Raw genomic sequence first — 57,671 nt, forward strand, 5'->3', positions numbered from 1 at the left:
TACTCGGTTGGCCGTATTCTCTACGAGGGTGAACTCGGCATCGTCATCGGCAAGCGCTGCCTCAATGCGTCGATCGAAGAGGCGCAGGCGGCCATCTTCGGCTACACCTGCGTTAACGACCTCACCGCGCATGCATTTCTACAAGCGGAGTCGGGTTTCACACATTGGACGCGCGCCAAGGGACTGGACCGCTTCGCGCCCTTCGGCCCAGTCATCGCGACAGGCATCGACCCGGCCGGGCTTACCATCCGTACGCGCGTCAATGGGCGCGAGCGCCAGTCATATTCGACGTCAGATCTGATCTTCCAGCCACCCGAATTGGTCAGTTTGATATCACGTGGATTGACCCTACTCCCGGGCGACCTAATCGCCAGCGGCACATCGACGGGTGTCGGTCCGTTACCGAAGGACGGCGCGGTCGAGGTCGAGATCGATGGTATCGGTGTACTCACAACCCGATGCGCCAGCTGAATTTGTCCTGAACAAGAGCGCTTTCGCGTGGCACGACAGGGACAATGGTGCCCTGGAGGTCGAGCCCCCGCCAGACGTTGTTTGGAATGCGATCTGAGCCTAGTGCTTACGCGGAAAGGGCATGTAGGCCAGCACGTCGTCGCGGGAGGCGTCCATCAGGGCGCCGAGCTGCTTTTCGCGCGTCGGCCACAGCCTCCCACTGGGTTTCGGCATCGGCCTTCGTTTCCTGCGCGAAGATGGTCGTCAGCATCGCGGCAACCGCCATGCGCTGCTTATAAGAGTCGGCGCACGCGCAAGCGCATCGCGCTCCAGTGACTGCGGCATCTCTGGTGCGTGGCGTGAACACCCGGCGGGCGGCGGCGCGCAGGCCGCGAGTTCGCGGCCGAGATGGGGTTTCAGTCCCACGCCTGGCCATTGCCACCGAGGGCGTCGTTGCAGCCTACGAACAGATCGTCGGTGACAAGTGGAAACCCTTCGAGCGGGCCGTCGAAAAAACCGCGAAACGAATCCACCTCCACTGGGGCTGGGGGCCCTGCCGCGTTCGGCAGCCCTAAATATGCTGCAGGGCACAATACGGATGCAGTAACGCCACCGGGTCAAGATTTGCGCATTGGGGATTGACGAAGGCAAACTCGAATGCTTCTATTCTCGATCTTTAATAACATGTCTCGTTAATCGAGAAACAATGGAATAAATACCCTCAGCCATGGTTCAGCCCCCGATACATGTCGGCATGACCGGCATATCCAAAACATACGACGGCCATAGCTTCGTCGTCCGCAATCTCAACCTTGAGATCGCAAAGGGTGAATTCCTCACGCTTCTAGGTCCTTCGGGGTCGGGCAAGACGACGACGCTGATGATGCTCGCTGGCTTCGAATATCCCTCAAGTGGCGAAATCACCCTTGACGGGCGGCCGATTCAGGACAAACCGCCGGAAAAGCGGAACATCGGCATGGTGTTCCAGAACTACGCTCTCTTCCCACATATGACCGTCGCTGAAAATGTTGGCTACTCATTGCGGGTGCGAGGCCTTTCCAAAGAGCAGATCGGCGCTCGCGTCAGCGAAGCGCTGGCGATGGTCCAGCTTTCGAGTCTTGCGCAACGCAAACCGGCCGCCTTGTCTGGTGGCCAGCAACAAAGGGTCGCACTCGCACGGGCACTTGTCTTCGAGCCCAGCCTTGTCCTGATGGATGAACCACTTGGTGCCCTGGACAAGAAGCTGCGGGAGGACCTGCAACTCGAAATCCGTCGGATTGCCGATCGGCTTGACCTGACAGTCGTATACGTGACGCACGATCAGCACGAAGCTCTGACGATGTCCGATAGGGTCGCCATTTTTAGCGACGGGTGCATTCAGCAGATCGGCTCGGCACAAGACATCTATGGTTGTCCTGCGAACCGCTTCGTGGCCGAGTTTGTTGGGGACAATAACTGTCTCGATGCGAAGGTCATCTCGATCGAAGGCGAGTTGGTGCGCGCGCGGCTCCCCGGCGGCCAGGAAGTCCGGGCCCGCGGCAGCGCGCATTCGAAAGTCGATCAGCGCGCGACGATCGCGATCAGGCCGGAGAGCATCCGCATCAGCGGCCAGGCGCGCGCGGCGACGCTGCGCGGGCAGGTCTGCGACATCATTTACTGTGGTGACCAGTTCCGGATCCACGTCGAACTGCCGGGCGGGGAACGGCTGATAGCGAAGAGTTCATCATCGTTGGGCGTTCGGATGGAGATGGGCAGTCCTGTCCTTCTCGACTGGGAGCCGCACGATGCTTGGGCGCTCGACGGCAGGTAACGCAACTGAAAATCCAGAGAGGACATCACATGCTACGAGCGAGTTTCTTCAAACGATCATGGCTGGTCGGGCTGATCCTGGCCGCAGGGGCCTTCCCTGCTACGGCAGACGGCCTGACGGTCGTGTCCTGGGGTGGGGCCCTGCAGGAGGCACAGGCAAAAACTTTTTTCGATCCATATGCAAAAATGAAGAACATCACCGTGACTCAGGATACCTGGAGCGGTGAACTGGCCAAGCTGCGTGCCATGGTCGACAGTGGCAATGTCGCGTGGGACGTTATCGACGTCGATCCGCAAACCGGGGCGACCGCATGCGACCAGGGGTTGCTTGAGAAGATCGGCTCTGACGCGGCCTTCAAGTCCGCAGGCCTCGTCGATGGCGCCCTTACCGACTGCGCGGTGGGAACAAGCGTGTACGCAACTATCCTTGCGTTTCAGAAACAGGCGTTCCCGAAGGCGCCCACCAGACTGACGGACATTTTCGACACAACGAACTTCCCGGGCAAACGTGGCTTTCGCAAGAGCCCCGTCGACACGCTTGAACTCGCCTTGATTGCCGACGGCGTCGCGACGGCCGATGTCTACGCCACTCTGGCAACCGCAGAGGGCGTTGATCGGGCCTTCAAGAAGCTCGACACAATCAAGAAGGACATAGTTTGGTGGGAGGCTGGCGCGCAACCGCCGCAGCTTCTGAAGTCCGGCGAGGTGAAGATGGCGCTGGCCTGGAACGGCCGCATAGCGGACGCCAATGCCAAGGAAAATGCCGATCTTGGGATTGCCTGGACCAATCAGATCCGCGGCTTCGACATGTGGGTCATCCCATCCGGTTCCAAGAACCTAGAGCGGGCCAAGGATTTCGTGGCCTTCACCGTCAAGCCGGACGTCAATGCCGCCTTGAGCAACCACATTGCCTATGGTCCAACCGTAAAGGCGGCCAGCGATCTCGTCGCCAAGGACGTGCTGCCGAACCTGCCGTCAGCTCCTGAGAACAGTGAGGCGGCCTTGGCCCAAGACGGAGCATTTTGGGCCAAGAACAGCGACACGCTGAACGCCCGATTCGCCAGCTGGATTTCCCAGTAGACCGAGCAGTGGGAGGTCTTAGACAATGCTTCCGTACGGCGACGTGGGCTTGTTCATGACGCAGGATGATGCGCCTGCGGCAAAACGCGCGTCGCCGACGACGGGTGTCGACGTTCGCTCTTCGATCAGGCGCGACAGCAACCGGAGGACAGTCCTGGCTGCCCTTCCGGCGGCGCCGCTCCTGATCTTTCTGCTTCTGTTCATGGTGATCCCGTTAGGCTCGATCTTACATACGTCGCTGTCGGATGGAGAAATCGCCAAGGCCCTGCCGCGAACCACGCACGCGCTTTCGGCCTGGGACGGAGAAGACCTGCCGCCCCCGGCCGTCTACATGATGCTTGGACGGGAGCTGGAGGCGGCGAGCAGCGCCGGATCCCTGCGCCCGCTCGGGCGTCGGGTGGGGTACGAATTGTCGCGCGGAATGCACATCATTCTCGACGGCCATCGGGGACTGTCAGGCGACTTCGATCGCGCCGACCCCCAGGGCTGGAAAGCCGAGCTGATCAAGGCGGAGCCGGCTTGGGGCCAACGCGGGATCTGGAGCGTCATCAAGCGGCACAACGGTCGTTACAGCGCCTTCTATTTCCGATGGGCGACGGGCTTTCCTGTGAAGATCGACGCAGATGGTCGTTCGTCGCTGGAAACCGCCTATGATTTTCGCTCGATCTATCTCAGGACAATACTCATCAGCCTCATTGTGACGGGCCTTACGATCGTGATCGGATACCCGGTTGCGTATGTCATCGCCAATTCCAGTGGGGGGATGGCGGCAGTCCTCCTGTTCTTCATTCTCCTCCCGTTCTGGACCTCGCTGCTGGTGCGGACCATGTCGTGGATCGTCTTTCTCCAGACGAACGGTGTGCTTAACAATGCGCTGGCTGGAATGGGGCTGCGTTCCGAGCCGCTGTCCCTACTTTACACGCGCATGGCGACGATCATCGCGATGATCCAGATCCAACTGCCGTTCACGGTCCTGCCCATGATCAGCGTGATGCGGGCAATTCCGGTGAACCAGGTCAAGGCAGCCCGCAGCCTTGGTGCGGGCCCGCTCCTGGCCCACGCCACGATTTTTCTGCCGCAGGCAATTCCAGGCATTGCCGCCGGCGGGCTTCTCACCTTTGTCCTGTGCCTTGGATTCTACCTGACCCCGGCATTGGTCGGCGGTCCGTCGGATCAGATGGTGAGCTTCTTCATCGCAAGATTTACCAATGAGGAACTGAATTGGGGGCTCGCTTCGGCACTCAGCGTCGTCCTGATCGTCGCAGCGGGTATCGTTGCTCTGCCCCTGGCGCGACATGTCGCACGTCACTCATCGGATCGGATCTGAGCATGAGCCGCCGCGTCTATTCCGAGTTTCCTGCCTACATTCGAATACCGCTTTATGCGTTTGTGGGGATCGCTCTTCTGCTGTTGATGCTTCCGCTAGCGGTCGCTCTTCCGATCTCGATCAATGCCGATCCCTGGTTCACCTACCCATTCCGTGCAATCTCTCTTCGTTGGTTCACTCAGCTTTTTTCCTCGCCTTTATGGACCGGGGCGATGGTCAACAGTCTCGTGATTGCCGTTTCCACGACGGTCGTAGCCACAATTTTGGGCACGCTCGCGGCAATCGGGCTTGTCAATCCACGGTTTCCGTTCCGCGCCGCCGTGATGGCGCTCGCAATCTCGCCTATGATCGTTCCGGTCGTCGTGCTGGGCCTCGGTCTGTTCATTTTCTTTTCGCCGCTCGGGCTCAACTATTCCTACGCTGGCGTCGTTATTGCCCACACCATTCTGGCATCGCCCTTCGTTGTGATCACCGTCACGGCGACACTGACGCGCTTCGACTTTAACCTGATGCGGGCCGCGGCGGGTCTCGGCGCCGGCCGCGTGACGGCATTTCGAACGGTGATGCTTCCAATTATCGCTCCAGGCGTAGCAGCCGGGGCGATCTTCGCCTTCGCCTCGTCATTCGACGAAGTGGTGATGGTACTGTTTATTGCTGGGCCTCAGCAGCGCACGGTTCCAAAGCAAATGTTCACGGGACTGCGTGAACAGCTCGATCCCACGATCCTGGCCGCCGCCGCGGTGATGATCCTACTGACGAGTTGCCTGATGGCTGTAGCCTACAACGCCAATAGAAAAAGGTAACCTAATGCTGCACGCTATGTCGCGAAACACCGGGAAGGTTGGTGCGGCGCAAGCCGGATTGTTCGCCGACGATTATCTCGAGGAGCCTTATTGGTGGTCGGCGGCACCGCTTTCCGCTGCCGACGGGAACACAGTACCCGTCAGCCTTGACGGTAAGGCTGACGTTGTCATCGTTGGCGGCGGCATTACGGGTCTGGTCGCCGCGCTGCATCTGGCCCGCTCGGGTTGTGACGTTGCAGTTCTCGATGCGCAGAGGATCGGCGAAGGCGCTGCACGGCGCAACGCCGGTTTCGTCGGCCGCACGCTCAAACGGTCCGTTGAATGGCTGGCGGAAAGGTCGGGGCGCGAGCACGCGATGAAGGTCTATCGTGAGCTTGATGCCGCTCTCCATGGTGTCCAGGCCTTCGTCGAGCGTGAGCGTATCGAATGTCACTACCAGACCTGCGGCCGCTTCATTGCCGCCAATTCGAAAGCCCATTTTCGAGCTTTGATTGCCGAACTCGAACAGACCCGACAAGCCGTCGGGTTTGACTATTCTGTGGTCGAGAAACATGATGTTCATACGGAAATCGCCTCCGATTGCTACCATGGCGGCGCGGTCATTCCCGATCTCGGTTCGATTCACCCCGGGCTTTATCACGCGGGCCTTGTCCGCAAGGCGCTCGATGCTGGCGTTAGGTTGTACCCTCTTACGAACGTCGTGGGCGTCGATCATGGTGCGAGTGGGAAGACCATTCGAACTTCGAAAGGCGACATTGCTGCCCTTCATGTCGTCGTCGCCACCAACGGCTATACGAGCCGTAACCTCAAATGGCTTGCAAGGCGGGTTATTCCTTTCCGTGGTTTTGTTATCGCAACCGAGCTGTTGCCACCCGAAACAATCGACAAGGTGATACCGCGCCGCCGCACCTATCTCGACACCAGGATGAACATCGATTTTATCCGCCCGGCGCCTGATTCAAGCCGCATTCTTTTTGGTGGCATGACCGGCACGGCGAGTTCGACGGCGACGCCGCTCGCCGGCGCGCTCCGAGATCGCCTTGTGAAAATTCTGCCAGACCTCAAGGGCGTCCGCCTCAGTCGTGCCTGGACTGGGCACTGCGCCGGAACCTTCGATTTCATGCCCCATATCGGCACGAAGGACGGCGTGCACTTCGCCCTCGGCTATAACTTTGCAGGCATTCCTCTGGGAACACATTTCGGGGAGAAGATTGCAGCCCGAATTCTTCAACGCGGAGACACGTCATCTGTCTTCGATGTCGAAAAATTTCCCACGGCGCCATTCTTCAACGGCTCTCCGTGGTTCGTGCCCTTGGCTATGCGCTATTTCGACTGGCATGATGATCGAATCGCAAAAGGCTAGAGCGCATACATCATGGCAAAGAGTACGACGACCAAAGCGGCCACCGAAAAGCCTCTGGAACGTTATGTGCGAATTCTTGAGATCGTCGCCGGCTTTCCAGATGGCATTTCAGGGACTGCCGTCGGCGAGATGCTCGATCTGCCGAAGGCCTCGGCCTACAGGCTGATGAAGAGCTTGGCTGATGTTGAGTTGATCGAGCCAAGCGGCCCAAAGACGGCCAATTTCAAGCTCGGACGACGGCTCGAAAGGCTGCTTTTTTCTGGCGCGAGCGACGAATGGTTCAAGGCCGTCGCACGCCCGACGTTACAAGAGCTCTCTGAAAAGACCGGCCAAGCCTGCTTCATCGCACGACTGGCCGGCGACAGCGTCCGCAGCGTCGACATGGTCGCGCCCGACAATCTGGTGAGGGCCTACATCGTCCCGGGACATGAAATTCCAGCCCATGCCGGCGCCTCTGCCAAGGCGATCCTCGCCTTTCAGGACCCGAACTTCATCGCTTCAGTGCTCGACAAGCCACTCAAGCGGTTCACGGCGGCGACCAAAGTCGACTTCGACGTTCTCGTGGAAGAGCTGCAACTCGTGCGCAAAACCGGCGTGGCCTATTGCATCGGAGAAGATGTGGACGGATTTGCTGCGATCGCCGCCCCGATCAGGATCGACGGGCAGCGTACGCAGCATAGCCTGTGCGTGACGGGAACGATCCAGGGGATCATCGACACCAACCGAGAACTTAATGTCGCACTGGTCAAGCGCATGGCGGAGAAACTTTCCAAGATCCTCGAGAAACAATTCCAGCAGACGTTGAAAATTGCAGTTTGAATTCAGGTATCCGTGGTTATCAAGCAGCGTTCGGTAGCAGCCGAAACGCTTCTATTGGCATGCGTCATTGAAAGTATTGCATGTCCTGCGTGAAAATCTGCAAACTAGGCATAAAAAATTTCTAACGAATACCATCAAGGCACTCGCTTGCAGAGCAGCGAGTGTCGAGGAGCACTATTCATCTTGACAGAAAGCGGCCGGCAATCTATTTTCTCGTTAATAGAATTATCATATCGATTATCGAGAAAGGTGATCCCATGAGCGTGATCGACTGGCGTCAAGCCGCTTCAAATCTCAATTTCCGCAACCAGGCGTTTATTGACGGCAAATTTGTCGACGCAGTATCCGGGGGCGTCTTCGATGCGATCAATCCTGCCAATGGGACTACGCTCGCCCAAATAGCGTCGTGCGACGCGGCGGATGTCGACCTGGCCGTACGCTCCGCGCGCAAGGCTTTCGATGCTGGCTCATGGTCGCGGCGCTCGCCGACCGAGCGCAAGAAAGTGCTGCAACGGTTCGCCGATCTGATGCATCAGCACGGGGATGAACTGGCCCTGCTCGAGACCTTGAACATGGGCAAGCCGATCTCTGACGCACGGTCCATCGACGTCCCGGCATCGGCCAATACGATCGCCTGGTACGCCGAGGCGATCGACAAGATCTACGACGAGATTGCTCCGACCGGCAGCGGTGCACTGGGCATGATTACCCGCGAGCCCGTTGGGGTCGTGGCTGCGGTTGTTCCGTGGAATTTTCCTTTGCTGATGGCATGCTGGAAACTCGGGCCAGCGCTTGCGGCAGGCAACTCAGTCATTCTCAAACCGGCCGAGCAGTCGCCGCTTTCCGCGATCCGGCTCGCGGAGCTCGCGGCGGAGGCCGGCATTCCGGATGGGGTGTTCAACGTGGTCACCGGCCTTGGCGAGACTGCGGGTAGGGCGCTTGGCCTTCACTTGGATGTGGACGCGGTGACGTTCACTGGCTCGACTGAAGTCGGCAAGCTCTTCATGAGCTATTCTGCTCAGTCGAATATGAAGCGCGTCGCGCTCGAATGCGGAGGCAAAACCCCACATATCGTCATGGCCGATTGTGGCAACCTGGACGAAGCTGCGACGGCGGCGGCCTATGGCATCTTCTTCAACCAGGGTGAAGTCTGTAACGCCGGGTCACGTCTGCTGGTCGACGCCAAGATCAAGGATGTGTTTATCGAGAAGGTTATTGCTGTCGGGAAAACGCTTACGGTTGGCAATCCCCTCGATGCCGCCACGAAGCTTGGCGCCATGGTAAGCCAAGTTCAAATGCAACGGGTGCTCGACTACATCGATGTCGGCGCCAAGGAAGGCGCCGAGCTCAAATCCGGCGGCAGCCGCGTCCTCAGCGAGACAGGCGGCTATTATATCGAGCCGACCGTCTTCGACAACGTCAGCAACAAGATGCGGATTGCGCAGGAGGAGATCTTCGGCCCCGTCCTCGCCACCATCTCCTTCTCCGGGGTGGAGGAAGCGGTCGCGCTCGCCAACGACACCATCTACGGTCTCGCCGCCGCAGTGTGGACTGACAATATCGATGTCGCGCTGTCCACCGCGCGTCGGTTGAGAGCAGGCTCGGTCTGGGTCAACAACTTCGATGAGAGCAACATTACGATGCCCTTTGGCGGTTACAAACAGTCGGGCTTCGGTCGGGACAAATCCTTGCACGCGATCGACAAATACACCGAGCTGAAGGCGACCTGGATCAAGATCCGCGCTTAGCCGTCCTCTCGGCTGCAACCAATGACAAAGCACGCCGGCCTCGCTCTTTGACGCTAGGCCAGAAAGAGCCATGCATGCGGGATCCACGCTTCGATATCCTGTTCCAGCCGTTGCAGATCGGACCTGTTGTCGCCCGCAACCGGTTCTATCAGACGCCTCATTGCAACGGCATGGGCAATTTGCGTCCGCAAGCCCATGCCGCGATGCGCGGCATCAAGGCGGAGGGCGGGTGGGCAGTGGTTAATACAGAACACTGCTCGGTCCATCCGTCCGGCGATCTCATGCCGGAAGTTCTGCAGATGCTGTGGGATGACGGCGATATTCCGCCGCTCGCCCTCATGGTCGAAGCGGTGCACGAGCACGGTTCGCTCGCCGGCGTGCAACTCGCCTATCCCGCATATTACAATGCCAATCGCATGACCCGCGACGTACCGCTTGGTCCGATGGATCGGCCGGTCAGCGGGCATCATCCGGTGCAGGTCCGTGCCATGGACAAGTCCGACATCAAGGCACTCCTGTGTTGGTGGAAGGCGGCGGCGCAGCGCGCGCGCAAGGCAGGCTTCGATATCCTCAACGTCGACAGCAATTTCTCCACCATCGCTTTCCAATTCATTTCGCCCCGCAATCAGCGCACGGACGAGTACGGCGGTTCTCTGAAGAATCGGGTTCGCCTCCTGAAAGAATTGATCGAGGTGACGCGCGAGGGCGGCGGTGATGCCTGTGCCGTCAGCGTAAGGCTGATCATCGATGAACTGTTCGGGACGGAAGGGCTTCGCGCCGCAGCGGAAGGCATAGAGGTCATCGGCATGCTCGCCGAACTGCCCGACCTGTGGGATCTCGTCGTGGGAACGTGGGCTGACGATTCGCCGACCTCGCGCTTCGCGGCGGAGAACGACCATGAGCCGTTCATGGCCGGGATCAAGGCGGTTACCACCAAGCCGGTCGTAGGTGTCGGGCGCTTCACCTCGCCCGACACGATGGCGAGCCTTGTCCGTCGTGGCGTGCTCGACATGATCGGGGCTGCGCGTCCCTCGATCGCCGATCCCTTTCTGCCGAAGAAGATCGAAGAGGGGCGCTACGAGGATATCCGGGAATGCATCGGCTGCAACATCTGTGTGTCGAGCCACTTCGCCATGACGAACCTTCGCTGCACCCAGAATCCGACCATGGGCGAAGAATGGCGCCGCGGCTGGCATCCCGAGCGAATTGCCGGGAAATCGAGCAATGCGACTGTGCTCGTAATCGGCGGTGGGCCGGCGGGTCTTGAATGCGCCCGGGCTCTCGGCGAACGCGGCTATGGGGTGACCTTGGCCGAGCGGGAGAGTCGTCTCGGCGGTCGCGTCACGCTTGAGGGCGAACTGCCTGGCCTGCGTGAATGGCTGAGGGTCCGTGACTGGCGCGTTACACAGATCGACAAGCTGGCGAACGTCGGCGTCTATCTCGAAAGCGATCTCGGAGTTGCCGATATTCTTGAGTTCGACGCCGACGCGGTCGTTCTGGCGACGGGATCGCAATGGCGCAGGGATGGCATCGGACGCGCGGCGTTCAAGCCGCTTGCACTGTCATCCGGCCTGCCTGTGTTCACGCCGGATGACGTCATGGGCGGCAACATCCCCTCGGGTCGAATCATCGTCTATGACGATGATCACTATTACATGGGCGCCGTCATCGCCGAGAAGCTGGCCGTTGCCGGCAACGACGTCACGCTGGTGACACCGGCAGCCGACGTCTCCTCCTTTACCGTCAATACGCTTGAGAACATCCGGACGGCCAAACGGCTCCATGAGCGCGGCGTGGTGATGGTTACGCACAAGGCGCTCGTCGGCACCCAGGACGATCAGGCGCTCTTCGTCGATGCGCGAACGGGCGCGGCCGAGCACAGAGAAGCCGACGCCCTTGTCCTCGTTACGGCGCGGCTCCCTCGCACCGAACTCTTCACCGCGTTGACCGCGCGCATCGAGGAGCGACAGGCAGGCCGGCTGCGACGCGTTTCATGCATTGGCGATTGCGAAGCGCCGGCTGCGATCTTTGCGGCCGTCTACTCAGGCCACCGCTTTGCGCAAGAATTCGAGAACGACGACCCGATCTTGCGCCGTGAGCGGATCAACCTTGCTGCCTAACAACAAGACCGAGCAAAGAGCGACCTGATGCCAGTTCCGTCCTCCCCAAACTCCGAAAAGCTCTATGCCCGCGCTCTCCAGGTCATGCCTGGGGGAAATACGCGTACGACGGTGTATCGAGCACCCCATCAGATCTATGCCAAGCGCGGTGCTGGCTGCCGCATCACTGACGTGGACGGCACAGTGCGGATCGACGCCCTGGGGAACTTCACTTCCCTGATACACGGCTATGGCAATCGCCATATCCTGGAGGCGGCGACGCGGCAGCTCGAAGCCGGAACGTGTTTCGGAGCGCCCACCGAGAGCGAGATCCGGCTGTCAGAGATACTGTGCGAGCGCCTTCCCTCTGTCGAGCAGCTTCGCTACACCAATTCCGGTACTGAAGCGGTGATGAACGCGATCAAGGCCGCCCGCGCCTATACCGGCCGACCGAAGATTGCAAAATGCGAGGGTGCCTACCACGGGACCTACGACCCGGCCGAGACAAGTCAGGACGCCAGTCCCGCTACCTGGGGCGATATCGACAGACCGGGATCCGTGCCGACCGCCAAAGGGACACCCCAGGGGGTGCTTGACGACGTCGTCGTCATTCCATTCAACAATACCCAGGTCGCTGAGGCGATCCTACGTGCTAGCGGCAACAATCTCGCGGCCGTGCTCATCGATGTCATGCCCAACCGAGCGGGCCTCGTGCCGGCCACGCCCGAATTTTTGGCGATGCTGCGGCGGGTCACGCGAGAACTCGGGGCACTACTGATTCTCGACGAGGTCATCACATTTCGCCTTGGCTACAATGGCGCGCAAGGTCGTTTCGACATCGACCCGGACATTACGACACTCGGCAAAGTTATCGGGGGCGGCTTTGCGATCGGCGCAATTGGCGGCCGTGCGGAAGTTATGTCGGTGTTCGATCCGAGCAAGGGAGCGCCCGCCGTGCCACACGGCGGCACGTTCAGCGCCAACCCTGTGTCGATGTCAGCTGGAATCGCAGCGATCGAGGAACTGACGCCTGCCGCTTTCGAGAAACTTGAGGCACTCGGCGATCGCTTTGACCAAGGTATTCGTACTTGTTTTACCCGGAATGGAATCCAGGGGCAGGTAACGGGATTGGGCTCACTTCGACGTGTCCATCTGACAGACGCCCCGCTGAGCGACTATCGCTCAACATTTGCTGCGGCAGATGGCGCTACGCGCGTATCTGCTCTTGCAAAGGCGTTATTCGACGAAGGTGTGATTATCGCAGGCAACGGGCTCTTGGCGTTCTCCACAGCCATGGAAGAGGCCGACGTTGATGAAATAATACGAGGCTTCGACCGAGTCTTGCTGCCGTTCACGCGATGAAATCGGCGGAGAACCCCCGGCATCTTAAGGAGCGCCACATGACGAGAGCCAAGATCCCCGTGAATAACAGCTGGGGGGAGGCCATCGGTTACTCCCGGGCGATCCGTGCCGGGAACATCATTATCGTATCGGGCACCACTGCCACGGGACCTGACGGCTCACTTCATCCGGGTGACGCAGAAGGGCAGACCATCGAGATACTGGACCGCATTGGTGCTGTGCTGCGCGAGCTCGATGCTTCGATCGATGATGTTGTCGAGACGCGTATTTTCCTGCGCAATATGAGCGATTGGGAAGCGGTTGGGAAAGCCCACGGCGCTGTCTTCGGTAAGATCCGCCCGTCAACGACGATGGTGCAGGCGGGAGCACTCATCGACGATAGCCTTCTCGTGGAAATCGCCGCCACAGCCATCCTCGCGGATTGAGGGAGGTCGTATGTCTAAGGGCACCATCATCACTTGCGCCGTGACCGGAAGCCTCACGAGGCCGGAGGACAATGGCAATTTGCCAGTAACACCTGAACAGATTGCGGTTTCAGCTCTCGAGGCTGCTGACGCTGGCGCGGCCATTCTGCACCTGCACGTCCGCCATCCCGATGGTCGGCCGTCCATGGAACTCGACCATTACCGAGAACTCGTTCGACTGATACGCGTCAAGAACACGGAGGTAATCCTTAACATTACGACTGGCCCTGGTGGCCGATTTCAGCCCGGTGAGGAAGACCCCAAGATTGCAGGCCCGCGTACGAATTTTGTCACCGCTGAACGTCGCGTCGAGCATATCCGGGATTTGCGGCCCGATGTCTGCACGCTCGACCTCAATACGATGACATTCGGCAGCGAGATCGTGATCAATACCCCGCCCTACGTCAAGAAGATGGCCGAGATCATCTATGACTGCGGGGTACGGCCCGAATTCGAGCTTTTCGACAGTGGCGATATCAGCCTGCTCAATGACTTTCTCGCAAGCGGCGTGTTTCGCGGGCCGCCACTCGCGAGCCTTGTCCTTGGTGTAAAATACGGCTTCACGACTAGACCCGAGACCATGATGTTCGCCCGCAACATGCTGCCGCACGACGCAATTTGGACCGGATTTGGCATTGGCCGGGCCGCTTATCCCATGCTGCTACAATCTTATCTGCTGGGTGGCCATGTCCGCATCGGCATGGAAGACACCGTCCGAATGTCTCGAACCGAACTCGTGAAGAGCAATGCTGAACTCGTAGAAAAAGCGAAATGGCTCCTAGAAAGTGTTGGTGCGACGGTCGCAAGCCCAGAGTGGGCAAGGTCTAAGCTTCGACTGGGTAGTTAGCTCCGCTTCCAGATTGCGCCGTGCGTAATGTAGGAGAGGCCGGGTAGTGCCAGGGAACGACATACCCGCCGTTCAGCAAACAAGATTTAGAAGCGGTGTGAAGGACTGCCTTCCAAACAATGCCGCTGGACAACATGCGTTGTTGAGGAGATCGAACCATGGCCGCCGACAAGAATGCGTTCGTCTGGGAGGATCCCTTCCTTATCGAGAACCAGCTTTCGGAAGATGAGCGCCTGGTGCGTGATGGCGCCGCGGCGTTTGCCGCCGACACGCTCGCGCCGAAGATCGAGGAAGCCTATCTCGAGGAAAAGACCGACGCTGGGATCTTTCGCGAAATGGGCGAAGCCGGCCTGCTCGGCCTCACCATCCCCGAGGAATATGGCGGGCTTGGTGCCAACTATGTCACCTATGGGCTGGTGGCGCGGGAAGTCGAGCGCGTGGACTCTGGCTACCGCTCGATGATGAGCGTGCAGTCCTCGCTGGTGATGTATCCGATCCATGCCTATGGCTCGGAGGAGCAGCGCAAGAAGTATCTGCCGAAGCTCGCCAGTGGCGAGTGGATCGGCTGTTTCGGCCTAACCGAACCGGATGCCGGCTCCGATCCGGGTGGCATGAAGACGCGGGCCGAGAAGACGGCCAACGGCTACAGGCTCTCCGGTTCCAAGATGTGGATTTCCAATGCGCCGATCGCCGACGTGTTCGTCGTCTGGGCGAAATCGGCGGCGCACGGCAATGAGATCCGTGGTTTCGTGCTGGAAAAGGGCGTGAAAGGTCTGTCGGCGCCGAAGATCGGCGGCAAGCTGTCGCTGCGGGCTTCGATCACCGGCGAAGTGGTGATGGAAGGCGTCGAGGTTGACGAAGACGCGCTGCTGCCCAACGCCTCTGGCCTGAAAGGGCCGTTCGGTTGCCTTAATCGGGCGCGCTACGGCATTTCCTGGGGCGCGATGGGTGCGGCGGAGGATTGCTGGCACCGGGCCCGCCAATATGGGTCGGACAGAAAGCAGTTCGGCAGGCCGCTGGCCGGCATGCAGCTGTTCCAGAAGAAGCTCGCCGATATGCAGACCGAGATCGCGCTCGGCCTGCAAGCCAGCCTGCGGGTCGGGCGGTTGATGGACGAAGGCAAGATGGCGCCCGAGATGATCTCGATCATCAAGCGCAACAATTGCGGAAAGGCGCTCGACATCGCCCGCCAGGCCCGCGACATGCATGGCGGCAACGGCATCCAGATCGGCTATCACATCATGCGCCACGCGCAGAACCTGGAAACCGTCAACACCTATGAAGGTACGCATGACGTGCATGCGCTGATCCTCGGCCGGGCACAGACGGGTTTTCAGGCCTTCTTTTAGGCGGCCACAAGGCTTTGCTGGGATGAAAATGACTATGGGATTGTCACAATCGCTCCACTTGCGCGCCGTTCTTCGGCAGCGCGGTGTGCCTCGGCGATATCTTCCAGTGCAAAGCGCTGCCCGATCTCGAGCGAAACATGCCCCTTCGCAACCGCATTGAACAGATCGGCCGCATTCGACCGGAACCGGTTGAGATCGGCATTGTGCGGAAAAACGGACGGGCGGGTCAGGAACAGACAGCCCTTCTTGTTCAACAATTCGGGATCGATCGCCGGCGCCTTTCCCGAGGACGCGCCGTAGATCACCACGAGTCCGAAGGGCGCTGCGCAGTCGAGTGACTTAAGCAGCGTGTCCTTGCCAACGGCATCATAGACGACGCGCGCCCTTTCGCCCTCAGTCGCCTTGAGAAAAGCATCCGGCCAATCCTGCTGGCTCGTGTCCACGACCGCAATACAGCCGGCGTCGAGAGCCGCCTGGCGCTTCTGAGGCGAGCCTGTGCCTCCGACCACGCGCGCACCAAGTGCGGTAGCCCAGCGTGTCAGGATCTGCCCGACGCCACCGGCTGCGGAATGCACGAAAACGAGGTCGCCCCGCTGAACTGCATGGGTGTGGCGCAGAAGATACTGCGCAGTCATGCCTTTGAATAGGACTGTGGCAGCCGTTTCGTCGTCGATGTAATCGGGCACCTGCACGAGCTTGTCTGCCGGAACATTGCGCCGGTCGGCATAGGCGCCGACACCGGCATTCATATAGGCAACCCGCTTGCCTGGCTTGATATCATCAACCCCCTCACCAACCGCTTCCACGATACCCGCCGCTTCGAAGCCGAGGCCCGTGGGCAGAGGAAGCGGATAAATGCCTTTGCGCTGATAAATGTCGATAAAATTGAAGCCGATCGCCGTCTGGCGGACCTGCGCCTCACCTTCAGCCGGGTCGGAAATGCGTTCCTGCACGATCTTGAGAACTGACGGATCGCCGAACTCCGTTATTTCTATCACGCGTCTGTTCGTCATGTCCGTTGCCTCTCACTCATTCGCACGATAGGTATGACAAGAACCATACCTTAGACGAGGGGGCAATGGCAGAGTTTCTTCCCGAGCCACGGCCTGACGAAATGGATCTGCTGACAGTCCTGTTCGCTTTGGCCGATCCGCATCGCTTTCATATTGCACTTGCGCTTGCGAGATCGCCAGATGCAGTCCTTCCCTGTACCGCGTTCGACCTTCCTGTCACCAAGGCGACGCGCACATATCATTTCAGGATTCTGCGCGAGGCAGGTATCATTCGCCAATACGACCATGGTAACGGGCGCTCAAATCAATTGCGGCTCGCGGACTTGAGACAACGCTTTCCCGGCCTCCTAACGACACTGCTTGCAGAACAGCTGACGTTAAAGCCGGCGAGTCCACGTAAGTAGCGATTGGAAGTGCCGAAAGCCGCCTGAGGGATCGGTCGCGGCGAGCATTGAAGGCTATTCGCATCCGCAAGAGCCAATATCATAACAACCGGATCCGAACGGAATTATCCACGCAGCAAGCGGCGGGTGCGTCCGAAGTTGGGCTTCACGTCGTTTCCATCAGCGGCAGCCACCTTGGCCGGCATCGAAATGTTGCACATGATGCGCAAGCAGCAAGGGCGCTTACTTTGAACCGGGACCCGTCACTCAAGGAGCAATATGAGGGCAATCGCCGCATGAATTGCGTCCATACGGAAGCTGCCTCTTGCCTTCTCAAAATTTGCAACACAACCACAGGGCCTGAAGTCGCTTTCGGCCGCACAAGTGCGACGGGTATTGGCCGACAATGCAATGAAGTTCTTCGCGATCGCCGGCTGCACATGGCGCCCAGCATTCCGCAACTCTCTACAGGGAGGACTCGGCGGGGGCGGTGCCGCTCGCGACACGTCGCGGCGCATTGACGATGTGCTGCCGCATGAGGTCGGCAGCCACGCTGGCGCTGCCTTCCGACATCGCCTTGAAGATTGCTTTGTGTTCCTTCCACACCTGGAGCGTCATGCCAGGAAACCTCAGAACCTCTCCCATCGAACGGCGCAAATGGCCCCAGTTCAACTGCATCATGTCGGTGATGATCTCGTTGCCGCTGAGTTCATAGATCAATGTGTGGAAATCGATATCGGCCTGAAGCACGCCTCTGGCGTCGTTGGCATGCATCAGTCTTGTACCGCGGGCAACGATCTCGCGGCCGCGTGTGATGGAACCAGGCGAAAGCCGCGGTGTCGCCAATTCCACGGCCAGCGGTTCAATGGCGCCGCGCACCTGGTAAATCGATTCGAACAGTTTCGCGTCCACAGGCGCCACTTCGACTCCGCGGCGCCCCGTATCTATCACGAAGCGCTGGGCTCTCAACATGGCGATCGCGCTGTTGACAGGCTGACGCGAGACTTTGAGACGCTCGGCGATCTCATCCTGCCCGAGACGTTGCCCAGGCCGGAACTCGCCGGTGCAGATGGCATCTAGGAGCGCGCCGTATGTCTTGTCGACCAACGATTTGCTCGGACTGATGGCCTCCATGAACGTCTCCATTCTTCACGCCGTCAGAGATAGCAGCAGATTTCGAAAGCGACCACTTCTGGACTCTCTCATGAAATTCGTATACGAAATACGAAATTCATGAAAGGGGAGGCGATTTCATGGCACAGCCGATTCGGGTCTTGCTGGCCAAGGTCGGGCTCGACGGGCATGACCGCGGCGTGAAAGTGGTGGCGCGTACGCTGCGCGACGCCGGCATGGATGTCGTCTATTCCGGCCTGCATCGCTCGCCTGAGGAGGTGGTTACCGCGGCTGTGCAGGAGGACGTCGATGTGCTCGGTGTCAGCCTTCTCTCCGGCGTGCAAATGACCGTCTTCCCGAAAATATTCGCGCTCCTCAAGGAAAAGGGCGTGGAGGACATGGTCGTCGTGGCAGGCGGGGTGATGCCTGACGATGACGTTGTCGAGCTGAAGAAGATGGGCGTCGCCGAGGTCATGCTTCAGGACACGCCGCCCAATGCGATCGTCGAGACGCTGACCCGCCTGGTGACCGAACGCGGAGCCCGCTGATGGCAACCGAGATGGAGAGCTGGAGCTTTCCTCCGGACTATGACGACAGCTATTTTCCGCCGGCAGGCCAGCGCCACTGGTTTCCTAAGCGCGAGACGATGCCGCATGCCGATCGCGAGAAGGCGATCCTGGAGCGGCTGAAGGAGGTCTGCGCCTACGCCTATTCGCATGCGCCCTTCTATAAGACAAAATGGGACGAGGCCGGCTTCCACCCCTCGCAGCTGAAGTCGCTGGAAGACTTCGAGAGCAGCGTGCCGGTGGTGACGAAGGCTGAACTGCGCGCCTCGCAGGCGGCCAGCCCGCCCTTCGGTGACTATCTATGCATACCCGACTCGGAGATTCACCACGTCCACGGCACAAGCGGCACGACCGGTCGCCCGACCGCCTTCGCGATCGGCTGCAACGACTGGCGTTCGATCTCCAACGCGCATGCCCGCATCATGTGGGGTATGGGCATGCGCCCCGGAGACATCATTTGCGTCGCCGCGATCTTCAGCCTCTATGTAGGCAGCTGGGGCGCGCTGGCCGGAGCGGAGCGGCTCGGCGCTAAGGCGTTCCCGTTCGGGGCGGGTGCGGCCGGCATGAGCGCGCGCTGCGCGCAGTGGCTCGACCTGTTGCGGCCGCAGGCCTTCTACGGCACGCCAACCTACGCGCTGCATCTCGGCCAGACGGCAATCGACAATGGGCTCGACCCGCGTCAGTTCGGGCTCAGGCAGATGTTCTTCTCTGGCGAGCCCGGCGCCTCCATCCCGGCGGTGCGCGGCAGGATTGAGGAGCTGTTCGGCGCAAAGGTGTTCGACAGCGGATCGATGGGTGAGATGACGCCCTGGATGAACGTCGCAGGCTCTGCCGAGACCGAAGGCATGCTGTGTTGGCAGGACGTCGTCTATACCGAGGTGTGCGACCCGAACGGATTCTGCCGTGTGCCCTACGGCCAGCGGGGCACGCCGGTCTACACACATCTGGAGCGGACCTCCCAACCAATGATCCGGCTGCTGTCCGGCGACCTGACGATGTGGGAGTTCGCCCCCAATCCGTGCGGGCGCACCTATCCGCGACTGCCCATGGGCATCATCGGCCGCATCGACGACATGTTCACCATCCGTGGCGAGAACGTCTATCCGAGTGAGATTGACGCCGTGCTCAACGAGACGCCGGGCTATGGCGGCGAGCACCGCATCGTCATCACGCGCGACGGCGTGATGGATGAACTGGTGGTGAAGGTCGAGGCCGAGGACACGCTGTGGCGCGAGGGGCCTGCGCGCATCGCCGCCTTCCGTGGCACGGTGGCGGCAGGCCTGCAGAAGCTGCTCGGCCTGCGCGCCGTGGTCGAGATCGTGGCTCAGAACTCGATCGAGCGGACCGACTTCAAGGCGCGCCGGGTGATCGACGACCGCGAGGTGCTGCGCGACATGCGCGCCCGCCTCGAAGGCGCGTCGTCGTAGGGCGGTCGATGGCGTACACTCCTTCCGCGGAACTCGTCGGCCGCGTCGAGAAGGGCGAAACCTTCGCGGTTGCCCGGCTCATTTCGCGCGCCGAGGCCGGCGTGCCGGAGGCGCGCGCGGCGATCGGCGAGATCTACCGCAAGGCGGGCCGCGCGCATGTCGTCGGCATCACCGGCGTACCAGGCTCCGGCAAGTCGACGCTCGTTGGCGTGCTGGTCAAGAAATTGCGAGCGACCGGCGCCACCATCGCCGTGGTGGCGATCGATCCGTCCAGTCCCTATTCCGGCGGCTCAATCCTGGGAGACCGCATCCGCATGGCCGACGTGGCGCTTGATCCTGGCGTGTTCATCCGCTCGATGGCGACACGCGGCGCAGTGGGCGGCATGGCGCACGCGGCGCTCGACGTGGTCGACATCCTCGACGTCGCCGGCTTCGACTGGATCGTGCTCGAGACAGTCGGCGTTGGCCAGGACGAGGTCGAGATCGCCCATGCTTCGCACACCACCGTGGTGGTGTCGGCGCCGGGGCTCGGCGACGAGGTGCAGGCGATCAAGGCCGGCATCCTGGAGATCGCCGACATCCACGTCGTCTCCAAATGCGACCGCAGCGACGCCAACCGCACGCTGACGGACCTGAAGATGATGCTGAAGGAAGCCATGCCGGGCGACAGCGGCTGGCGCCCGCCGGTCGTCGGCGTCTCGGCGCTGAACGACCAGGGGCTCGATACGCTGCTGGAAGCCGCCGCAAGGCACCGCAAGGCGCTCGACGGCCCAGCCGGCGAGCGCCGGCGCCGCCACATTGCCGCCTTCCGGCTGGCGAAGACCGCCGAAACTCTGGTTCTGGAGCGGCTGAAGCCGCTTATGGCCACCTGCTCGGCCGACGCGGCGCAGAAATTATCCGCACGCCACAGCGATCCCTATTCCGAGGCGGATCGGCTGGTCGGCGAGTTCACGGGAGAGAACGACCATGACTGATACGATCTATCGCATCTCCACCGAAGCGCTGGAAAAGCAGGTCCGCGAGTGGGAGGAGGGCGAGGTCGCCGCTTTCGTCAAACGCGCGCCGGAGCGCAAGGAGCAGTTCTTCACGCTGGGCGACATTCCGGTGAAGCGCACCTACACCGCCGCCGACATCGCCGGCACGCCGGCCGAGGATATCGGCCTGCCCGGCCGCTACCCCTTCACGCGCGGTCCGTACCCGACCATGTATCGCGGCCGCAACTGGACGATGCGCCAGATCGCCGGCTTCGGCACCGGCGAGGATACCAACCGCCGCTTCAAGTTCCTGATCGAGCAGGGCCAGACCGGCATATCGACCGACTTCGACATGCCGACCCTGATGGGCTACGACAGCGACCATCCGATGTCGGACGGGGAGGTCGGCCGCGAGGGCGTGGCCATCGACACGCTGGCAGACATGGAAGCGCTACTTGCCGACATCGACCTGGAAAAGATCTCCGTGTCGCTGACCATCAACCCGACCGCCTGGATCCTGTTTGCGATGTATGTCGCGCTCGCCGAGAAGCGCGGCTACGATCTGAACAAGCTGTCGGGCACCGTGCAGGCCGACATCCTCAAGGAGTTCATGGCGCAGAAGGAATACATCTTTCCGATCGCGCCATCGGTGCGCATTGTGCGCGACCTGATCGCCTATTCGACCAGGCACATGAAGCGCTACAACCCGATCAACATCTCGGGCTACCACATCTCGGAAGCCGGCTCCTCGCCGCTGCACGAGGCGGCTTTCACGCTCGCCAACCTCATCGTCTATGTCGAAGAAGTGACGAAGCTCGGTATCGACGTCGACGATTTCGCGCCGCGGCTCGCCTTCTTCTTCGTCAGCCAAGCCGACTTCTTCGAGGAAGTGGCAAAGTTCCGCGCGCTACGCCGCTGCTACGCCAAGATCATGAAGGAGCGCTTCGGAGCCAGGCAGCCGGAATCGATGCGCCTGCGCTTCCACTGTCAGACGGCCGCCGCCTCGCTCACCAAGCCGCAATACATGGTGAATGTGGTGCGGACCGCCATGCAGGCGCTGTCGGCCGTTCTGGGCGGTACGCAGTCGCTGCACACCAACGGCTTCGACGAGGCTTTTGCGATCCCGACTGAGGAGGCGATGCAGCTGGCACTGCGTACGCAGCAGGTGATTGCGGACGAGACCAACGTCACCCAGGTGGTCGATCCGCTCGGCGGATCCTACTATGTCGAGGCGCTGACCAACGAATACGAGAAGCGCATCTTCGAGACCCTTGACGAAATCGATGAGCGTGGTGGCACGATCAAGCTGATCGAGGAAGGCTGGTTCCAGAGGCACATCGCCGATTTCGCCTACGAGACGGCGCTGCGCAAGCAGTCGGGCGAGAAGCCCGTGATCGGCGTCAACCGTTACCGGCTGGAGGGCGCGGAGGAGAAGTTACACGTGCATCCCTACGACCCGACAACGGCCGAACGCCAGATCTCGCGCACGCGGCGCGTTCGTGCCGCGCGTGACGAGGCCAAGGTGCAGAGCCTGCTCGACAAGCTGGTCGCCACGGCCAGGGAGCAGGACGAGAACATCATCCCCGTTACCATCGAGCTGGTGCGCGAGGACGCCACGATGGGCGACATCGTCGAGAAGCTCAAAACAGTGTGGGGCGTCTATCGAGAAACCCCGGTATTTTGAAATGCAGACCATCCCGCACAGCTGGAGTTGCAGGGCATGACCGGGCAAAAGCTATTCGTCCTTCCCTATGACGGGATCGCACCGCAATTGGCATCGGCCCCGGTGTATACAGGTGCGCATGCCTCTGTCCTCGGCCGCGCCACGATCGGGCGAGACGCATGGCTCGGCGTACATTCGGTGATCCGGGCCGACGGACACGACGTCACCATTGGCAACCAGTTCCGCCTGGGCGCCCGTGCGACCGTCCATATCGCACATGATGTCTTTCCAACCCATATCGGCAACGGTGTGACGGCAGGCGCTAATTCGATCATCCATGCCTGTGACGTCGGCGACCGCTGCCATATCGGACGTGACGTCATCATCCTCGACGGCTCAAAGGTACCGGACGATGTCGCGCTTGCCGATGGCGCAATCGTCTTCCCCCGCTCCATTCTCGAAAGCGGATGGGTGTATCAGGGCCAGCCCGCAAAGCCCGTCAGAAGGCTCGAGCCGGGCGAACTGGACGCACTGCATGCCCGTAGCCACCGTGAACCGGACGAAATGGCAGGATCACTCCAGCTGAATGGATCCATTGACACTGCCGGCCCTCTTTTTCGGGCGGCAACGGCAAGCACGAGCGGGCGTATCGTCGCCGGCGCAGATGTCGGCATCTGGTTCAGCTGTGACCTTGATGCCGGGCGGCATGAAATATCGGTCGGCGAGCGCACTAACATCCAGGACAACACCGTCATCCGCTGCGTCGAACAGCCGGTGACGATCGGATGGGAATCCACCATCGGTCACAACGTGCGGATGAACGACTGCGTCGTCGGAAGCCGAAGCCTCGTCGGCATGGGCGCGATCCTGGCGGAAGGAACCGTGGTTGAAGACGACGTCTTGCTTGCTGCCGGTGCACATACCATCAAGGGTCAGAGGATCGCGAGCGGCTGGCTGTATGGAGGAGACCCTGCGAAGAAGCTGTCACTCCTCGATGACCGCAAACGCGGCGTCATCGCCGCCATATGGCCTATGTACTGCATGTACGCACGCAAGTTCGACGACCAGCAGCGGGAACAACACTCACAAGGCAACTGAATGGTTCCCGGTGCCGGCACCCCAAGAAACGAAAACCAGATCGTGAGGAGGACAGCATGGCAAACCGCATCGGAACTCGGCCCGGGGACACGGGCCAGACACGTCTCGCCTCGGGCTTGCTCGTAGACAAGGATAGTCCAACGATCGAAACGCTCGGCGTCCTGGACGAGTTGAATGCGTCCATTGCAGTGGTGCAGGCCGTCTCAGCCTTCCCGGAGCAACACGCAATTCTCGCGCGAGTTCGGGCCGTCATCCAGGAGATCGGCAACCTCATCGCCGCAGGTCGGTCAGCTGTCTTGTCGCCGAAAGAGGTCGAAGAGCTCGAAGTGCAAATTCGGAATGTCAGAGTGACTTCGGAATCTCAGCCGGATGCCGTTCCACCGGTCGGTAGTTTGTCGGCAGCGTTCTCCGAGGTAGCCAGGGCGCAATGCAGGCGAGCTGAACGTCGTCTGCTTACGCTGAGCGAGCTGCCTTTCAGCGCGCCCGGCCTCGGCGATTATCCGATCGACAGGCCACAGTTTCAGCACGCACTCCGGTATCTCAATCGACTTTCAGACTTTCTCGCCCTGACTGCGACAGTTGCCGACGCCTCCGGTGGAGAGTTGTCGAAACACTGACCACAGTTGCGTCAAGACGACGGTGAAAGACTTGCTTGCAGCAAAGGAAGATTTGGGCCGCCTCAACGCGACGCAGCACACCGGGCTTCGTCGCCAGATCACACCGCTGATCGCCCGCTCACCAAGCTCGTCGGAATTACTTCCTCGGTGCTGCCATGACTCTCATCCTTCCGTGGAATGTGAGCCTCCATCAGACCCCGGCACGCGATACGCTGGCATCACTTCCAGTCGTTCACCAGTTCGATGAATCCGAAACCAGTGTCCTGCTCCCCCCGGTAGGTTCCGGAGATGGCGCTTGCCGCCTCATAGTGCGCGAGCCGAGGGTCGGTGAGAGCCTGAGCTCATCTCGAAGCCAGATGATCCCATATCAACAATGCATTTGACGGAACCCACCTGTCATGAGCGACCGCGGCCTGCGCCGCCTGTTGCGCTGCAGCTGTTCTTGCCAAGGTCAGTTCCCGGTATCATGATCGTCATGGCTCGCCCTTCTCCGGTTCCAAACACCGGCATCCTAGATGCCTCAAAGGAGGGCGGGCCACTCCATAAAGACGGCGCACGCCTCGGAACAGCAGCGGCCGATGTCCAGCGACACGTCGATGCCGTAGAGCTCCTCCGGATCTCGCGCACGCTGATGCCGCGCGAATATAAGGAGATAACCCTTTCGTCGAAATCGGGAATGCGCCCGATGCGCCATACATGCACGGTGCCGGCTTATCCGGCAAGGCTCTTGCAACGGACTTTCGCCCACCCACCTCGTTAGTGTCGGAAGGGTTGATATTGGGGCGGACGGAGCTGGAATCGTGGGTTCGCTGCCGGCCGTGGTCAACGCCATCGCCGACGCGCTCGATCTGCCGGGCATCGATGACGTTCCACTGCCGGCAACCAGCAGGAACATCTGGCGCGCGCTCAAGGCATTGCCCTGGTCGTTGTCGGACACTGCCGCAACCGTGATCCCGGTGCGACGCCAGACTTTTCATAGGCGTAGGCGCCACCGTAGATCGGGTTCTCGATCATCCGGTGGATGGTGGCATAGTTCGGCCGACGCCAGACAATATCGCCATTGTTGCGCTTGGCGGGCAAATCCAGCCCATGCTCGAGGAACCGCATCAAGGCTAGCCGGGCGCTGCCGAGCCCAGCGACCTTGTCAAAGACCATAATGATCGCTTCCTGCACACGGCGATCGGGATCCTTCTCGATCCGGTCCCCTACCTTCACGAAGCCCACAGGGGCTGCAACAACGAGTTCGCCACGGCGCGCCTTGAGAGCGAACGCTGGCGCAAAAGATCGAGCTCGTACTCTTGAGGCTTCCCTTCAGCCCCAACAGCAGCCGGTCGTTGCCTTGGCGCGGTGCGTAGACCGTCTCCTGGTCGACCAGCACGGTGTCGACGACGCGGCACATCTCGATAAGTTGCTGCCAGTCACGGCTGTTGCGGGCAAACCGCGACACCTCCCGCGCCGCCACCGCCCCAACCTTGCCAAGGCAGACCTCCGCGACCATCCGGTCGAACCCGGCGCGTGCGACGCCGCCGGCGGCAGAGCGGCCGAGATCGTCGTGATCGTGTCGATGCGAGACCAGCCAAGCGCCGTCAGACGGTCGCGCATGGCATATTAAGTCTGCCGCTCTCGCGATTGTGCAGGACCTGATAGGCGGACGACTGGCGCACAACAGTATTGCCTTCCGCTCCAGATGATACGGCCTGATCTTCTCATGCATCATGACGCGCCTCCCTCTCTCCGGGAGAGTGCTCGTCGTCGACGTGGTCGAGGATCAGGCTTACCATCAGCTTTGTCACTGATCGACGCGTCTCGGCGGGCAGCGCCTGCCATCGCGGCGTCTGCGCGAAACCGTAGTAGTTGTCGTGTTGCCCGCCGCCCCGTCGTCAACACTCTGACAGCAGGCGCGCATGCGACGCGTTATCGGAATGGATATCCACAGGACCTTCGGGGAGGTTGTTTTCTGGGAAGAGGGCAAGCTTCGTCATGGCGGGCGTGTCGACATGACCCGGACGGCACTGGAAGGCTTCTGCAAAGATGACTATCGCATTTCTCGACCGCCTGACCCAACACTGCCACATCCTCGAGACCGGAAACGACAGCTTCCGAGTCACGAATATCTCGGCCCACACGGCCAAGACCAGGAGGGCGGAAAACAGGAACTTGACCGCCGCATCCGACCTGAGAGGGAGGCGTGTCAGTTCTGGGTGAGAATGCCGAGTCAGTCTCAGCGAAAATCAACAGATGAAGCACAAAGATTGAGGAAGGAGCTGAAAAATCGAAAGCAGGCAAGGGATCCCAGCGAAACAATTTTGTACAATTGTCCCCGAGGTAAGCGGGACAGTATTGGGATGGATGAATGGGAGCTCGCCTTGAGCGTGACGACAAAAGTGGCTTCGGCCGAGAACGCTCCACAGTGGGGGAGCGATCTGATCGCAGACACGCTCCGCACGATCGGGTTCAGGTATATCAGCATGACCCCGGGGGCGAGCTTTCGCGGGTTGCACGACAGTATCGTCAATCATTTGCGGAACACGGATCCGCAAATGCTTACATGCATCCACGAGGAAAGTGCCGTTGCCCTCGCCCACGGCTACGCGAAGGTGACCGGCGAGCCGATGGCCGTAGCGCTTCACGCCAATGTCGGCCTGATGCATGCGACGATGGCGATTTTCAACGCATGGTGCGACAGGGTTCCGATGGTTCTGCTGGGTGCGACGGGTCCAATGGACGCGACGAGGCGGCGACCGTGGGTCGACTGGATCCATACCGGCCGTGACATGGGAAGCCTGATCCGGGGATACACGAAGTGGGACGACCAGCCATGCTCGCCGAGCGCGGGCGTGGAGTCACTGCTTCGGGCCAATCAGATTGCAAGGACCGCCCCTTGCGGCCCGACCTATGTCTGCCTGGATGCAGGCGACCAGGAATCGGAACTGACGGGGGTGCCCGACCCGGTAGAGTTGCGCCGGTTTCAGCCACCTCGTCCGGGCATCCCGTCGGCCGAAATTGCCGAAGAAGCCGCCAGACGGCTGCTTGATGCGAAACGCCCGGTCATTCTGGCGGGGCGCTCGTTGCGTAGTCAGGCGGCTTGGGACGCAAGGGTGCGCCTCGCGGAATCATTGAATGCCCGCGTCGTCACGGACCTGCGTACCGGTGCCTGCTTCCCGACCGTGCATCCGCTGAACCCCTACCGGCCGGGGATCTATATCGGACAGGATGCAATCGACGATATCGGTAGGGCGGACGTGGCACTGAGCCTCGACTGGATCGATCTGGCTGGAACGTTGCGGCAATCCGGGGCGACGTCGGCGCATGTGATCCACTTCTCGCCGGACCAGTATGGCCACAACGGCTGGAGCTTCGACCACCTCGGGGTCCCCGAAGTGGACCTGTTCTCTCTGACGACCAGCGATAATGCGGTATCCGTCCTCAACGAGGCGGTCCAGAGCCTCGGCATGGCTTCCAGGTCCGAGTGGCGAGCGGAGGAAGCGCCGCCGTCAAGTCCGCCGACCGGCGAGGACATCCCGCTTTCGATCAGGCAATTCGCGACCACGACCAGCAGCACTCTGGAGGAGTTTCGTCCCACCTACATTCGCCTCCCTATCGGCTGGCCAGGAGAGTGCTGCAGTTTCGAGGGTCCGCTGGATTTCCTCGGTTACGACGGCGGCGGAGGCATCGGGTCCGGCCCGGGCATGGCGGTTGGCGCGGCCCTCGGGCTCAGGGGCACCGACCGGCTTCCGGTTGCCATAATCGGGGACGGCGATTTCCTCATGGGCGCGACCGCGATCTGGACTGCGGTGCGCTATCGGATACCTCTGCTCGTGATCGTCGCTAACAACGCATCCTTCTTCAATGACGAGGACCACCAGGAGAAGGTGGCGATAGAGCGCGGGCGGCCGGTGGAGAACCGTTCCATCGGGATCAGCCTTGACGGACCGGTTTGCGACTTGGCGGCCATTGCCCGTGCGCAGGGGGCTGAAGCGTCCGGTCCCATCGAGAGCGCTTCGCAGTTGGAGGGTGAGGTTCGAAAGGGTGCAGTGCACGTTCGAAGCGGAGGCGTGTTCGTCATCGACGCTCGGGTGGCGCCGAACTACGGAAAACAGGTTCTTCGGGGGTTGCTGAAGCCTTGACCCCGGGTTCGTACAAGCAAGGCAAATCATGGGAGGAAGTCATGAAACGACCCGCAGCACTTATTCCGATCTGGGCGGCTGCATTCATTGTCGGCACGGTCTGGGCCACAGCGGCCGGTTCCGTGGAAATTGCGGCATCGCAGTATGGCGTCGCCACGGGCACCTATCCCTATGCCCTGGCAAAGGCCAAGGGGCTATTCGAGAAGCATGGCGTGAACGTCGAGGGTATCCGCAGCGGCCGCGGATCCACGCCGACCATCCGTGAAATGGTGGCTGGTGACCTTCCGTTCGCCGACGCAGGCATTACGGGCGTCCTTCAGGCGCGTGCGTCTGGTGCCGATGTGGTCCCGGTCGGTTGTGCGGTGGACACGTTCGCCGAAGTCATCTGGATCACGAAGCAGGATTCGCCCATCAACGACATGGCCGACATCAAGGGCAAGCGGGTCGGCTATACCTCGCCGAAGTCCGCCACCAACATGATGGCGGTGATGCTCGTCGACAAAGCCGGATTGCCTCAGGATGAGGTGGAACTGGTTTCCGTGGGCGGGTTCAACGAACTTCTCACCGCACTGAACGCCGGCGGAGTCGACGTCATTCCGATGGTCGAACCGACCTTCACCATGGAAGGCGACAAGTACAAGGTACTCGCCAGGGGCAACGAGACGTTTCCCCCGATCAGCAACACCATGCTTCTGAGTTCCAGGAAGACCATCGAAGAGCAGCCGGACGTGGTACGGGATATCATCGCGGCGCGTCGCGAAGCTGTCGAATTCATCCGCAGCAATCCGGAAGAAGCGGGTGAACTGATCGCCAAGGAACTCGAGCTTGATCCCGAAGTCATCAAGAAGGTGGTCAAGAACCTGCTCGAATTCGGTTCGGTGGATGGAATCGAATATTGGGGTCTCGGCGACTGCCACGACTTCAAGACCGTGAACAACATGTTGCAGGGAGCTCGCACCGTGGGAATGATCGACGGCGATTTCGACGTGAAATCAATCGTGGATCTGAGCCTTCTTCCGGAAGATCTTCAATAAGAAGTCGCCGCGGACAAGAGCGAAACGGAAAGATCCTCGATGCGCAACGGTGATATGATGCGCGTCGAGGATCGCAGTCTCGTCCAGGGACGAGGACGCTACACCGACGACATCGTACTCGAGAACATGGCCTATGCCGCCTTCGCGCGCTCGCCCTATCCTCATGCGCGGCTGCTTTCGGTAGACGGCAGCATTGCCGCCGGGCAGGAATCGGTACTCGCGGTCTACACGCTCGAAGACTACCGCGCGGACGGCTGCCGGCCATTGCCCTACCTCCTGCCGCCACCGGAGAACAGGATTGGTGCTGCGGCCTTCCTTCCCGACCGCTGGCCCCTTGCGGGCGGTCGATTGCGACATGTCGGCGACCCGTTCGCCCTGGTGGTCGCAACCACGCCGGAGGCGGCGCTGGAGGCGGCCGAATCGGTCGTTGCCGAAGCCGCGATGCTCGCTCCGGTCATGGAAATGCGGGACGCGACGCGCTCGTTTCAGCCGATCTGGGAGGACTGCGCGGACAACGTCTGTTTCCTTCATGAGGCGGGAGACGCCGACTGTACCGCGGCGGCTTTCGGTTCTGCCCCGCACGTGGTCTCCGGCAGGTTCGTGGTTCCCCGTGTGAGCGCGAATCCGCTCGAACCTCGCGGCTGTGTCGCCGCCTACGATCCCGACAGCGATAGGTTGACCGTTTTCGCCGGCGTTCAGGACGTTTTTGGATGCAGGAGCGGATTGGCAACTGCGCTCTGCCGCACACAGGAGAGCATCGACGTGGTTTCGCCGTGTGTCGGCGGCAGCTTCGGGCTCAAGTATCTCGACCCGGAAACGACGGCGGTATGCTGGGCCGCTACGAAGCTCCGGCGGCCCCTGAAGTGGGTGTCGTCGCGCTCCGAAGCCTTTCTCAGCGACAACCACTCGCGCGACAACGTGACCATCGGCGAACTCGCTGTCTCGTCAAAAGGCGAGTTTCTCGCGTTGCGCGTCAGGACCGATGCCAATGTCGGCGCCTACGCCGCGTCGCTCGCTTCTGCATCTCCTGTCAACAACCTTGGCTCGCTTGCCGGCGTCTATCGTACCCCCGCCATTGACGTGCGGGTCAGGGGCATCTTCACCAACACCAACCCGACCGGTCCTTACAGAGGCGCGGGGAGGCCGGAAGCCAGCTATGTGATCGAACGGCTTGTCGACATGGCGGCGAGAAGGCTGGGCCTCGACAGAACCGAGATCCGGCGCCGCAACATGATCCGCGCCGAAGAAATGCCCTACCGTACCGCCCTCACATACACCTACGATTGCGGCGAATTCGAAACTGTGATGGACAAGGCGTTGCGGGCCGCCGACTGGAACGATTTCGAACGAAGACGCGGACGTTCACGCCAGGACGGCAAGCTGAGGGGGATCGGGATATCCACTGTCATCGAGCGGGCCACCCTGGCCTGGACGTTCGAAAACGTACGCACCATCGCCAGATCCGATGGCCGGCTCACGATCGTGGCCGGCGGTTCCGATCAGGGTCAGGGACATGGAACCATGTATACCCAGCTGGCGACATCCTGGCTGGGACTGTCTCCCGACAGCATCGAAGTCGTAGAAGGCGATACTCGGTGGTTGCCGTCCGGAGGAATGACCGGAAGCTCGCGCACGTCGGCAATGGGTTCGGCCGCACTGCATCGATCGGTTCAGGATCTGCTCGAGAGGGCCAAACCGATCGCTGCGGATCATCTGGAAGCGCATTCCGCCGACGTCGAGTTCAGAGCTGGCTTCTTCGTGGTGGCCGGGACCGATAGGCAGGTTGCGCTGACCGAAGTTTTCCGGATCGCGGCGGCCGCCGCGCCCGGATCGGCATCCGGAGGCCTTGAGGGAAACGGTCACTACAGTGCCGAAGTGGAGAATTTTCCGAACGGATGCCACGTCTGCGAGGTCGAAATCGATCCTGAGACCGGTGAACTCACGTTCTGTGACTATGTGGTCGTGGACGATGTCGGCAACGTCATCAACGAAACCATCGTAGACGGTCAACTCCACGGCGGAATCGCGCAAGGGATCGGCGAGGCGCTGATGGAAGCGGTTCGCTACGGAGACGATGGTCAGCTCATGTCCGGAAGCTTCATGGACTACGCCATGCCCAGAGCGGGCGACATGTGCGGCTTCAGGACAGGACTTCATCCGGTGCCCACGGCGACGAACCCCGTAGGCGCGAAGGGCGCGGGAGAGGCCGGCCTGGTGGGTGCGCTGCCCGCCATTGTCGGTGCCATCGTCGATGCATTGGCGGACTATGATGTCGACCACCTCGACATGCCGATCACCAGTGCGAAAATCTGGTCGGCGATCAGCGGCCACTGCCGAGCCGATTCCCCAATGGTCCACGAACCGCCGGCTGAATGAACCTGTCTTTGCGTCCCTACGCTCTCTGGCGGACTCGCACCATGCCGTTGCCTGGCCAGCCTACGAAAGGCGCCGTTCCCGCTATCAGTCCGCGACAAAAACGCGGTACACCATCGGTACGAACAGCAGGACAATGGCAATGCGAACCACATGCAGAGCCGCGACCAGCGCGACGTCCACTCCCATCGCATAGGCAATGAGGCTCATTTCCGGGAACCCTCCCGGTGCGAAAGCCAACAGCAGGGCGGAAACGTCGAATGGCGAGATCCGGCTCACCACGTAGGCTCCGAAGAGGGCAATGAGGACCATCATCAGACTGGACCCCAGTCCGAACAGGAGAGCCTGCCCGACGAGGCGAGGCGGGACACCGACAAATCCGACCCCCACCGAGACGCCAAGCACGACCTGGGCGAAGATGACGAATTCGCTAGGGACACTGAAATCGCTCATCCCGCTCAGGTGAAACAGTGCGCTGACGATCATGGGGCCCACGAATGCGTACGCCGGAAATTTCAGAGCCTTACCCAGGTAAGTCCCGGCCACTGCACAGGCGAGGATCAGCCAGAGCGTTGCGATGTCCATCTGGGCGATGGATGGGCCCGAAATCGTGCGGCCCGAAAACGGAATATCCAAGGCATATCGGATCACCCAGGGCAGCAACATCACGACCAGGAGTATTCGCGAGGAGTGAGCCAGCGCAATATCGGTTTCCTTGCCACCGCCCGAACCTCCCAGGATGACCATCTCGGTCAGACCGCCCGGGGAACTCGAATAGAAAGCCGTCGCCTTGTCGAACTTCGCGACCGAATGGTAGTAGAGATAGTTGACCGTTACGATCGTTGCGACGACCACGAGCAGTCCGGCCAGCGGTGTTGCCCAGATGTCGAGCCTTTCGAGGAGCTCCGGTTTGAATGTCGTTCCGAGCATGACGCCGATCAGGGCGACGACCGGAGGTCTGGTCCAACTGGGGCTGGTCAGGCGCGGATATGCAAGATTGACCAGCAGGCAAGCGTACATCGGCCCGAGAACGAACGGCAGCGGCAGGTGCACCAGATAGAAGGCTATCGCTCCGATCACCCCAACGGCAAGCGCCGGGATCAGGCCGTCAATCAGGTATTGCCGCGGTCCTGCAATCCTTGGCCGCTTCAACATTGCGGATGTTCACGCACGAATGCTACCTGTTCCCCCGTCCGGCGCCATATTCCAGATCATCAAGAAGCAGGAAGTATCATCGCACAACGCAAATTTCCTATGCTTCGCATCAGTTTTCCTAATGTAGCCGGTAATCACCCAGAAACCCGAGCATACGCGCATCGCGTATCTTACCAGCCGTTTGGCATTCCTCCTCCCGGTCAGTTGTACGGCTCTGCCGGTCGCCATGAGACCTAGGTGTTTAGTCCCGGCATTTGATGGATCGGATCGAGCCTGAAGCGTTCGCGCTCCTTTGTCCAGCATTTGCAGATGTGTTCGTAGGGAGTTAGCCCCTTCAGCGTCTTGAGCCGGCGCCCGAAGTTGTAGGCGTCGATGAAGTCCTGGAGGTGCTGACGGAGCTGAGCGTGGTCGTCGTAGTGGAACCGCTTGACGGTGGCCTCCTTGATCGTGCGGTTCATCCGCTCGACCTGACCATTGGTCCACGGATGCTTCACCTTGGTCAGCCGGTGCTCGATGCCGTTGTCGCAGCAGACGCGGTCGAAGATGTGCTCGAAGGCGTGCCGGTCCTGCTTGCGGTTGGTGAACTGGATGCCGTTGTCGGTGAGCACGGTGTGGATGGCGTAGGGGACGGCGGCCACGAGGTTGCGCAGGAACTGGGCGGCGGCCATCTTGCCGGCCTTCTCATGCAGCTCCGCATAGGCGAACTTCGAGGTCCGGTCGATGGCCACGAAGAGGTGGAGCTTGCCTTCGGCCGTGCGCACCTCGGCGATGTCGATGTGGAAATAGCCGATCGGGTAGCGCTTGAATTTCTTCTTGCCTGGCTTGTCGCCCTCGACCTCGGGCAGGCGGGAAATGCCGTGACGCTGCAGGCAGCGATGCAGCGAGGAGCGCGTCAGGTGCGGGATCGTCGGCTGGAGGGCGTAGAGGCAATCATCCAGCGGCAGCAGCGTGTGCCTGCGAAAGGCAACGATGATCGCCTCTTCCTCAAGCGACAATAGCGTCGACTTCAGTTCCCGCGGGCCGGTCGGCAGATCGGCAACCGACGTCCGCTTCTTCCATTTGGCGACCGTCTTCTGGTTGATCCCGTAGCGCCTGGCCAGCGCCCTCAGGCTCTCTTGACTATTCTGTATTGCTCGACGGATCGCCTCTGTCGTTGTGGCGCTGCCGTGAAGAACCTGTCCCATAGTGCATCCTTCCATTCCTGGGAAAACAATGCACCATCAAAACCTGGGATCAAACACCTAGGCTCCTCGCCAGACCGGATCCCGTTTCTCCTTGAAGGCGACGGCGCCTTCGCGTGCATCCTCGCTGGTCTCCACCCTGCGCCATTCCAGAACCGTCTTGGCCCAGCCGTCGGCTTCTCCCGCTGCCGCTGCGATTTCGCAAAGCGACAGTGAGGCCGCGACTGCCAGCGGTGCATTGATGGCGATCCTTCGCGCCAAGTCCTCGGCTGCCGCGTTCAGTTCCGGCGTCGACACGACGGTGTTGAGAAGTCCCAGTTCGTAAGCGCGTGCGGCAGTGATGGGATCGCCGGTCAGGAGCATCTCGCGCGCGACGACCAGCGACATCCGGGACGGCAGTCGCACCGCGCCGCCTCCCGCGGCGATGATCCCGCGCTTGACTTCGGGAAAGGCGAAGCGCGCGTCGATTGTCGCAACGGCGAGATCGCACGCCAGCATGATCTCGAAACCGCCGGCAAACGCCCCGCCCTGGACCGCCGCGATGATCGGCTTCCTACGGCGCCGCCGAACGAAAAAGGCGAAACCGTCCTCGTCGTCCAGGCCTGGCCGTTCCCCGGCAGCGAACGCCGCCAGGTCCATGCCCGCGCAGAACACCGGCCCTGCGCCGCCGAGGATCGCCACGCGCGCCGAGGCATCATCCTCGAAAGCCGTGACGGCTTCCCGCAAGGCAAGCGCCATCCGAGTGTCGATGGCGTTGCGCTGCTCGGGCCTGTTCAGGCAGATTCGGCCGATGCGGGCATCCCGCGCAGACGGCGAATAGGTGACGAGGGACGACTGCGAGGCTGTCATGGAGCGAGACCTTCAGCGTCGCGGTTTCAGAGTATCCGGTTGCCGGCCGGCATTCACAGACAGGTCTCGAACAGCCCTGCCGCGCCCATGCCGCCGCCCACGCACATGGTTACGACCACATATTTCACGCCGCGCTTGCGGCCTTCCATCAGCGCGTGGCCGACCAGCCGCGCTCCCGTCATCCCGTAGGGATGTCCGATGGAAATGCCGCCGCCGTTGAGGTTGTATCGCTCGGGATCGATGCCAAGCCGATCGCGGCAATAGATCGCCTGACAGGCGAAGGCTTCGTTCAGTTCCCACAGGCCGATGTCGTCAACCGTCAGACCATGTTGGCGGAGCAGCTTGGGAACCGCGAAGACGGGCCCGATACCCATCTCGTCGGGTGCGCAACCGGCAACGGCCATGCCTCGATAGAGGCCGAGAGGCGTGAGCCTGCGCGAAGCCGCCAATGATCCTTCCATCAGCATCAGCGCCGCGGCGCCGTCGGACAGCTGCGAGGCGTTGCCGGCGGTCACCGTGCCGCCCTCGATCACCGGCTTCAGCCCGCTCAGGCTTTCGAGCGTCGTACCCGGGCGATTGCACTCGTCCTTGGCCAAGGTGACGGCCTGCTCGCGCGTCTCCCCGGTGGTCCGGTCCGTTTCCAGCATCGTGGTCGCGAAGGGAACGATCTCGTCGTCGAAGAGGCCGGCGGACTGGGCACGGGCAGTACGTGCCTGCGATTCCAGCGCATAAAGGTCCTGTGCCTCGCGGGTGATGCCGTAGCGTTCGGCGACGACTTCGGCCGTCTTCAGCATCGGCATGTAGGCCGCCGGTACTTTTGCGGTCACCGCCGCGTCGGCCTCGGCCGACACCCAGTCGAAATATCTGCCCTGGACGGCGGAAATGTTCTCCTGCCCGCCGGCCGCGACGATGTTCATTCCGTCGCAGACGATCTGCTTGGCAGCCGTGGCGACCGCCGTCAGTCCCGAGGCGCATTGACGATCCATGGTCTGGGCGGCGACTTCGGGCGGGAGCCCGGCCGCAAACACCGCATTGCGCGCGAGGTTCATCCCCGCCGTGCCGGCCGCGAGCACCGTCCCCAGCACGAAATCATCGATCTCACCCCCTTCGACGCCGGCCCGCTCCACTGCATGGGCGAGCGCGAATCCGGCCAGACTCGGCGATTTCGTGGCGTTCAGCGCCCCACGAAACGCCTTGCCGATGCCGGTCCGCGCGGTGCTGACTATGACTGCTTCTCTCACGGCCGTCCTCCCTGCGATGTCCACTTGCTGATCCTGCCGCCCTCTTCGGCCAGGCGGCGCAGCAACGGTGCGACGCTCCAGTACCCGTACGAGTCGCCGCCCCTTGCCGCGTAGTGCTCCATGCCCGTGACAATGCGCGCGAGCCCGATTTCGTCGGCCATGAAGAGCGGACCTCCGCGCCAGCGCGGGAAACCGTAGCCGGAGGTCCAGGCCACGTCGATGTCGGAGCCGCGATAGGCAATCTTCTCCTCTAGGATCAGCGCTGCCTCGTTGACCATCGGAAAGAACAGCCGCTCGAAGATCTCTTCTTCGGGAAAATGCTTCCTGCGAGCGATCCCAAGCTCGGCCGCCAGCCCGGTACAAAGCGCGGAGTGATCGGGATCGGGCAGAGCCTTGCGCCCCTCGTAGAGGTAGTAGCCAAGACCAGATTTCTGCCCGTGCCTGCCGGTTTCGTACATTCTGCGGCAGAGCGCCCGATAGGCCGGATCGCGCGGCCCGGCGCCCGAGGCGACCCACTCGATGACCGTGCGCGCGCCGACGTCCACGCCGGCCATGTCGAGCATCCGGCTCGGTCCCATGGACATGCCGAGAAACGCCGGATCCTCGATAACCCGGTCGATGTCTTGCGGCGAGGCTCCTTCCAGCTGCATGGCTTCGCTTTCTCGCATGTAGACCTCGGCCATGCGATTGCCGATGAAGCCGTAGCACACGCCGCTGACCACCACCGTCTTTCCGATCCGGCGGGCCGTCCTCAGGATCGTTTGCAGGACATCCGGCGCTGTTGATTTCCCGCGCACCACTTCCAGCAACCGCATGATGTGTGCGGGCGAGAAGAAGTGCGTGCCGATGACGTCGCCGGGCCGGCCGGTCGCGGCCGCGATCGCATTGACGTCGAGCGTGGAGGTGTTGGTGGCGATGATCGCTCCGGGGTTGCAGAGACTGCCCAGTTCCCGTGCGACGGCAAGCTTGAGCTCCATGTCCTCGAACACGGCCTCGACAACGAGATCGGACGAGGCGAGTGCGGCAGCGCCGACCGCGCCCTCTATGCGCGCAAGGGTGGTCTTCGCCGCCTCGTCGGACAGGCGGCCGCGGCGTACGAACGCACCGAGGGCATCGCTCAACCCCTCGAATGCGCGGTCGATCGCGGACTGCTCGGTGTCCGAGAGGATCACCTCGAAACCGGCAAGCGCAAAGCTGAGCGCGATCCCGGTCCCCATCGTGCCCGCGCCGAGGATGCCGACTTGCTCGACCGACCGGGTCGGGGATTCTTTCGGCAGATCGGGTATCGAGGCCGCGGCACGTTCGGCAAAGAAGAGGTGGCGCTGCGCGCGGGCAGGTACCGAGGGCACCAGTCTCGCGAACCAGTCAGCCTCTATCGCCTTGCCTTCGGCAAAGGGCCGCTCGATTGCGGCGGCCAGCGCCTCCGCTACCGCCCGATAGGCCGGCTCTTGCGGTTTTCCCGCCGCGGTCTTGCGCAGGCCGTCGAGCACTTCCTGATCCGCCCGTCCTTGCAAGGGCGCCGGCTCTGGCCGGCCCCGCGATGCGACGTATCCGACGAAGTCCGCGATGGCGGCGCCGTCCATGGGATCGGCGATACGATCGATCAGCCCGATCTCGAGCGCCTTCTCCGTGCCGATGGCTTCGCCCGTAGAGATCATCCGGGCCGCTTCCGCAAGCCCGACGAGGCGCGGCAGGCGCTGCGTCCCGTGCGAGCCGGGGATGAGCCCAAGCCGGATTTCCGGCATTCCGAACGCGGTTCCCTCGGCCGCGATGCGTCCGTGGCAGGCGAGTGCCAATTCGAGCCCGCCGCCGAGGACGGTTCCAAAAAGCACTCCGACCACCGGCCGGCTGCTCGCCGCGATCCGGTCGAGGAGGGCGTTCAAGGGCTCCGCGGAAAATGCCGGATCGTCGAAAAGCGCGATGTCGCCGCCGGCCACGAAGGTCCGGCCGGCGCAGCGAATGATCAGGCCGTCGGCGGAACCGTCCTTTTCGAACAGGTCGAAGCCCGCGATCAGCCCCTCTATCACGGAGCGTGAGAGAGCGTTGACGGGCGGATTGTCGATCGACAGAACCGCCAGCGCCCCCTCCCGCGCGAATGTCACCGTCTCGGCCATCTCTTCTCCCGACTCGACCGCCATTCACGAATTCCCTTCCCTCAAGGAGCTTTCTCGTCCGTTGCGAACTCCGCGAAGCCGGTTCCTTCCTGCACGACGGTCCCCTCCGATCCGACCGAACCGTGACCTGAGGACAAGGAGAAGGACCTATTTCATCGTCCGCTGCAGCCGGGCCATGCCGTCCAGCCATCGGTCGTAGTCCGCCGCCTTGCGCTGCATGTACTTCGCGACGTCAGAATGCGGCAGGATGAGGAACCGGCCTTCCACGATCGCGGCCAGCGTCACGGCAGCCACCTTCTCCGCGGACATCACGCCGTCCGCCGATTGAGGGCCTTCGGGCAGGCCCCGCAGCATCGGTGTGTCCACGCCCTGCGGGCAGAGCGCAAAGACGCGGATGCCGTCGTCGCGGTGCGTGATGGCAAGGTTCTCCGCGAAGCCGATCGCGGCGTGTTTCGTCGTCGCGTAGACCGCGCTGCCGATCTGGTTGAGCAGCGCGGCGGCCGAGATCGTCTGCAGGAATGCGCCACCGCCGCGTGCCTTCATGAGCGGAACGAGTACCCGCGCGGCGTGAACATGCGCCATCACGTTGATCGCCCACGCCCTCTGCCACACCGCGTCGGGAGCCATGGCGGCATTCTCGAAGCTCTGGTCGAAACCCGCGGCGATCCCGGCATTGGAGCAGAACAGTTCGACCGGACCGACTTCCGCCTCGACCCGGTAAACGAGCGCTTCGATCTGCTGCTGCTCCGAGACGTCGCAGGGCACGGCGATCCCGCCGATGTCGGCCGCCACCCTGCCGGCGCCGGGGACGTCGATATCGGAAACCACCACCTTGCGCGCCCCGGCGGAGGCGAAGGCCCTGCACAGTGCTTCCCCGATGCCGCTGGCGCCGCCGGTGACGACGACGATCTTGCCCTCGATCGTCATGCGCCGGTCACTCCCGCGATGGTCACCCCGCCGTCGACGACGATCGTCTGGCCGGTCACGAACGATCCCGCGCGCGCCGACAGGAAGATCGCGGTCCCCGCGATCTCGTCGGCTTCGCCAATGCGGCCGAGCGGGGTCTTCGCTTCGTATCCGCCCAATACGTCCGGGTTGGTCCAAAGGGCGCGCGAGAACGCGGTCCTGACCAGGCCCGGCGCGATGCAATTGACGCGGACGTTGTCCTTGCCGAATTCGACCGCCAGGTTTCGTGCGAGCTGCATGTCCGCCGCCTTCGAGATGTTGTAGGCGCCGATCGCGGCGGAGCCCGTCAGCCCTCCGATCGACGAGATGATCGTGATGGCGCCGTCACGGCGGGCGCGCATCCCTGGCGCGACCAGCGAGATCAGCCAGTGCGTGGAGAGCACGTTGTTCTCGAATACCTTCCGGAACTGCTCGTCCGTGATGCCCGCCAATGGCCCGTAGTGGGGGTTGCTGGCTGCGTTGCAGATCAGTAAGTCGATCCCTCCCCAGGCCGAGTTGGCCGTCTCGACGAGGTTCTCCAGGTCGGCGCGTACGGAAATATCCGCAGGGATCGGGATTGCCAGGCCATCCCCGTGCGCCTGGTTGATGGCGTCCGCGGCCGCCTGGCAGGCGTCGGATTTGCGTGAGGAGATCGTCACTCGCGCGCCGGCTTCCGCCATGCGGGTCGCGATCGCGAGGCCGATCCCGCGCGATGATCCCGAAATGAGGGCGCGCGCGCCCGTCAGGTCGAACAAACCTGTCACCGGCATGTTCCGCTTGGAGCAACCATGCGTCCTCGTTCCTCCCTCCCGGGTGGATTTCCGGGGCAGGCCGGGAGGACATGCGCAGCATTAGTCATGATCGATCTCCTCGTCGTCCATGCCATCGGTCTGCCTGGAAACGGCCGGTGCGAAAATCGACTCGGGTGCGGCGTCCAACGCCTGGATGACGTGTCGCAGGTGGTGTCGGCCGGCCGCCTCCGCCCGGTCGCCGTCGCCGGACAGGATTGCGTCCGCCATCGCGCGATAGTCGGCGAAGCGCTCCTTCGCCGGCCGGCGAAGGTAGGTGCGGATCAGGTGGACCTGGAAGCTGGGGATGAGACGGGCGAGGGCACGGTTGCCGGCGGCACGGGTCATGGCGCGATAGAAGCGGTTTCGCGCCTGAACGTGGTCGAACGAATCCTCCTTGTCGGCGAAGGAGGCGAGGTGCGCGTAGGCCGCCCCGAAGTTTTCCCGGCTCGCGGATCCTGCCATGTTCTGCGCCGCCAGCCTGGCGGCGAGGCCGATCGTCACTTCCAGGAGTTGGAGTATTTCCGTCGCTTCAGCCAGCGAGAGGTGACGAATCTGTGCGCCGCGGAAGGCAGTGATGCTGACCACCCCCTCCGCGGCAAGCCGCTTCAGCGCCTCGCGCACGGTACCGCGGCTGACGGCGTAGAGGCGCATCATGTCGGGTTCGATCAGTCTCTGGCCGGCAGCAAATCGGCCATCGTAGAGCCCGCGGACGATGTCGCGCACGATCTGGTCGGACGAACTCAGCCGCGGTCGATCGGCTCCGCGGGCGGGCGCAGTCTGCGCGGTCATCGACGTCCCCCCTCGCGGTTGCACGCCGCGCCGCGGTCCCCGATGGCGGAGAGCTTCGCCGGGACGCTTTCTGGCGCTCCGTCGAGGGCGTCACGACCTGCGGGCGCGCGAACGGAGGCGATTTCCGCTCCGCTCCAGGCCGCGCCGGCAATCCGGATCTGCGCCTTGTGCGTCACGTGCCGCCTCCGCTACCCTGCGCCAGTTCGACCGCGACCTCAGAGATGGGCCTGGCTTTCGCGCCAATCTCGGCAGCATCCGCGTTGGAGGCCGTGCCGTCCAGCGCGCGTTTGGCGATGCCCTGCATGATCGCGGCGATTCTGAACATCGACAGCACGAGGAAGAATTTCCAGTGACGGGTGTCGGAGAGACCGGTGCGTTCGACATAGCGGGCGAGATAGGTCTGCTCGTCCGGGATTCCGGTCCCTGCGAAATCGGTGCCGGCCAGTCCGCGGAACAACTCCGGCCGCAGACGCCAGCTCATCATGTGATAGGCGAAATCCGCCATCGGGTCTCCGAGCGTGGAAAGCTCCCAATCGAGCACGGCGACGACGCGCGGCTCGGTCGGGTGGATCAGTATGTTGTCGAGGCGATAGTCGCCATGAACCAGCCGTGTGGGACCCTCCGGTGGAAGGTTGTGCGGCAGCCAGTCGATGAGCCAGTCCATTGCAGGGTTCGGATCGATTTCGGAGGCGCGGTACTGCCTCGTCCAGCGCGCTACCTGCCGCTCGGCATAGGCCCCGGCCCGGCCGTAGTCACGAAGGCCGATGGCCGCGACATCGAGGGAGTGAATCCGCGCGATCGTCTCGTTCATGGAATTGAAGATCGCCGATCGCTCCGCGCGGTCGAGGTCGATGAGCCGGGGATCCCAGAAGACACGCCCCGGGACGTAGTCCATCACATAGAACACGGTGCCGATGACGCTTTCGTCCCCACACAGCGCTCTGACGCACGGCACCGGGACGCCGGTACCCCGCAGCGCTTCCATAACGCGGAACTCCCGGTCGACGGCGTGCGCACTGGGCAGCGTCGGGCCCGCCGGCTTGCTCCGCAGGACGAGATCCAGGTCGGTCGCACGCAGACGGAAGGTCGGATTCGACTGGCCCCCCGCGGTTCGCTCCAGCCGAATCTCGCCCCGAAAACCCGGTATGGTTGCCGACAGCCATCGCGTCAGCCGTGCCCGGTCGGGTACCCAGTCTCCTGCGCCGCCTGTTCCGGTGGCAGTGCCCATTTCTTTCCTCTCGACGTTCTACGGGCATAGCCGGTCAGTTGCTCCCGTGTAGGACTTCACTGAACAGATAGTCAATCAAAATCGTCGGACGATGTCGCCAAAGCCCTTCAGATCGTCTATGGATGTCTTTGTGCGGCGATCGAAGGCCAAGGCACGGGCGCCTCGATGGCCGCGCGTCATAATGTGAGTCGGCGAGACTTCGCTGCCCGAGATCAGGTGGACGTAGCCATGCTCGAGAAATCGCAACGGGTCCTCGAACTGGAAGAAAGGCTCGTTGCCTTCATGGAGGAGCACATCTATCCGAACGAGGCCCGCTTCTACCGGGAGGCGGAAGACCACGGTCCATGGGCCGTCTATCCGGTCGTCGAGCAACTCAAGCCCAAGGCAAGGGAGGCCGGCCTGTGGAATCTCTTCCTGCCGCACTGCGAACACGGGGGCGGTCTCTCCAATCTCGAATATGCGCCGCTCTGCGAGATCATGGGGCGATCGCATCTGGCGCCTGAGATATTCAACTGTTCGGCACCGGATACCGGCAACATGGAAGTTCTGGCGCGTTACGGCACGCCGGAACAGCAGGCCCGGTGGCTGATGCCCTTGCTCGCCGGCGAGATCCGTTCGGCCTTCGCCATGACGGAACCCGCCGTCGCGTCCAGCGATGCCACCAACATCGAGAGCGAAATCCGCGCGGATGGCGACGACTACGTCGTCAACGGGCACAAGTGGTACACGACCAATGCCACGGACCCGCGCTGCAAGGTAATCATCTTTATGGGCAAGACGGACCCGGACAACCCGGACCGTCATCGGCAGCAGTCGATGATCCTGGTGCCGCGCGACGCGCCGGGCGTCGAGGTGGTTCGTTCGTTGCCGGTGATGGGCTTCTACGGCGTGCCCGATCGTGCGGCCGAAGTGGTGTTTCGGGATGTCCGCGTGCCGAAGTCCAACCTGTTGCTTGGGGAAGGCCGTGGCTTCGAGATCGCCCAGGGCCGGCTTGGTCCCGGCCGGATTCATCACTGCATGCGCCTGATAGGACTTGCCGAGCGGACGCTGGAAAAAATGTGCCTCCGAATGGCGGAGCGCGCCCCATTCGGCAAGCCTCTGAGCGATCAGTCGGTCAGCCGCGAACGGGTCGCCGAATCGCGCATCATGATCGAACAGTGCCGACTGCTCACGCTCAAGACGGCGCACATGATGGACACGGTCGGGAACAAGGGGGCCAGAAGCGAGATCGCGATGATCAAGATAGCCGTCCCGAACATGGCCTGTAAGGTCATCGATTGGGCGATCCAGGCATTCGGCGGCGGCGGTACCAGCAATGATTTCGGTCTAGCCGCAGCTTATGCGACCGCACGCTTGCTGCGACTTGCCGACGGCCCTGACGAAGTTCACCGCGATCAGCTCGCGCGGATGGAGTTCAGGAAGCAGATGGGCAACAGGCAGCATGGCGGCGCCTCCAACTGGGCACCGGCTCTGAGCGACCGAGCGCTTGGCGTCGTGACGAAGTGATCGGCGTGTCTGCGACAGGCATGGGGCTGTCGTGGCGCTTGCCATCATTGCCTGGGGAACGTCGAGTTCGGTTCGGCTTCCGAATCGAACTCGACGCCATGCTGGATCGCGCGCTCTGATGGAAAGCGTCGCGATTGTCGGAGCAGGATGCCGTGGCGCCGGGATCTCGCTGGGCCGTCGATTGACGGCCGGAAACGGTGCATGGAGGGGTGCGGGCCCCCTGGAGCCATTGCCGGCTGGGTTGCGTGATCGTCTGAGGCAGGGCGATCCGTCTCACAGCATGCATGTTGTCGGCCTGCGCTGCCGCATCCAACTGCGCGATCGGCATTGCGTATTGTAGAAAATTGGTACTGTGTTCGAAGACTCGGCAGGCACCTGAGCATCGGTTTTCCGACCCGTCTCACGTTCGGCGATGCGGGCGGCATGAAGACCGAGGGAGGAAGTCGATGAGTTACCGTCTCCCGCCGCTGAACGCGCTGAAGGCGTTCGAGGCCGCGGCGCGCCTCGGGAGCTTCAGCCGGGCCGCGGACGAACTCTGCGTGACGCAGGGAGCCATCAGTCGCCACATCAAGATCCTGGAGGAGAGTCTCGAGACCAAGCTGTTTCGTCGTGTTCACCGGCAAGTCCACCTGACCGAGGAAGGACTGGCCTATAGCCGAAGTGTGCGCGAGGCCTTTGCGATCATCGAGACGGAGACTGCCAACCTGAATCCTCACTATGCCGACCGGATCATCCGTATCAAAGCACTGCCGACCTTCGCGATGCGGTGGCTCATCCCCCGGCTGTCGGACTTCACCAGGCAGTACCCCGAGTACGAGGTGTCGATCCAGACCAGCCACAAGTTCGCGGACTTCGAATACGACGACCTGGACGGTTCGATCGAGTTTGGTACGGGGAACTGGAAAGACGTGGCCTCCGATCTCCTTTTCCCGACCATGCTGACGCCCGTATGCAGTCCCCGGCTCGCCGACGGGGCCGGGCCGCCGCAGAGTCTGGAGCAGTTGCCGCGGTATGTGCTGTTGCATTCGAAGCAGCGGCCGGACCTGTGGAACCAGTGGCTTACGAGTGTCGGCGCGACGAACGTGCCCACGAAGGACGTCGCCCGTCTCGAGGATTCCGGACTCGTCTACCAAGCTGCGATCGATGGCCTGGGTCTGGCGATCGCCGAATTCGGATATGTGAAGGAAGACATCAGACTGGGCCGCTTGGTGAAGCCCTTCGACTACATCCTCGTCGGCAACCAAGGCTACTACTTCGTGTGCCTGCCACGGAAGCTGCGACTCAAGAAGGTCGCGGCCTTCCGCAAATGGATAATGTCGAGGGCGGAGGAAACGCGCTCGCTTGCCTGAGAAAGTTCGGTTGCGATCGTCGAGGGCGCGTGAGCCCTCGACCCCCTTGCAGGCATGGACGAAGTCTGCCCAGGGCCAGGCAGGAGGCATATGCAGGTCCGGGTGCGAACTAGCGCCAGGACATTGTCACGGAACCCAGCGTGTCAAATGTTGCGCGGAACACATCGCCGGGTGCGACGTCCGAGGGGCGGCACGGCGCGCCCGTGAGTACCACTTCCCCTGCCTCGATTCTTGCGCCCTGTTCTGCCAGTTTGTCGGCAAGCCAGCAGACGGCGCTGGCCGGATTGCCCATGATCTCCGACATGTGCGGCGTGGCGATGATCTCTCCATTGCGCTCGAACTTCACTGAAATCGATCCAAGGTCCGCATCCCGGATCGGAAGCCGTCCGCGACCGAGCACGAACCGGGCCGCCGATCCATTGTCGCAGATGGCGTCGATCCCGCGCACACGCCAGTCCTGGATCCGGCAGTCGACGATCTCGAAAGCCGGAACCGCGTAGTCGACCGCCGCGATGACGTCTTCGATCGAGGCGTTCGGTCCCGCCAGGGGATGGGCAAGGACGAAGGCCAGTTCCGGCTCGATCTTCGGATCGATGAGTTCGGATCGATCGCCGATCCCGCCATCCTCGATGCGCATCTGACCGAACAGGTGGCCGTAGTCCGGCTCGCTGAGACCCACCATCTTCTGGACGGCCTGACTCGTGAGCCCGATCTTGTAGCCGCACATGCGGTGCCCGATGCCGGCACGTAGGCGGGCTACGTTTGCTTGTACCTCATAGGCCTGATCGACACTCAGTTGCGGGTGCGACAGGCTGATCGGCGGGATCGGCGTCAGGCTCGTCTCGGCATTCCACAGGCTTCTCCCCAGGGACGTGATCTCGTCATCGCGCGTCATGCCCAATCCTCCACTGATTTTTTCGGTTTTATGCACCGCCAGATACGAGCAGTCAACAGCAATTTCATACAATAAAATGCACGAATATAGTTTAAAATGATAGATATATCTAGTCAATCGCTAGTTCTGTTCCATCGAAAACCATTTTATAGGTACTTATCTGTATCAATAGGATGTCATCAGGTGTTAATACCCGCATTCTCGGGCGAGTCACGCCCATGGCATGATTATTTACTCATCTAGACGGACTAGCTCAAGTTGACGGCACTGGGGATCACGGCCGTCACTGATGTTGCGGTGACAACTCCTCGTCAGTCCCTGCGCCGCAGTCCGATCGGGGCGGCATGGGCACTATCGAGACGTAATATGGAGAGGGACATTGGATCTGGGACTTGAAGGTAAGACCGCCATTGTGTGCGCCTCGAGCCGGGGGCTTGGAAAGGCCTGCGCTTCGGCGCTTGCGCGCGAAGGCGTACGGATCGTCGTGAACGGGACGGACAAAGCCCGCACCGAGCAGACCGCTGCAGAAATCGGGACGTTCGCAGCCGAAAGGCCGCTGGCTGTGGCAGCAGACATCACCACCCCCGAAGGAAGGCACGCGCTTCTGTCGGCCTGCCCGGAACCCGACATTCTGGTCAACAACGCGGGAGGCCCGCCTATGGGGAACTTCCGGCAGTGGACGAGAAGCGACTGGATCAAGGCGCTCGACCTCAATCTGCTTGGCGCGGTGGAAATGATCAGGGCGATATTGGACGGAATGGTCGAGCGGCGTTTCGGCCGCATCGTCAATATCACGTCCGTTGCGGTCAAAGCGCCGATCCCCGATCTCGATCTGTCGAACGCCTCCCGCTGCGCCCTCACCGGGTTCGTCGGCGGACTGGCGCGTCAGGTACAACGTGACCATGAACAATATCCTGCCGGGAAGCTTCGATACCGATCGGCTGACTTCCGCAGCGTCTCGCCAGGCAAGCGCAAACGCGGTCACTCTCGAGGACCAATTGCGCGCCATGGGAGAGCGGGAGGTCTCGGGACGGTTCGGATCGCCGGAAGAACTGGGCAGCCTCTGCGCGTTCCTGTGCGCGGGCGGCTCGGGATATCTGACCCGACAGAACATCCTGCTCGACGGCGGAACATATCCAGGCATCGTCTGATCGGCTCGGCCCAGTGGCACGATCATGAAACGGATCAAGGGCTCCGTGCCTGATCCGGAACATCTGTTCGTATTAGTTTTCCTAATACAAGGATCAGGCATTTTGCATTGAGGAGCCCTCCCGAAAATGGTTCGCTAAAAGAAAAAACTGGGAGAAAATCAAAATGGCTGTATCGAGAGCTAGCGTTGAAGCCCGCTGCGCTGCAATATCAGAATACAGAAAAGCAATTTCTCCTTGGTGTTATGACCACGTACCACGTGAAAAGTTCTCAGGTATATGCGTCATTGATGATTGCATCGATTACGTCGAGAGAAATCTCAGGAAGAAAATTACTCTCGACGATCTTGCGAGTTTCTGCGGTCGCAACAAATTCCAGGTCATACGGACGTTCCGCAAATCACTGGGAACCACACCTCACGCCTTTATCCTCGGAGTCCGCGTATCGCGAGCCGCGGAACTCCTGAGACAGGGAGAACCGGCAGCGGAAGTGGCATGCGAGGTCGGCTTCGTGGATCAAAGTCACCTTATCCGGTATTTCAAACGCCATGTGGGAACGACTCCCAGGCGCTTTGTCTACCAAGCCTAGCGGGTGGTATTCGTCGTTTGGTGTGAACCACGCCGGGGTCTGCTGGAGGACGTTTCCTCCGATTCATGGCGCCAGCTTCTGCACGCGTACTTGGCATAGAAGCGTTCCTCGGCTTCGGCCGGCGGGATATTCCCGATACGCGTCGGTCGAACATTCTGCAAGTTCGTCCAATTTGGGTGGCTCATGCTACCGTATCATCGGTAGATTCGCCGGCACTGTTCACACAGGCCGAGGCGGGCGTCCTGCCGCCCGCAATCGTCGTCGAGAACCGTGCAGGAATGCGGTTCCTGGAATGAGCGATGTTACCTGACCAAGTCTCCCTCGACGACAAATATGCCCTCGAGAAGGGAATGGCATATATGTCGGGCGTACAGGCCCTTGTGCGGCTGCCAATGCTGCAGAAGGCAAGGGACGAGGCCAATGGCCTGAATACCGGGGGTTTCATTTCCGGCTACCGCGGTTCGCCTCTCGGCGGATATGATTATGCGATCTGGGGTGCGCAGAAGTGGCTCAAGGCCAAGGGCATCCATTTCGAGCCCGGCCTAAACGAGGATCTCGCTGCCACGTCCATCTGGGGAAGCCAGCAGCTCAACCTCTTCGACGGTGCTCTGGTCGACGGTGTATTCGGCATCTGGTACGGCAAGGGGCCCGGCGCCGACCGCTGCGGTGACGTCTTCAAGCATGCAAATGGAGCCGGCACGTCGCGCAATGGCGGCGTGCTCGCGATCGTGGGAGACGATCATGGATCGCATTCGTCCACGATGCCTCACCAGAGCGAACAGATCTTCGTCGCGGCGATGATGCCCGTGATCGCGCCGGCGACGCTGCAGGATTATCTGGACTTCGGAGTGGGGGGCTTTGCGCTGTCTCGTTATTCCGGCTGCTGGGTCGGCATGAAGGCCGTGGCGCAGACGATCGAAACGGCGGGGACGGTTGAAATTGATCCGATGCGGCCGGACATCGTGGTTCCCGCCGATTTCGTTGTGCCGGCCGAAGGCCTGAACATTCGTCTCGTGGACCCGCCACTGGAGCAGGAGAGGCGATTGCATGGCCCGCGCATGGCCGCCGTCCAGGCATTCGCGCGCGCCAACCGCTTTGACCGGCTCGTGTGGAACCCGTCCGGCGCGAAGGTCGGAATTGCTGCGGCCGGGAAGGCGTATCTGGACCTAAAGGAGGCGCTCGACGAGCTCGGCATCGACGAAGCTGCGGCGGAAAGGCTCGGCATCCGCCTGTACAAGATCGGTCTGGTCTGGCCGCTTGAGATCGCTGGCATGAAGGCGTTCGCCGAAGGCCTCGACGAGATCATGGTGGTCGAGGAGAAGCGCGGGCTCATCGAGGACCAGATTGCCAAGATCCTCTACAACGATCCGAAGCGTCCAAGGATCGTTGGCAAGCAGGATCTTGCGGGCGAGGTGCTCTTTCCCAGCGAGGGCGAGATAAACCCCACGCTGGTCGGCCGCCGCGTGGGCGCCTTTCTTTCCTCCGTGCTGGACCGCGACACCGTCATCGAACAGAATCTCGCACGCCTGGAGCAAATCGATCTTGCCGCACGCAACCTGTCGCCCGTCCTGGTCCGTCCACCGTTCTTCTGTTCGGGCTGCCCGCACAACACCTCGACGGTGCTGCCCGAAGGCAGTCGCGGGATGGCCGGCATCGGCTGTCATGGAATGATCGCGTTCATGCCTGAACGGCGAACGCATCTGTGGAGCCACATGGGTGGGGAGGGATTGGCCTGGGTGGGGCAATCCCCGTTCACTTCTCAAAAGCATGTATTCCAGAACCTGGGCGATGGAACGTACTCCCACAGCGGTCTGCTGGCGATCCGAGCGGCCGCCGCGAGCAAGGTGAACATCACCTACAAGATCCTGTACAACGATGCCGTCGCGATGACCGGCGGCCAGTCGGTGGAAGGGGGGCTTACGGTGCCCCAGGTGTGCGAACAGGTCCTGGCTGAGGGTGCGAGGCGCGTGGCTATCGTCACCGATGAGCCGGACAAGTACTCGTCGGGATCAATTCGGATTCCTTTGGGCATCGCTGTGCACCACCGGGACGATCTCGACGCGGTCCAGCGCGACCTGCGCGAAGTGGAAGGTCTGACGATCCTCGTTTACGATCAGACCTGCGCGGCCGAGAAGCGGCGGCGCCGCAAGCGCGGCAAGTTTCCCGATCCGGACCGCCGAATTTATATCAATCAGGCGGTCTGCGAGAACTGCGGCGACTGCACGATCAAGTCGAACTGCATCTCGGTACAGCCGGTCGAGACCGATCTTGGCAGAAAGCGCAGGATCGACCAGTCCTCCTGCAACAAGGACTTTTCCTGCGTGAAGGGTTTCTGCCCGAGTTTCGTCAGCGTGTCCGGCGCTCGCGTCAGGAAAGCGAGCCCGGTTGCGCGGATCAGCGCTACCGACGATCTGAAGATGCCCGTGGCAGCCACGATCGACGGGACCTTGAGCATCCTGGTCACCGGTGTCGGCGGCACCGGGGTGATCACCGTCGGAGCGTTGCTCGGCATGGCGGCTCGCCTGGAGGGATTGCATTGCACCGTCCTCGATTCGACCGGAATGGCGCAGAAGAACGGAGCCGTGATGAGCCACGTGCGGATCGGCGGCAAGCCGGCGTCGGTCGCTTCGCGCATACCCGCCGGAAAAGCCGACGTGGTGATCGCCTGCGACACAGTCGTCGCAACGGGACCCGCGGCGCTGGCGACCATCCGGTCCGGCGCGACCCGCGTCATCGCCAACGAGAAGGTCGTGCCGACAGCCGCGTTCATGCAGAACCGCGATTTCGATTTCGAGGAGGCGACGCTGCGCAAGCGTCTGGCGGACGCGGCGGGACGAGATATGATCGATTTCGTCCCGGCTCATTCGATCGCAACGGCGCTGCTCGGCGACGCGATCGCCACGAACACGTTCATGCTCGGATTTGCGTTTCAGAAGGGATTGCTGCCGCTCGGCTTTGAGGCCCTCACCCGGGCCATCGAACTCAACGGCGTCGCCGTCGAAACCAACAAGCAGGCATTCGAGTGGGGCCGGCGCGCGGCGCGGGATCTTGATGCCGTCGTGGAAACCGCCTCGCTGAAGGACGCGGGCCGTGCGCCGGAGACTCTCGAAGAGATCATCGACCACAGGGCGCGGCTTCTGACGGCCTATCAGGATGCTGCCTACGCGGCGCGATATCGCGATGTCGTCGAAAACGTACGCAGGGCCGAAGCCGGAGTGGCACCCGGCACGGCGGACCTGACCCGGACCGTCGCCGTCAACCTGGCCAAGCTCATGGCCTACAAGGACGAGTACGAGGTTGCGCGCCTCTACTCCGACGGCGAGTTCAGGAAACGCCTGAGTCAGGAATTCGAAGGCGATTATCGCATCGCGCTCCACATGGCTCCGCCGTTCCTCACGAAGCGCAATGACGCGGGAGAGCCGGTGAAGCGAACATTCGGTCCTTGGATCATGCCCGCTCTCGGCGTTCTGGCGAGGCTGAAGTGGCTTCGCAATTCACGCCTCGATCCCTTCGGGCGGACACAGGAAAGACGGATGGAGCGGCAACTGATCGAAGACTACGAAGATAACCTGCGCGGGCTACTCGCGGGATTGCGTCCGGACAATCATGCGGCAGCGGTGGAGATCGCGGCTATCCCCGACATGATCCGCGGCTTCGGCCACGTCAAGCTGCAGAGCATTTCGATCGCCCAGCGTCGCCATGGCGCCTTGATGGAGAAATTTTCCGCCGGTCGCGCCATGCCGGTCGCCGCCGAGTAGGACTGTATCCCTCCTTGCAGCAAGCCGTAAGGTAGGGCGACGACCCTGCACGTCAGCTTCATGCGCGCCGAGTTCGGTGACTATTTTATCGCGAGGCGCCGGTCGTACATCGTTGCCGCGCTTCGGTCGAAATGTGGTCGGACCTATCGGAAACGCTGCTCCAGTGAAGACCATTCCTCTTCGCGTACGATTTCCCGGAAGAGCGCCCTCGCGCCTTCGAAGTCGGACAGCAGCACGGGCGGCGAATCGTCCGTCGCGAAGCGCTGCAACTGCATCAAGGCGTCGTTCGTGGCCAGCATCGTCCTCAGCATGACGAAGTTCGGGTAAACCACTTGGGAGAACCCCATGGCGGCAAGTTCTGACGGCTTCAGCCAGGTTGGACGGTTCTCCAGCATGTCGACGATCTGGTACGAACCGCGGAACGTCTTTCCCACGCGCTCGAGTTCCTCCACGGTGGATACACCGGGGATGAATACGCCGTCCGCTCCAGCCTTTAGATAGGCGTCGCAGCGCTTCAGCGAGCCTTCCAGTCCTTCGATCGCATACGCGTCGCAGCGAGTGATGACCATCAGATCCTTGTCCGATCGGGTCTCGACCGCAGCCCGGAGCTTCCTGATGATTTCGTCGTGCGGAGCTACGCGGCGGGCGTTGTTGTTGCCGGACTGCTTGACCTCGCGTATCTGATCCTCGAGCACGACGGCGCCGACTCCCAGCTCATCATAGATGCGCACCATCCTGACGACGCTCTTGACGTCGCCATACCCATCGTCGCCGTCCATGATGCAGGGAAGCTCGGTCGCGTTGATTATGTCGCGTGCGGTCTCGACCATTTCGGCCAGCGCCGCCAGTCCGAGATCCGGCAAGGCGTATCTGGCCGCGAGCATGGTGGAACCGCCCAGCGCGACAGCCTTAAAGCCCAGACCCTCGATCATTCGCGCAGTGAAGGCGTCCTGCGCCGTTGGCGCAACGAGCGGGCTGGTCCGGCTGGCCGCTTGCCTAAGCGATCGACGCACGCGCATCTGCATTTTCCTTCGCTGATCTGGAATATTGCGGCCGTGCATAGACCCATGGTGCGGTGACTTTCTGGTTCCGCTGGAAGTCGGTGATCTCGTCGCCGAAGCGGAGCGTCTGTCCGATCTCGTCCAGCCCTTCCAGCAGCGCTGTCCGGCGGCTCGGGGGAACCGTGAAGGGGACGCTCTCGCCATTGGGCAGCTCGATGATCTGTTTCTCCAGATCCACGGTCAGGGAGGGGTTGTTGGTCTTGGCGAGATGGTCGTGAAGGCGATCAACCTGGGAGGGGCTCAGGATGATCGGCAGTAGGCCGTTCTTGAAAGCGTTCTCGTAGAAGATATCGCCGAAGCTCGGTGCGATGACGCAGCGGATGCCAAATCGCATGAGAGCCCATACCGCGAATTCGCGAGAACTGCCGCACCCGAAGTTCTCTCCCGCCACGATGATCCTGCTTTGCCGAAAGGGCTCCCGGTTGAGGATGAAGTCAGGCACTTCCTTGCCATCGAGGTCATATCGCCAGCCCGCGAAAAGACCCTTCCCGGGGTCGTCCTTGAGCGTGCGCTGATAGGAGGCCGGTATCACGGCGTCGGTGTTGATGTTCGGAATAGGAAAGCTGGCGGCTACCCCGTCGAGCTTCGTAAACTTTTCCATCGCCAGTATCCCTATGAAAGCAGACCGCACTCGTCGGTGATCACGCCTGCGACTGCTGTCGCGGCGACGGTCGCGGGGCTGGCGAGATGGGTCCGGCTCTTGGGACCTTGGCGACCCTCGAAGTTCCTGTTGGAACTCGAGATGCACCGTTTGCCCGGATCCACGAAGTCGTCGTTGATCGCCACGCACATCGAGCAGCCCGCCTCACGCCACTCGAAACCGGCATCCGTGAATATCTTGTCCAGTCCCATCGCCTGTGCGGCGTTGCGAACCTCCGCCGAGCCTGGAACGACGAGCCCCCGCACATTGGCTGCCACCCTGCGGCCCTTCACCACGCGCGCGGCCGCCTCCAGATCGGAAAGTCGACTGTTTGTGCACGAGCCGATGAAGGCGACATCGACCGGCAGGCCCGCCAGTGGCTTGCCAGGCTCGAGACCAAGATAGGAAAATGCCTCCTCGATCGCGCGCCGCCTCACCGGGTCGGCTATGTCCGCCGGGTCAGGCAGCGGCTGGTCGAGAGAACTGACATCCTCCGGCGACGTCCCCCATGTGACCTGGGGCCGGATGGTGCTGCAATCGATGTCGACTTCTCGATCGAAAGCCGCGTCCGCATCGCTGCAAAGCGTCCGCCAGTGCGATACCGCCTGATCCCACAACTGACCTTGCGGCGCGTAGGGTTTGCCGGCGAGGTATTCGAACGTGACGTCATCCGGCGCGACGAAGCCGGCTTTGGCGCCAAACTCTATCGACATATTGCAGATCGTCAGGCGCCCTTCGATTCCGAGGCCGCGGATCGCTGATCCCGCGTACTCGACGGTATGGCCCTGTCCCGCCGCGACACCAACCTGGCCGATGAGATGCAGGATCATGTCCTTGGCGTAGACGCCTTCGCCTGCCTTGCCATGGAAGTTGACGCGCATCCGTTTCGGACGCCGCTGGAGAATGCTCTGTGTCGCCAACACGTGAGCAACTTCGCTGGTCCCTATGCCCCATGCCCAGCATCCCATGCCTCCGCACGTGGAGGTATGGCTGTCGCCGCAGACGAGCGTCGTCCCGGGAAGTGCAATGCCAAGTTCGGGCGCGATAACGTGAACGATGCCTTGGCGGGGATCGTCGAAGTCGATGAGTTCGAGATCGTGCTCGGCACAATTCTTGCGAAGGAGGCTGACAAACTCCCGTCCGCCCGGGAACGTTTCGCCGGTCCGGCCGGGCGCCGTCGAGAGAATGTGATCGACCACGGAGTAGGTTAGATCCGCGGAGTGCACTCGACGATCCGACCGTTTCAACGCAGCGAACGCAGCGCCCGAAGTGCACTCATGCACCATGTGGCGGTCGACATGGAGAAGGTAAACATCGTCTTCGATGTGCCTTATGACGTGGCTGTCCCAAATCTTGTCAAAAAATGTCTGAGACGTGTTCTGTTCCATGGAAATCTTCTTCACCGGTTTGACGAATGACCTCTTCCGAAGCATAGGTTTCTTCGTCTTTTGCAGGATGAAGTGCGTCCATCATAGGAGAAAATTGATAAGGCGACGTCCCGCCGCTTCGAGCCTCGATCAGATTTCACGGCTTTTTCAGCCGCCGCGCCAGCCGGCGGGAGTTGGCGGCGAGAATCCGTGTTTTGGTCGATGCGACCGTACTCTCGAGGTCCCGAGCCGAGCAGGTCTGCCGGCTGCCTGGGCAGGCGAAAGTCCGCTCCACCCCTCAACGGCACGGCAGAGCCTCGAAGCCTTCGACCCTTCGGAAACGCGGGAGGATTGCTGAAAGCTCCTACGGCAATGCGCTGATCAGACGCGCTTGTGCAGTCGATTGTCGATCGCAAGCAGAACCCAGCTGAACGCCATCGCAAGGATGACGATGATCAGGGTCAGCGCCAGGATCAGAGCTCCGTCATTGATGCCGATGGCCTGCATGAGCCGATATCCCAATCCTGATTTCGATCCGAACATCTCCGCAAGGATCGTGCCGATGAAGGTCAGCGAGATGCCCAGGCGGATTCCGGAGAACACCTCGGGAATGGCGGATGGGATCACCACGTGCCACCAGTACTGGCCGGTGCTCAGGCCCATGACCCGGGAGGTCTTTCGAAACACGGGGCGAACGTTGCGGATGGATGTGATGGTGAAAATGGCAACGGGAATGATGCCGTGCAGGAAGGCGTACACCACTTGCGCGGGCAGCCCGATTCCGAACACGAGGAGTATGACGGGGAAGAAGGCCACCTTCGGAACCGTGTAGAGCGCGATCAGCACCGGTTCGCCTGCCTCGGTGAGCAGCGGGCTCGACCCCATCACCAGGCCTATGAGTATGCCCCCCACGATGGATATCACGGACGCAATGAAAAACGTCCAGGTCGTCGTTGCGAAGTGTTCCCAAAAACGGGATGAACCGAGCAGTTCATAGGTTCGAACGATGGTGAGCCAGGGGGACGCCAGCGCGGTTTCGCCGGCAACGACGTGGGTCGCCTGCCATGCGATCAGCAGAAACACCACCAGGGCGAGAAAGGACAGGACATCCTTCAGACGTGCATCAAGTTCAGCCGTCATGCCAATCCCCTCCGCGTCAGAAGTATCCTCTCCCAGTAGAAGAGCACCATGTTGAGGACCACGGAGAGCGTCAGCACGATAAGGATGTTGGAGTACAGTCCATTGTTGTCGAAGTTCAGGTAGGCAAAGCTGATGGCATGCCCGAGACCCGAAGTCGACAGAATGAACTCGGCCGCGATCGTTCCGAGGAACGCATAGGCGATCGCCAGTTTGACGCCGGTGAACACGTAGGGCATGGCGGCCGGCAGTGTGACCCAGAAGGTCTTGGCGGTCCCGCTCATCCGGAGAACGCGCGCGGTCTTGCTGTAGACAGCGGGCATCCGGTCAAGGCCGTTCATCGTGTTTATCATCATCGCCACCACCGCGTAGAAATATGCGATGATCATCTTGGGAATGTCGGTCAGTCCGAATATGAAGATGAACAGCGGGTAGAACGCAAAAATCGGAACCGCGTAGTAGCTTGCGAAGAAGGGATCCAACGTACGGCGCAACTGCGGCAGGCTGTGAACCATCGCGCCGGCTACGAATCCCGTCGCAATAGCCAGCAGCGATGCGACTATCACCGACCACATCGTAGACACGAAGTCGGGGACAATCTTGCCTGACGCGAACAAATTATATGCGCCGGTCACCATTTCGCTCGGGGGGATGATCGTGAATCGCGAAATCCAGCCCATTTGCGTCCCAAGCTCGAGAAGCCCAAACAACGCTGCGAACACCGCGATCTGGAGCAGGTTCGCCCGGGTCATTTTAGCTTGCCCGCAGCGGCGCCCATCGCATTCCTTGACTCGTTTCGGAGCAGGCTCCAGAGCCTTCCGGTGATACGACCGAACGACTCCGCACTCGCGATGCGGCTGTCCCGATCCTTGGGCCAGTTCGTCTCTATGACGTCCAGGAACCTGCCGGGCCGGGACGACATCGCGCCGACCCGATCGGCCAGCATTGCCGCCTCGTCCAGTGCGTGCGTAATCAGCAGTATCGTGGCGCCCGTCTCACGCCAGAGCCTGAGGACTTCGTCTCCCATCAGGAGGCGGGTCTGCTGGTCGAGGGCTCCAAACGGCTCGTCCAGAAGTATCAGCCTTGGCTCGGTGACCAGGGTCCTGGCGATGCACACCCGCTGGCGCATGCCACCTGACAATTGTGCAGGATAGGCCTTCGCGAAATCGGAAAGTCCAGTCAGCGCCAACGCGTCCTTGACTCGCGAGCGGATCGAACCGGCATCCATGCCTCGCCGCCGCAGGCCGAAAGCAAGATTGTCCCAAACGGTGAGCCAGGGAAAGCTGGCGTCTTCCTGGAAGACCACTCCAACTCCGTCGGGAACCCTGCCGGTGATGGCGTTGCCTTCGAACGTGACCGTGCCTTCGGTTACGTTCGAAAGCCCCGCCAGCACTTCGAGCAATGTGGACTTTCCGCACCCCGACGGGCCGACCACGGCGAAGAATTCGCCCTTCTTCAGGTCGAGGTCGATGGGTCCCAGGGCATGCAAGGCAGGGTTTCCGGCCCGCTCGGGATAGACCTTGCTGACGCCGCGAAGGCAAGAGTGGACCTCAGCGAAGGGAGGCGTCGAATGCAGCTCGCGAGACAAAGCGTTGGGTCCCGCGCCCTCTTTGGAAATTAGCGCTGCCAATCCGTCCTCCCTTTTGGACCTAGCGTAACTCTAGTGAGCAGTGGCACAAAGCAGATTGTACATAGTTGACCGCCACTGGCCCGCTCTCACGTTCATTCCGAACGACGACGCCCTGCGCGCCATTGGAGTTGCGGTCAGAAATCGATCTTCCGAAGGGCTTGAAGAAGCTCCGGCAGTGAGCGGCTGCCTATAGTGGCTCCTGCTACGCCGCCGAGCGCGACGGCGGCCAGCCAGGTCGGGAGTGCGGCTGGAACGTGCCCGATCGTGAACGACTCGCGCTTCAAAGTATGCATCCGGTGGAGCGGAGCAGGCGCGGTGCAGTTCCGTCGCTGCTTTCATGAACCGGCCGATTTCAGGCTGAGTGAGGTAGGTTTGTTCCTAACGCCTCGA

Annotated in this window: 47 protein-coding genes and 4 pseudogenes; 30 read left to right on the top strand and 21 right to left on the bottom strand. The window is 61.7% G+C overall.

Annotated features, from left to right (window positions below):
• The coding region (locus G6N73_RS21485) for a fumarylacetoacetate hydrolase family protein (RefSeq protein ID WP_165031343.1) at window positions 1–471 on the top strand (471 nt) is incomplete at its 5' end.
• A gap of 102 nt (window positions 472–573) precedes the next feature.
• Here G6N73_RS21485 and G6N73_RS21490 read toward each other — a convergent pair.
• Window positions 574–844: pseudogene (locus tag G6N73_RS21490) on the bottom strand (transposase); the annotation flags it as partial.
• 360 nt (window positions 845–1,204) lie between these two features.
• On the opposite strand from G6N73_RS21490, the gene G6N73_RS21495 reads away from it, so the two are divergent.
• The 12 genes from G6N73_RS21495 (at window position 1,205) to G6N73_RS21550 (ending at window position 15,520) form a co-directional block, all read left to right on the top strand.
• The gene (locus G6N73_RS21495) at window positions 1,205–2,260 is read left to right on the top strand and encodes an ABC transporter ATP-binding protein (protein WP_246252372.1); all 1,056 of its coding nucleotides are present in this window, start codon (window positions 1,205–1,207) and stop codon (window positions 2,258–2,260) included.
• Window positions 2,239–3,339, top strand: a complete 1,101-nt coding sequence (locus G6N73_RS21500; protein WP_246252375.1) for an ABC transporter substrate-binding protein — start codon at window positions 2,239–2,241, stop codon at window positions 3,337–3,339. Before G6N73_RS21495 ends, G6N73_RS21500 begins: the two co-directional genes overlap by 22 nt.
• A gap of 25 nt (window positions 3,340–3,364) precedes the next feature.
• Window positions 3,365–4,666, top strand: a complete 1,302-nt coding sequence (locus G6N73_RS21505) for an ABC transporter permease (RefSeq protein WP_165031347.1) — start codon at window positions 3,365–3,367, stop codon at window positions 4,664–4,666.
• Window positions 4,667–4,668: 2 nt separating this feature from the next.
• The gene (locus G6N73_RS21510) at window positions 4,669–5,469 is read left to right on the top strand and encodes an ABC transporter permease (protein ID WP_165031349.1); all 801 of its coding nucleotides are present in this window, start codon (window positions 4,669–4,671) and stop codon (window positions 5,467–5,469) included.
• 4 nt (window positions 5,470–5,473) lie between these two features.
• Window positions 5,474–6,832 (top strand): NAD(P)/FAD-dependent oxidoreductase, encoded by a 1,359-nt coding sequence (locus G6N73_RS21515; protein WP_165031351.1) that lies wholly within the window; start codon window positions 5,474–5,476, stop codon window positions 6,830–6,832.
• A 12-nt stretch (window positions 6,833–6,844) separates the two neighbouring features.
• A complete protein-coding gene (locus tag G6N73_RS21520; protein ID WP_165031353.1) occupies window positions 6,845–7,651 on the top strand; it encodes an IclR family transcriptional regulator in 807 nt (268 codons plus the stop codon).
• Between the two features lie 257 nt (window positions 7,652–7,908).
• The gene (locus tag G6N73_RS21525; protein ID WP_165031355.1) at window positions 7,909–9,399 is read left to right on the top strand and encodes an aldehyde dehydrogenase; all 1,491 of its coding nucleotides are present in this window, start codon (window positions 7,909–7,911) and stop codon (window positions 9,397–9,399) included.
• 74 nt (window positions 9,400–9,473) lie between these two features.
• Window positions 9,474–11,519, top strand: coding sequence for an oxidoreductase (locus G6N73_RS21530; protein ID WP_165031358.1), 2,046 nt, complete (start codon window positions 9,474–9,476; stop codon window positions 11,517–11,519).
• A gap of 84 nt (window positions 11,520–11,603) precedes the next feature.
• A complete protein-coding gene (locus G6N73_RS21535; protein WP_246252388.1) occupies window positions 11,604–12,860 on the top strand; it encodes an aspartate aminotransferase family protein in 1,257 nt (418 codons plus the stop codon).
• Between the two features lie 38 nt (window positions 12,861–12,898).
• Window positions 12,899–13,285, top strand: a complete 387-nt coding sequence (locus tag G6N73_RS21540) for a RidA family protein (RefSeq protein WP_165031362.1) — start codon at window positions 12,899–12,901, stop codon at window positions 13,283–13,285.
• A 10-nt stretch (window positions 13,286–13,295) separates the two neighbouring features.
• On the top strand, window positions 13,296–14,171 hold the full coding sequence (locus G6N73_RS21545) for a beta-keto acid cleavage family enzyme (RefSeq protein WP_165031364.1): 876 nt from the start codon (window positions 13,296–13,298) through the stop codon (window positions 14,169–14,171).
• Between the two features lie 158 nt (window positions 14,172–14,329).
• Window positions 14,330–15,520, top strand: a complete 1,191-nt coding sequence (locus G6N73_RS21550; RefSeq protein ID WP_165031366.1) for an acyl-CoA dehydrogenase — start codon at window positions 14,330–14,332, stop codon at window positions 15,518–15,520.
• Between the two features lie 32 nt (window positions 15,521–15,552).
• Here the strand turns inward: G6N73_RS21550 and G6N73_RS21555 are convergent, their stop codons facing one another.
• A complete protein-coding gene (locus G6N73_RS21555; protein WP_165031368.1) occupies window positions 15,553–16,533 on the bottom strand; it encodes a quinone oxidoreductase family protein in 981 nt (326 codons plus the stop codon).
• Window positions 16,534–16,598: 65 nt separating this feature from the next.
• On the opposite strand from G6N73_RS21555, the gene G6N73_RS21560 reads away from it, so the two are divergent.
• Complete coding sequence (locus G6N73_RS21560; RefSeq protein ID WP_165031370.1) at window positions 16,599–16,937, top strand: ArsR/SmtB family transcription factor; 339 nt, start codon at window positions 16,599–16,601, stop codon at window positions 16,935–16,937.
• A gap of 20 nt (window positions 16,938–16,957) precedes the next feature.
• A pseudogene (locus tag G6N73_RS37065) lies at window positions 16,958–17,200 on the top strand (DDE-type integrase/transposase/recombinase); the annotation flags it as partial.
• 181 nt (window positions 17,201–17,381) lie between these two features.
• Here G6N73_RS37065 and G6N73_RS21570 read toward each other — a convergent pair.
• On the bottom strand, window positions 17,382–18,050 hold the full coding sequence (locus G6N73_RS21570) for a GntR family transcriptional regulator (protein WP_165031372.1): 669 nt from the start codon (window positions 18,048–18,050) through the stop codon (window positions 17,382–17,384).
• Between the two features lie 119 nt (window positions 18,051–18,169).
• On the opposite strand from G6N73_RS21570, the gene G6N73_RS21575 reads away from it, so the two are divergent.
• From G6N73_RS21575 to G6N73_RS21600, 6 genes are read left to right on the top strand one after another with little or no spacing between them, the layout of a single operon-like run.
• The gene (locus G6N73_RS21575; RefSeq protein ID WP_165031373.1) at window positions 18,170–18,577 is read left to right on the top strand and encodes a cobalamin B12-binding domain-containing protein; all 408 of its coding nucleotides are present in this window, start codon (window positions 18,170–18,172) and stop codon (window positions 18,575–18,577) included.
• Window positions 18,577–20,022, top strand: a complete 1,446-nt coding sequence (locus G6N73_RS21580; protein ID WP_165031374.1) for a phenylacetate--CoA ligase family protein — start codon at window positions 18,577–18,579, stop codon at window positions 20,020–20,022. The genes G6N73_RS21575 and G6N73_RS21580 overlap by 1 nt, the downstream gene beginning before the upstream one ends.
• Before the next feature lie 8 nt (window positions 20,023–20,030).
• Window positions 20,031–20,996, top strand: a complete 966-nt coding sequence (gene meaB, locus G6N73_RS21585) for a methylmalonyl Co-A mutase-associated GTPase MeaB (protein ID WP_165031375.1) — start codon at window positions 20,031–20,033, stop codon at window positions 20,994–20,996.
• Window positions 20,989–22,680, top strand: coding sequence for a methylmalonyl-CoA mutase family protein (locus tag G6N73_RS21590; RefSeq protein WP_165031376.1), 1,692 nt, complete (start codon window positions 20,989–20,991; stop codon window positions 22,678–22,680). Before meaB ends, G6N73_RS21590 begins: the two co-directional genes overlap by 8 nt.
• 36 nt (window positions 22,681–22,716) lie before the next feature.
• The gene (locus G6N73_RS21595; RefSeq protein ID WP_165031377.1) at window positions 22,717–23,757 is read left to right on the top strand and encodes a gamma carbonic anhydrase family protein; all 1,041 of its coding nucleotides are present in this window, start codon (window positions 22,717–22,719) and stop codon (window positions 23,755–23,757) included.
• 56 nt (window positions 23,758–23,813) lie between these two features.
• Window positions 23,814–24,374 (top strand): ATP:cob(I)alamin adenosyltransferase, encoded by a 561-nt coding sequence (locus tag G6N73_RS21600; RefSeq protein WP_165031378.1) that lies wholly within the window; start codon window positions 23,814–23,816, stop codon window positions 24,372–24,374.
• Between the two features lie 906 nt (window positions 24,375–25,280).
• Here G6N73_RS21600 and G6N73_RS37070 read toward each other — a convergent pair.
• Complete coding sequence (locus G6N73_RS37070; RefSeq protein WP_343044693.1) at window positions 25,281–25,589, bottom strand: recombinase family protein; 309 nt, start codon at window positions 25,587–25,589, stop codon at window positions 25,281–25,283.
• Entirely contained in the window at window positions 25,519–26,091 is a 573-nt protein-coding gene (locus G6N73_RS38340; RefSeq protein WP_343044694.1) for a recombinase family protein, read from the bottom strand. Before G6N73_RS38340 ends, G6N73_RS37070 begins: the two co-directional genes overlap by 71 nt.
• Window positions 26,092–26,399: 308 nt before the next feature.
• On the opposite strand from G6N73_RS38340, the pseudogene G6N73_RS21610 reads away from it, so the two are divergent.
• From G6N73_RS21610 to G6N73_RS21625, 4 genes and pseudogenes are all read left to right on the top strand, one after another.
• A pseudogene (locus G6N73_RS21610) lies at window positions 26,400–26,579 on the top strand (ATP-binding protein); the annotation flags it as partial.
• Window positions 26,580–26,626: 47 nt separating this feature from the next.
• Window positions 26,627–28,501, top strand: coding sequence for a thiamine pyrophosphate-binding protein (locus G6N73_RS21615; protein WP_246252380.1), 1,875 nt, complete (start codon window positions 26,627–26,629; stop codon window positions 28,499–28,501).
• A gap of 41 nt (window positions 28,502–28,542) precedes the next feature.
• Window positions 28,543–29,535: an ABC transporter substrate-binding protein gene (locus tag G6N73_RS21620; RefSeq protein ID WP_165031379.1), complete on the top strand. Its 993-nt coding sequence runs from the start codon at window positions 28,543–28,545 to the stop codon at window positions 29,533–29,535.
• Window positions 29,536–29,574: 39 nt separating this feature from the next.
• Window positions 29,575–31,911 carry a xanthine dehydrogenase family protein molybdopterin-binding subunit gene (locus tag G6N73_RS21625; protein ID WP_165031380.1) on the top strand — a complete coding sequence of 779 codons (2,337 nt, stop codon included), beginning with the start codon at window positions 29,575–29,577 and terminating at the stop codon, window positions 31,909–31,911.
• Between the two features lie 84 nt (window positions 31,912–31,995).
• On the opposite strand, the gene G6N73_RS21630 is transcribed toward G6N73_RS21625, so the two are convergent.
• The 9 genes from G6N73_RS21630 to G6N73_RS21670 all read right to left on the bottom strand — a co-directional run bounded on the left by G6N73_RS21630 (window position 31,996) and on the right by G6N73_RS21670 (window position 42,201).
• Window positions 31,996–33,063: an AbrB family transcriptional regulator gene (locus G6N73_RS21630; RefSeq protein ID WP_165031381.1), complete on the bottom strand. Its 1,068-nt coding sequence runs from the start codon at window positions 33,061–33,063 to the stop codon at window positions 31,996–31,998.
• 233 nt (window positions 33,064–33,296) lie between these two features.
• A complete protein-coding gene (locus tag G6N73_RS21635; RefSeq protein ID WP_165031382.1) occupies window positions 33,297–34,247 on the bottom strand; it encodes an IS481 family transposase in 951 nt (316 codons plus the stop codon).
• A gap of 57 nt (window positions 34,248–34,304) precedes the next feature.
• The gene (locus G6N73_RS21640; RefSeq protein ID WP_165031383.1) at window positions 34,305–35,093 is read right to left on the bottom strand and encodes an enoyl-CoA hydratase-related protein; all 789 of its coding nucleotides are present in this window, start codon (window positions 35,091–35,093) and stop codon (window positions 34,305–34,307) included.
• 53 nt (window positions 35,094–35,146) lie between these two features.
• Window positions 35,147–36,334, bottom strand: a complete 1,188-nt coding sequence (locus G6N73_RS21645) for an acetyl-CoA C-acyltransferase (protein ID WP_008838258.1) — start codon at window positions 36,332–36,334, stop codon at window positions 35,147–35,149.
• Window positions 36,331–38,472 (bottom strand): 3-hydroxyacyl-CoA dehydrogenase NAD-binding domain-containing protein, encoded by a 2,142-nt coding sequence (locus G6N73_RS21650; RefSeq protein ID WP_165031384.1) that lies wholly within the window; start codon window positions 38,470–38,472, stop codon window positions 36,331–36,333. The genes G6N73_RS21645 and G6N73_RS21650 overlap by 4 nt, the downstream gene beginning before the upstream one ends.
• Window positions 38,473–38,595: 123 nt before the next feature.
• Complete coding sequence (locus tag G6N73_RS21655; protein ID WP_008838260.1) at window positions 38,596–39,375, bottom strand: SDR family oxidoreductase; 780 nt, start codon at window positions 39,373–39,375, stop codon at window positions 38,596–38,598.
• Window positions 39,372–40,148, bottom strand: a complete 777-nt coding sequence (locus tag G6N73_RS21660) for an SDR family NAD(P)-dependent oxidoreductase (protein ID WP_008838261.1) — start codon at window positions 40,146–40,148, stop codon at window positions 39,372–39,374. The genes G6N73_RS21655 and G6N73_RS21660 overlap by 4 nt, the downstream gene beginning before the upstream one ends.
• Before the next feature lie 96 nt (window positions 40,149–40,244).
• Window positions 40,245–40,973 (bottom strand): GntR family transcriptional regulator, encoded by a 729-nt coding sequence (locus G6N73_RS21665; protein WP_165031385.1) that lies wholly within the window; start codon window positions 40,971–40,973, stop codon window positions 40,245–40,247.
• A 172-nt stretch (window positions 40,974–41,145) separates the two neighbouring features.
• Entirely contained in the window at window positions 41,146–42,201 is a 1,056-nt protein-coding gene (locus G6N73_RS21670) for a phosphotransferase family protein (RefSeq protein ID WP_165031386.1), read from the bottom strand.
• Window positions 42,202–42,429: 228 nt separating this feature from the next.
• Here G6N73_RS21670 and G6N73_RS21675 point away from each other — a divergent pair, with 228 nt between their 5' ends.
• Both G6N73_RS21675 and gcvA read left to right on the top strand, forming a co-directional pair.
• Window positions 42,430–43,707 carry an acyl-CoA dehydrogenase family protein gene (locus G6N73_RS21675; RefSeq protein ID WP_165031387.1) on the top strand — a complete coding sequence of 426 codons (1,278 nt, stop codon included), beginning with the start codon at window positions 42,430–42,432 and terminating at the stop codon, window positions 43,705–43,707.
• A 446-nt stretch (window positions 43,708–44,153) separates the two neighbouring features.
• Window positions 44,154–45,056, top strand: a complete 903-nt coding sequence (gene gcvA / locus G6N73_RS21680) for a transcriptional regulator GcvA (RefSeq protein ID WP_165031389.1) — start codon at window positions 44,154–44,156, stop codon at window positions 45,054–45,056.
• 109 nt (window positions 45,057–45,165) lie between these two features.
• On the opposite strand, the gene G6N73_RS21685 is transcribed toward gcvA, so the two are convergent.
• Complete coding sequence (locus tag G6N73_RS21685; RefSeq protein ID WP_165031391.1) at window positions 45,166–45,951, bottom strand: 2-keto-4-pentenoate hydratase; 786 nt, start codon at window positions 45,949–45,951, stop codon at window positions 45,166–45,168.
• A gap of 379 nt (window positions 45,952–46,330) precedes the next feature.
• Between G6N73_RS21685 and G6N73_RS21690 the strand changes: the two are divergent.
• The 3 genes and pseudogenes from G6N73_RS21690 to G6N73_RS21700 all read left to right on the top strand — a co-directional run bounded on the left by G6N73_RS21690 (window position 46,331) and on the right by G6N73_RS21700 (window position 51,446).
• Window positions 46,331–47,102 (top strand): annotated as a pseudogene (locus tag G6N73_RS21690) (SDR family NAD(P)-dependent oxidoreductase).
• A 163-nt stretch (window positions 47,103–47,265) separates the two neighbouring features.
• On the top strand, window positions 47,266–47,688 hold the full coding sequence (locus G6N73_RS38650) for a helix-turn-helix domain-containing protein (protein ID WP_165031393.1): 423 nt from the start codon (window positions 47,266–47,268) through the stop codon (window positions 47,686–47,688).
• Window positions 47,689–47,987: 299 nt separating this feature from the next.
• Window positions 47,988–51,446, top strand: a complete 3,459-nt coding sequence (locus G6N73_RS21700) for an indolepyruvate ferredoxin oxidoreductase family protein (protein ID WP_165031395.1) — start codon at window positions 47,988–47,990, stop codon at window positions 51,444–51,446.
• Between the two features lie 143 nt (window positions 51,447–51,589).
• Here the strand turns inward: G6N73_RS21700 and G6N73_RS21705 are convergent, their stop codons facing one another.
• From G6N73_RS21705 to G6N73_RS21730, 6 genes are all read right to left on the bottom strand, one after another.
• Window positions 51,590–52,465 (bottom strand): isocitrate lyase/PEP mutase family protein, encoded by an 876-nt coding sequence (locus G6N73_RS21705; protein WP_165031397.1) that lies wholly within the window; start codon window positions 52,463–52,465, stop codon window positions 51,590–51,592.
• Window positions 52,443–53,108 carry a 3-isopropylmalate dehydratase small subunit gene (gene leuD / locus G6N73_RS21710; RefSeq protein WP_165031399.1) on the bottom strand — a complete coding sequence of 222 codons (666 nt, stop codon included), beginning with the start codon at window positions 53,106–53,108 and terminating at the stop codon, window positions 52,443–52,445. Before leuD ends, G6N73_RS21705 begins: the two co-directional genes overlap by 23 nt.
• 11 nt (window positions 53,109–53,119) lie before the next feature.
• On the bottom strand, window positions 53,120–54,535 hold the full coding sequence (gene leuC, locus G6N73_RS21715) for a 3-isopropylmalate dehydratase large subunit (RefSeq protein ID WP_165031401.1): 1,416 nt from the start codon (window positions 54,533–54,535) through the stop codon (window positions 53,120–53,122).
• Window positions 54,536–54,895: 360 nt separating this feature from the next.
• Window positions 54,896–55,654, bottom strand: coding sequence for an ABC transporter permease (locus G6N73_RS21720; RefSeq protein WP_165031403.1), 759 nt, complete (start codon window positions 55,652–55,654; stop codon window positions 54,896–54,898).
• Window positions 55,651–56,403 carry an ABC transporter permease gene (locus G6N73_RS21725; RefSeq protein WP_008838278.1) on the bottom strand — a complete coding sequence of 251 codons (753 nt, stop codon included), beginning with the start codon at window positions 56,401–56,403 and terminating at the stop codon, window positions 55,651–55,653. Before G6N73_RS21725 ends, G6N73_RS21720 begins: the two co-directional genes overlap by 4 nt.
• Window positions 56,400–57,281, bottom strand: coding sequence for an ABC transporter ATP-binding protein (locus tag G6N73_RS21730; RefSeq protein ID WP_246252383.1), 882 nt, complete (start codon window positions 57,279–57,281; stop codon window positions 56,400–56,402). The genes G6N73_RS21725 and G6N73_RS21730 overlap by 4 nt, the downstream gene beginning before the upstream one ends.
• Window positions 57,282–57,671 lie beyond the last annotated feature (390 nt).

It is taken from the genome of Allomesorhizobium camelthorni (assembly GCF_011045125.1).
In the GTDB taxonomy this organism is placed as follows: Bacteria; Pseudomonadota; Alphaproteobacteria; order Rhizobiales; family Rhizobiaceae; genus Allomesorhizobium; species Allomesorhizobium camelthorni.

Coding starts and splice junctions, on each gene's coding strand:
- G6N73_RS21705 (WP_165031397.1), bottom strand. CDS start 52,465: ATGCGCGTGCGTCGATCGCTTAGGCAAGCGGCCAGCCGGACCAGCCCG.
- G6N73_RS21655 (WP_008838260.1), bottom strand. CDS start 39,375: ATGACGATCGAGGGCAAGATCGTCGTCGTCACCGGCGGCGCCAGCGGC.
- G6N73_RS21525 (WP_165031355.1), top strand. CDS start 7,909: ATGAGCGTGATCGACTGGCGTCAAGCCGCTTCAAATCTCAATTTCCGC.
- G6N73_RS21515 (WP_165031351.1), top strand. CDS start 5,474: ATGCTGCACGCTATGTCGCGAAACACCGGGAAGGTTGGTGCGGCGCAA.
- G6N73_RS38340 (WP_343044694.1), bottom strand. CDS start 26,091: ATGATGCATGAGAAGATCAGGCCGTATCATCTGGAGCGGAAGGCAATA.
- gcvA (WP_165031389.1), top strand. CDS start 44,154: ATGAGTTACCGTCTCCCGCCGCTGAACGCGCTGAAGGCGTTCGAGGCC.
- G6N73_RS21620 (WP_165031379.1), top strand. CDS start 28,543: ATGAAACGACCCGCAGCACTTATTCCGATCTGGGCGGCTGCATTCATT.
- G6N73_RS21505 (WP_165031347.1), top strand. CDS start 3,365: ATGCTTCCGTACGGCGACGTGGGCTTGTTCATGACGCAGGATGATGCG.
- G6N73_RS21520 (WP_165031353.1), top strand. CDS start 6,845: ATGGCAAAGAGTACGACGACCAAAGCGGCCACCGAAAAGCCTCTGGAA.
- G6N73_RS21495 (WP_246252372.1), top strand. CDS start 1,205: ATGACCGGCATATCCAAAACATACGACGGCCATAGCTTCGTCGTCCGC.
- G6N73_RS21725 (WP_008838278.1), bottom strand. CDS start 56,403: ATGACCCGGGCGAACCTGCTCCAGATCGCGGTGTTCGCAGCGTTGTTT.
- G6N73_RS21625 (WP_165031380.1), top strand. CDS start 29,575: ATGCGCAACGGTGATATGATGCGCGTCGAGGATCGCAGTCTCGTCCAG.
- G6N73_RS21570 (WP_165031372.1), bottom strand. CDS start 18,050: ATGGAGGCCATCAGTCCGAGCAAATCGTTGGTCGACAAGACATACGGC.
- G6N73_RS21650 (WP_165031384.1), bottom strand. CDS start 38,472: ATGGCGGTCGAGTCGGGAGAAGAGATGGCCGAGACGGTGACATTCGCG.
- G6N73_RS21665 (WP_165031385.1), bottom strand. CDS start 40,973: ATGACCGCGCAGACTGCGCCCGCCCGCGGAGCCGATCGACCGCGGCTG.
- G6N73_RS21670 (WP_165031386.1), bottom strand. CDS start 42,201: ATGGGCACTGCCACCGGAACAGGCGGCGCAGGAGACTGGGTACCCGAC.
- G6N73_RS21555 (WP_165031368.1), bottom strand. CDS start 16,533: ATGACGAACAGACGCGTGATAGAAATAACGGAGTTCGGCGATCCGTCA.
- G6N73_RS21545 (WP_165031364.1), top strand. CDS start 13,296: ATGTCTAAGGGCACCATCATCACTTGCGCCGTGACCGGAAGCCTCACG.
- G6N73_RS21675 (WP_165031387.1), top strand. CDS start 42,430: ATGCTCGAGAAATCGCAACGGGTCCTCGAACTGGAAGAAAGGCTCGTT.
- G6N73_RS21595 (WP_165031377.1), top strand. CDS start 22,717: ATGACCGGGCAAAAGCTATTCGTCCTTCCCTATGACGGGATCGCACCG.
- G6N73_RS21685 (WP_165031391.1), bottom strand. CDS start 45,951: ATGACGCGCGATGACGAGATCACGTCCCTGGGGAGAAGCCTGTGGAAT.
- G6N73_RS21560 (WP_165031370.1), top strand. CDS start 16,599: ATGGCAGAGTTTCTTCCCGAGCCACGGCCTGACGAAATGGATCTGCTG.
- G6N73_RS21700 (WP_165031395.1), top strand. CDS start 47,988: ATGTTACCTGACCAAGTCTCCCTCGACGACAAATATGCCCTCGAGAAG.
- G6N73_RS38650 (WP_165031393.1), top strand. CDS start 47,266: ATGGCTGTATCGAGAGCTAGCGTTGAAGCCCGCTGCGCTGCAATATCA.
- G6N73_RS21630 (WP_165031381.1), bottom strand. CDS start 33,063: ATGTTGAAGCGGCCAAGGATTGCAGGACCGCGGCAATACCTGATTGAC.
- G6N73_RS21635 (WP_165031382.1), bottom strand. CDS start 34,247: ATGGGACAGGTTCTTCACGGCAGCGCCACAACGACAGAGGCGATCCGT.
- G6N73_RS21530 (WP_165031358.1), top strand. CDS start 9,474: ATGCGGGATCCACGCTTCGATATCCTGTTCCAGCCGTTGCAGATCGGA.
- G6N73_RS21590 (WP_165031376.1), top strand. CDS start 20,989: ATGACTGATACGATCTATCGCATCTCCACCGAAGCGCTGGAAAAGCAG.
- G6N73_RS21575 (WP_165031373.1), top strand. CDS start 18,170: ATGGCACAGCCGATTCGGGTCTTGCTGGCCAAGGTCGGGCTCGACGGG.
- leuD (WP_165031399.1), bottom strand. CDS start 53,108: ATGGAAAAGTTTACGAAGCTCGACGGGGTAGCCGCCAGCTTTCCTATT.
- G6N73_RS21535 (WP_246252388.1), top strand. CDS start 11,604: ATGCCTGGGGGAAATACGCGTACGACGGTGTATCGAGCACCCCATCAG.
- G6N73_RS21720 (WP_165031403.1), bottom strand. CDS start 55,654: ATGACGGCTGAACTTGATGCACGTCTGAAGGATGTCCTGTCCTTTCTC.
- G6N73_RS21540 (WP_165031362.1), top strand. CDS start 12,899: ATGACGAGAGCCAAGATCCCCGTGAATAACAGCTGGGGGGAGGCCATC.
- meaB (WP_165031375.1), top strand. CDS start 20,031: ATGGCGTACACTCCTTCCGCGGAACTCGTCGGCCGCGTCGAGAAGGGC.
- G6N73_RS21550 (WP_165031366.1), top strand. CDS start 14,330: ATGGCCGCCGACAAGAATGCGTTCGTCTGGGAGGATCCCTTCCTTATC.
- G6N73_RS21580 (WP_165031374.1), top strand. CDS start 18,577: ATGGCAACCGAGATGGAGAGCTGGAGCTTTCCTCCGGACTATGACGAC.
- leuC (WP_165031401.1), bottom strand. CDS start 54,535: ATGGAACAGAACACGTCTCAGACATTTTTTGACAAGATTTGGGACAGC.
- G6N73_RS21640 (WP_165031383.1), bottom strand. CDS start 35,093: ATGACAGCCTCGCAGTCGTCCCTCGTCACCTATTCGCCGTCTGCGCGG.
- G6N73_RS21510 (WP_165031349.1), top strand. CDS start 4,669: ATGAGCCGCCGCGTCTATTCCGAGTTTCCTGCCTACATTCGAATACCG.
- G6N73_RS21600 (WP_165031378.1), top strand. CDS start 23,814: ATGGCAAACCGCATCGGAACTCGGCCCGGGGACACGGGCCAGACACGT.